We start from the raw sequence: 57,490 nt of genomic DNA on the forward strand, positions 1-57,490 counted from the left end.
AGTATCAAGTAAACCGCACTCACAGGTTTTGCGACCGGTTCCCGGTCGATCGCGGGACAAGCCACGCTCCTACAGGTCCGTAGAAAACCGGAAAATCACGCCACCGACGGCTTCACCCCCTGCCCCACCGGCTCATCGGCCACCATCCCTTCGCGCATCCGCTGCGCATCGCGACTGAAGCACTTCGACGCCCGCACCAGAAACACCAGCGCGAAAAACAACGCGACCGGGATCAGGTACATCGCGTCATGCAGGCCAACCGCCTTGAATGCCTCGGTCATCTGCTCCACCTGCGCCGCGTTCATCGCCGTATGCGCAAAGTGATCGGACAGCAAGCCCACCACCACCGGCCCCAGACCGCCACCCAACAGGTAAAGCCCGGCAAAGAACAGCGCCATCGCGGTGGCTCGCAGCCTGGGCTGCACGACGTCCTGAATCGCGGTGTAAACGCAGGTATAGAAGTTGTAGGAAAACAACCAGCCAACGCTGAACACGCCCACAAACACGCCGATCTCGATACGCCCGGCGTGCAGGGCATAGCCGGTGCACAGGCTCGCGACGGCCATGCTCAACGCTGCGAACATGAGCCGGCCGTTGGCAAATCGCTGATGCAGCTTGTCAGCGATCCAGCCGCCCACGGTCAAACCCACGAGCCCGGTCACACCGACGATAATCCCCGTGGCCATCGCGGCGTCCTGTAGCGGCAGCAGGAAGTAACGCTGGAGCATCGGCACCATGAAGGAGTTACACGCGTAGGTTGAAAAATTGAAGGCAAGACCCGCCAGCACCAGCCAGCGGAACGTGGGAATCGACAACACACGACGGATTGGCCGGTCGATTTTCTCCTGCGACACCGCCACGCTTTCCGCCGCCCCGCGGGCGGGCTCACGGATGAAGAACATGAACACCGCCAGCAGCAAACCCGGTACGGCGGCAATGAAGAACGGCGCGCGCCAACTGTCGAACGCCTTGACCATCGCACCGATGGTAAAGAACGCCAACAACAGGCCCAACGGCAAGCCGAGCATGAAGATCCCCATCGCCCGCGCCCGCTTGTGCGCAGGGAACAGGTCGCCGATTAGCGAGTTTGCCGCAGGCGCGTAGCTTGCTTCTCCAATCCCCACGCCCATGCGCACCAACAGGAACGCCCAAAAGTTACCGACCAGGCCATTCACTGCTGTCAGGCCGCTCCATACCGCCAGCCCCCAGCCCATCAGCTTGCGGCGTGAACCGTTGTCCGCCATGCGCCCCAGGGGCAAACCCGCGATGGCGTAGACCAGGGTAAACGCCGTACCGATGATGCCGAGCTGGAAGTCGCTCAGCAGCCATTCCTTGCGGATGGGCTCGATGATGATCGCGGGAATGGTGCGATCGAAGAAGTTGAACAGATTGGCCAGAAACAGCAGGAACAGAATGCGCCACGCGTTCGCTGCCTGAGTCGAATGATCCATGTGTCGATCTCTTTATTGTTTTTGTTGGGCCAGACACCATCAAGCCGGGAAATGGAAATCTAGTCAGGGATGTCGAACCTGTCTTTGATCATTCGCAAGGCTGATATGGGCCCATCGCACGGGCGTTTCCCTACGATCAGGCTTCCCCCTGATGCCTGCGGATTTCAAGCGTCATACATATCCAGAAATATTTTTTCGGCCTACTTCCCAGCCGCCATGGAAAGCCTAGAATAGCCCGCCGATCCATCCCCCTTCCCGACTCATTCCCCTCGGTTAATGTCCATGTCCGAAGCCAGTCCGTGCCTGAATTGTGGTGCCTGCTGTTCACACTTTCGTGTGTCTTTTTTTTGGGGTGAATGCGCGTCGGCCGGTGGAACCGTCCCCGATGAGCTGGTAAGCAGCATCAGCCCCAGCCGCGTGGCGATGTTGGGAACCGACTGCAAATCCGTGCGCTGCACCGCGCTTGAGGGTGACGTTGGAACAGGCACCCGTTGCTCGATCTACGAACAGCGCTCCAGCACCTGCAGAGAGTTCGAAGCCTCGTGGACCGACGGCCTGCACAACCCGGACTGCGACGCTGCCCGGGCGGCGTTCGGGCTGGCGGCCATCGTCCAGCCAACCGTTTCCCCAGAAACATGGCCGCTACTTGCCGATGCTGCCTGCGTCGCTTAGAACATTTGGCTATTGACGTTATTTCAAAAAAATTGGTACGTCCGTCTCCAGAGGGCTGTTTTAAAACCTGCCGCCTCTATAATTCATCGCAAAGTGCCATCAGTTACCCAGACTGAGGTTACCCGCCGTTGACACATGGAGCGTGCTATGGATTGGCTGGGGCTGCATTTTTTACCCTCTGTACCGGCGGATGCCCGGATGCTGCTGGAATGCAGCCATAACCCTCTGCTCATCGTCCTCGCCTATCTGGTTGCCTGCTCGGCCAGTTTTGCGACCCTGGACATTGCCGAGCGGGTCGGACACGTTGACAACCGTCGGGCCAGGATTCGCTGGCGGGCGTTAGGCGCCCTGTGTCTGGCGGTCGGCATCTGGGCGATGCATTTCATCAGCATGCTGTCGTTTCAGACCCCGCTCGAAATGCACTACGACCTTCCGGTGACGATCGCCTCATTGGGGATCGCTCTGATCTCCGGCATGGTCGCGATGGAAGCGCTGAGCCACCCTCATTTACGCGCGGCTCAGTACCTGTTCGCTTCGTTGTGCATCGGTCTGGGCATCACCGCCATGCACTACGTGGGCATGTCTGCGATGCGCTCGAGCGCCACGCATTATTACGAACCGGTCCGCTTCGCGGCGTCGATCATCATCGCTGTCGCCAGCAGCCTCGCCGCGCTGGTCCTGGCCATTCATCTGCGCCAGGGCAGCGGCATGTTTCACCAATTGCTCAAATACGGCGCAAGCCTGGTCCTCGGCGCGGGCATCGTCAGCACCCATTTCATGGGCATGTGGGCGCTGCACCTGATGGTGCCCGCCGACCTGCCATTGCAAGGCCCGTCGACCGACAACAGCCTGCACTTGAGCCTGACCATCGCCCTGATCGTCCTGCTGATCATCGCCGGCAGCGTCAGCGCGGCGCTGGCCGATAAAAAACTGCAAGCCAAGGAACGCGATCTGCGAAGGGTCAACGCCCTGCTCAGCCAGCTCGATCAGGCACGGGTCTCCTTGCAGCAGGTCGCGCACTACGACGCGCTGACCAACCTGATCAACCGTCGCGGCTTCAACCAGATCTTTGCCGAGCGTCTGATGGAGCGGAAGTTGACGGAGGGCATGCTGGCGGTGATGTTTCTCGACATCGACCACTTCAAGCGCATCAACGACAGCCTCGGCCACGATGCCGGCGACGAGCTCCTCAAGGTGATCGCCGAGCGGATCCGCAGCGCGACCCGCGCCCATGATGTGGTCGCCCGATTTGGCGGCGACGAGTTCTGCATCCTGATCGCGCTGCACAACACCGATGAAGCCCAGCATCTGGCGCAACGTGTGATGCAGAAGATGAAAGAACCCATCGCGTTGTCGGGGCGGCGGATGGTCATGACCACCAGCATCGGCATCAGCCTGTACCCGCAAGACGGCGACACCTCGGAAGAACTGCTCAAGCACGCCGACCTGGCGCTCTATCAGTCCAAGGGACATGGCCGCAACAGCATTCATTTCTTCAGCGCCAACCTCAAGACCAAAGCCAGCCTGGAATTGCATCTGGAAGAAGAACTGCGCGCCGCGTTGCGGGAGGAAAACGGCCTGCAGCTCTACTACCAACCCATCGTCGACCTGCGCACCGGCCATGTCGCCAAGTTCGAAGCGTTGGTGCGCTGGGAACATCCGATCCATGGCCTGCTGACGCCGGATCGCTTTATCGGCATCGCGGAAAACAATGGCTTGATCGCCGAACTCGACAACTGGGTCCTGCGCCGGGCCTGCCGAGACTTGGGGCTACTGACCGAACCCGGGTTCGAGAAGCTGGTGATTGCAGTGAACTGCTCTGCCCTGAATCTGGCGCGGGACGAACTCGTGGATGAGGTGTCCAGTGCGCTACGGGAAGCCAACGTCGCGCCGCATCGCCTGGAACTGGAGGTGACCGAGAATGCGCTGATGGGCAATATCAGCAACACCATCCTGCTGCTCCAGGAGATTCGCGCGTTGGGCGTCGGGCTGTCCATCGACGACTTCGGCACAGGCTATTCCTCGCTGGCCTATCTCAAGCGCCTGCCGCTGGACACGGTCAAGATCGACCGTTCGTTCATCATCGACATCCCGAAATCGCCGCAGGACATGGAAATCGTTCAGGCGATCATTCTCATGGCCCACACCTTGCACCTCAAGGTCGTCACCGAAGGCGTCGAAACGCCCGCGCAGCTGGAATTCCTCAGTCAGTACGGCTGCGATTACGTGCAGGGTTATCTGTTCAGTAAACCAGCGCCCCTGAGCAACCTGAGGCCGCTGGTACAGCAGCTCAACCTGAGTCGACCCGCCGGCCTGTGGCCCTCGACGACCATGCTCGAAGCGGTGAACTTGGCCGTCCAGGGACCGGTCAATCCGTTGGGCCTGACCGACAGCAGTGATCCACACACGGACCGGTTCACCAAAGCCTCGCGTGCTGAACCCGCCGGGTAACTGTGATCTGTCCCACAACCCCGCGACATTGAGCCTTCACGCACTCAAGAAAGACCGTTCGTCGCCGATCATCCGAGGGATTCCCTTAGGCGGCGCTAGGGTTCGGCCCTATCGCTCGCCGTCGATACCCCGCTGTACAGTCGGGTTTTCATTTTGGTGATGGCGCGATGACATTCCTGCGCCCTCCTTCAGGCATGGCGTGCGATGAACAATAAAACCGAGGCAGCAGGCGCTGTATCCGAACTTCTGCAGACCGTACTTACCGAGCACAGCGTTGTGCCCCAAGGGCACTACCGTCCTGAGCCTGTCCCTGCACAGTCGTACCTTTACTTCACGGAAACCGATACCGACCGCATCCTCGATAACCTCGACGGACTGCGCGACATGGTGTTCCCGCCATCGATGCATTTCGAAGAGGCGGAAAACCGCAGTGATCAGCAGTTTCCCTCGGTTTGCCTGATTGGCCTGGGACGGTGCGGTTCCAACATCGCTTTGGATGTGGCCGAACTGGTCTACAACGCGCGCACGTTCTACCTGAACCAACTGAACAACGACGATCGCCTGCGGGACGACAAGGGCTATAGCCCGGCTCGCTGGATTCGCAACAACCTGCGTCTGGTGCAGAACAAATCGAGCAAACCGGTGTTTCTGGTCGAACCGCTGGTGATGCTCGGCGACCTGGACAAGGACATCGCGGGGCGGATCCGCTTCTCACGCAAAGGTGAAAAAAGCGGTTTCATCAAGGACTACAGCAAGATGAAGATCATGGACCTGTCCGAGGTCCATGCAGGCGGCGCCGGTAACGCGCCGATCCTGGGTCAGTACTTGGCCAAGATCATCCTCAACAAAGACACCGAGCACTTCTCCAGTGCTGACTGGAAACTGATTCACTCGTACCTGATCGACTCCTGCGGCATCAAAGCCAACCAGTCGCGCCTGTATTTCTACATCTTCAGCGCCGGCGGCGGTACGGGCTCGGGCATGGCTTCGGAATTCGGCCTGGCCCAGCAGTTCTCGTACATGAACAAGACCTTCGACACCAAGCCCGCCAGCGAAAACGACGGCAAGCGCGGCCGCTCATTCGTGTTCGAACCGATCTTCACCAGCGGCATCTGCGTGCTGCCGAACATTTCCGATCACCGCAGTGAAATGTCCGAAGCCCTGCACATCAACGCCGGTCGCTTGCTGTGCAAGTACCTCGCGGAAGAATGGGACTTTTCATACAACTTCGAGAATGAAGACAGCAGCGAGGCCAGCGTCATGGGCCGTATTCGCCCATGGAACGCGATGATGCTGATCTCCAACGACATCATGCGCTACGCCGAAGAAAGCGATGACGGCACCATCGAGAACATCGACGTCAACGCCATGGAGCGTCACGCCAACCAGTACATCTCACAACAGATCTTCAACATTCTGACGGCGCAGGCGGTGACCACCGACTACGACCAGAACTATTTCCGTCGGGCCGGCATCGACATCGGCGAAACCATTCGCCTGGACGCCAACGATCTGTTCATGAGCCTTGCCGGCCCGGTGGCCATTGCCTACGCCGAATCGGTGGTGCCGGAAACGCCAGTAGCGGGTTCCGACAAGCTCAAGCTGTTCGAAAAAGAGCAGCCACGCCTGGACATCGACGACCTGTTCTTCCGCTCCATCGACCTGCCGCACTTCAACAAGATGACCCAGGCCATCGAAGGCATCAGCTTGCTGCCGATCGAATCGCGCCGCTATCGCGCGGCACTGGAGCAATACAAGTCGTCGGGGTACGACGCCGCCGCGCTGCACGACCTCCACTTCTTCAAGAATTGCTCGTCCGTGGTGTCGATCGTCTCGTTGCCCAAGGACTACAAGCTGTCGTACATGGACCTGAACCGGCTCAAGACGCACCTCAACAGCCTGTTCCCCAACACCACGCTCAAGCGTTACGCCTTGGTTATCGGCGCGTCGGCCAACCTGTCGCTGACAACCCTGATCGCGAAAAGCCCGTGCCTGTCGGATGATTTCCTGACCTTGATCGTGGCGTTCATCAAGCGCTGCTTCGCCAAGCAACCGTATCGCTTCGATGACACGCTGGATAATTCGATTCTGGATTTCATCATGAGCGAGGAATTCGACGAGGGCCGGATCGACGATCTGCTCAACGAATACGAGAACCCGGCGAAGATCCTGGACACCAACTGGTACGCGATCAAGCCGATGTATGAGAAGAAATACCGTGAGTTGATCGATGACAAATCACGGTTCATCTCGATCAACGACATTCGTATTTCGCGGGAGAGCGTGAAGAAAGCGGTGAAGTACCTGAGAGAGATTTACCGTCACCGGATTGGCAAGACGCGCGTGATTTCGCTGAATCAGCACACGGGGAAGACGGGGTATATGGCTTGAGATCGCTGGGTCTCGGGTTGGAATCGCTACATTGATGCCCTTCGGGCGCATTCGCGGGCAAGCGCGCTCCTACATTTGTTGCAACGTGCCACGGCCTGACAGACCGCGTCGGTAGCTTCTGATTGATCGTTCCCACGCTCCGCGTGGTAACGCATCGATTGACGCTCCGCGTCGACTTGGACGCCGAGCGTCCTGGCAGGCATTCCCACGCAGAGCGTGGGAAGGATCACGAAGCAAGCACTGCGAATGACCGGTCTGCTTTTGATTCTGGCCGGAGGCCGTAGGAGCGCGCTTGCTCTGGGCCGCACTCGGACGATCTACCGCGCAGCGGTAGCAAAACCAAGCGACTCGATTCTCCCTGTCACCCCGTATGCACAGGTCTAGCTGCCGGTTCCCGCCAGATCGTCCGGATGCGGCCCAGACACAAGCCACGCTCCTAAAGGTGAGAGTGGCGTAAGGGAGATATCAATGGCACTTTCCGCTACCCATCCCCACGCCACCAGTTACTGCCCTACCCACTTTGCCATCATTGTTCGCACCAAATCAGCGCGCCAAAAACCCTCACGCCCTTTCCTGGATCAACACCCAAGGCGCAACTACGACTGCCCACAACGGCGGGTCGCGCTCCAGCAAGTCCAGAGCCGTTGATTCAGAGACCTTCCCGACCTCCCCCGTGCCCAGCCACGCCGCGACTTTCGCCTCGGCGTTCTCGGCAAATGCCTCGGCGACCGCGATCAAATCCTGCGAAGGCTCGACCCACAACAGGGCACCCTTGGCAAAGAAAGGTTGCAATTCTTTCCACGTGATCGAAGCCGTTTCGCCAAGCAGTTTGGCATAGAGGGTGCTAGGTTCTTGCGTCATGGGTTTCACCGTTTGGAAAATCGGCGTAATGATACCGCCGCCTTACCGACCGACAAACCCGGATTCAAGTGATTGATTGCAGAGAACTTCGCTCAGGCCGATAGATTGAACGACCCGGTTCGTCGATAGACCGGCTTGATTGTGTATCTTTCTTTCGATTAAGCGACATCAACAGGTTTTGCCCCCTGCAGCCAGCTTTTCAAGCGCTCGACCGGCGCTCTAAACTGTTCCGGTACAGTTGCTGGGGGTGTGGCCTGGGTAAATCAATCCGGTCCTGCAGCTTCTGGCCGTCAGGATTATAAAAACTACAACGCAAGAGTGGAGCATCATGACTAAGGGTATTAATCAGATTTCCAAGCTGTTTGCCGCACTGGTTCTGGCGGGGGTTGCCAGCCATTCGTTCGCAGCTGACACCATCAAGATCGGTATCGCCGGCCCTAAGACCGGTGCTGTTGCCCAATACGGCGACATGCAGTTCAGCGGTGCCAAAATGGCAATCGCTGACATCAACGCCAAAGGCGGCGTTGATGGCAAGAAACTCGAAGCCGTTGAATACGACGACGCCTGTGACCCTAAACAAGCGGTCGCGATCGCCAACAAGGTGGTCAACGACGGCGTGAAATTCGTGGTCGGTCACCTGTGCTCCAGCTCCACTCAGCCAGCGTCCGACATCTACGAAGACGAAGGCATCATCATGATCACTCCGGCTGCCACCAGCCCGGAAATCACTGCTCGCGGTTACAAAATGATCTTCCGCACCATCGGCCTGGACAGTGCACAAGGCCCGGCCGCTGCCAACTACATCGCCCAGCAGGTCAAGCCGAAGATCGTTGCGGTCATCCATGACAAACAGCAGTACGGTGAAGGCATCGCCACTGCCGTTAAACAGACCCTGGAAAAAGACGGCGTGAAAGTCGCCCTGTTCGAAGGCATCAACGCCGGCGACAAGGACTTCTCCTCGCTGATCGCCAAGATGAAACAGGCTAACGTCGATTTCGTGTACTACGGCGGCTACCACCCAGAGCTGGGTCTGATCCTGCGTCAAGCACAGGAAAAAGGCCTGAAAGCCGGCTTCATGGGTCCGGAAGGCGTGGGTAACGCTTCGATCTCGCAGATCGCTCAGGACGCGTCCGAAGGCCTGCTGGTGACCCTGCCGAAATCTTTCGACCAGGACCCGGCCAACAAGGCGCTGGTAGAGGAATTCAAAGCGAAGAAAGAAGATCCGAGCGGTCCTTTCGTGTTCCCGGCCTACGCCGCTGTTGAAGTCATCGCCGAAGGTATCAAGACCGCCAAGTCCGAAGACACCGCCAAAGTGGCAACCGCCATTCACGCCGGTACCTTCAAGACCCCTACCGGCGATCTGTCTTTCGACGCCAAGGGTGACTTGAAAGACTTCAAATTCGTCGTTTACACCTGGCACAAAGATGGCACCAAGACTGAAGCCCCTGTGAAGTAATCACACGCCCAGTATTGCCCCAAAGCCCACTGCAACCGCAGTGGGCTTTGTTTTACGAGGGGGGATGGATTTCACAAGAGTCCAGACACCTGAACATCTTGAAACCGCACCAGTGAATCACTGGGCTCGTGCCGAACGCGGACGTAGATCACGACGCGCGAGCGGGAAAAAGACTTCACCAGTGAAACACCAGGCAGGTTTTTAGGAGCACTCCGCAATGTCGATAGACCTCTATCACTTTCTTCAACAGCTGGTTAATGGCATGACCATTGGCAGCACTTACGCCTTGATTGCCATCGGCTACACCATGGTCTACGGCATCATCGGCATGATCAACTTCGCCCACGGCGAGGTGTACATGATCGGTTCGTACGTGGCGTTCATCGCCCTGGCGGGCCTGACCATGCTTGGTATGGACAACCTGCCCCTGCTGATCACGGCTGCGTTCGTCGCCAGTATCGTGGTGACCAGCGCCTATGGTTACGCCATCGAACGGGTCGCCTACCGTCCGCTGCGCGGCAGCAACCGTCTGATCCCCCTGATTTCCGCAATCGGTATGTCGATCTTCCTGCAGAACACCGTGCTGTTGTCGCAGGACTCCAAGGACAAATCGATCCCCAACCTGATCCCCGGCAACTTCGTCTTCGGCCCCGGCAGCACGCACGAAGTGGTGATCTCGTACATGCAGATCCTGATCTTCATCGTTACCCTGGTGGCGATGCTCGGTCTGACCTGGTTCATCTCCCGCTCCCGCCTGGGTCGCGCCTGCCGCGCCTGTGCCGAGGACATCAAGATGGCCAACCTGCTCGGTATCAATACCAACAACATCATCGCCCTGACCTTCGTCATCGGTGCGGCGCTGGCGGCGGTCGCTGCCGTACTGCTGAGCATGCAGTACGGCGTGATCAACCCCAACGCCGGGTTCCTCGTCGGCATCAAGGCCTTCACCGCAGCGGTACTGGGCGGTATCGGCAGTATCCCGGGCGCGATGCTCGGCGGTCTGGTGCTGGGTGTGGCTGAAGCGTTCGGTGCCGACATTTTCGGCGACCAGTACAAGGATGTGGTGGCGTTCGGTCTTCTCGTATTGGTGTTGTTGTTCCGGCCAACCGGCCTGCTCGGCCGTCCGGAGGTTGAAAAAGTATGACCAGGAATCTCAAATCGGCCCTCTTCAGCGCAGTGCTGGTACTGGCCGTCGCTTACCCGATCCTCGGGCTCAAACTGGACATCGTCGGGGTCAACCTGGCAGTCGTCGGTGCAAGCACCACCACGGTGCTGGTGATTTTCGCCGCCGCGCTGCTGATGTTCCTGCGCGTGCTGTTCAATGAGCAGATCAGCGCCATGTGGCGTTCACGCCCGCAGAAGCAGCTGGTGTCGGACAAGGCCAGCAACTTCCTGACCCTGCCATCGACGCAGCGCTGGTTCCTCGGCGCGGTCGTTGTCGCCGCCCTGGTCTGGCCGTTCTTCGGCTCCCGCGGCGCGGTGGACATTGCCACGCTGATCCTGATCTACGTGATGCTCGGCCTGGGCCTGAACATCGTGGTCGGTCTGGCGGGCCTGCTGGACCTGGGTTACGTTGGCTTTTATGCCGTCGGCGCCTACACCTACGCCCTGTTGCAGCACTACTTCGGCTTTGGTTTCTGGATCTGCCTGCCGCTGGCCGGTTTGGCGTCTGCGACCTTTGGCTTCCTGCTGGGCTTCCCGGTGTTGCGTCTGCGCGGCGACTATCTGGCCATCGTGACGCTGGGTTTCGGCGAAATCATTCGTCTGTTCCTGCGTAACCTGACCGACATCACCGGCGGCCCGAACGGCATCAGCAACATCGAAAAACCGACGCTGTTCGGCCTGAGCTTCGAGCGCAAGGCCGCCGAAGGGATGCAGACCTTCCACGAGTATTTCGGCCTGGAATACAACTCCATCAACAAGGTGATCTTCCTTTACCTGATCGCCCTGCTGCTGGCGCTGTTGGCGCTTTTCGTGATCAACCGCCTGCTGCGCATGCCGATCGGTCGCGCGTGGGAAGCCCTGCGCGAAGACGAAATTGCCTGCCGTGCACTGGGCTTGAACCCTACGGTGATCAAGCTCTCCGCGTTTACCCTCGGTGCGGCATTCGCCGGTTTCGCTGGCAGCTTCTTTGCCGCACGCCAAGGCCTGATCACCCCGGAATCGTTCACGTTCCTTGAGTCGGCGATCATCCTCGCCATCGTGGTACTGGGCGGCATGGGCTCGCAGCTGGGCGTGATTCTCGCCGCCGTGGTGATGATCCTGTTGCCTGAACTGCTCCGCGAATTCAGCGAATACCGGATGTTGGGCTTCGGCGCCTTGATGGTGCTGATGATGATCTGGCGTCCTCAGGGCTTCCTGCCAATGCAGCGTCCCGTCATGAAACTCAAAGGGGAACGCTGATGAGCCGTCCACTTCTGCAAGCCTCGGGCTTGAGCATGCGCTTCGGCGGCCTGTTGGCGGTCAACGGCGTGGGTCTGACCGTGAACGAGAAACAGGTGGTGTCGATGATCGGCCCTAACGGCGCCGGCAAGACCACCGTGTTCAACTGCCTCACGGGTTTCTACAAGCCGACGGCGGGGACCATCCTGCTCGACGGCGAACCGATTCAAGGGCTGGCCGGTCACGAGATCGCTCGCAAGGGCGTCGTGCGCACGTTCCAGAACGTGCGTCTGTTCAAGGAAATGACCGCCGTCGAGAACCTGCTGGTCGCCCAGCACCGTCACCTCAACACCAACTTCCTGTCCGGTTTGTTCAAGACCCCGTCGTATCGCAAGAGCGAACGCGAGGCCATGGAGTACGCCGAGCACTGGCTCGAAGCGGTTGACCTCAAAGCCTTCGCCAACCGCCCTGCCGGTACGCTGGCCTACGGTCAGCAGCGTCGCCTGGAAATCGCCCGCTGTATGATGACCCGTCCGCGCATCCTGATGCTCGACGAACCGGCTGCCGGTCTGAACCCCAAGGAAACCGAAGACCTGAAGGCACTGATTGGCGTATTGCGTAACGAGCACAACGCCACCGTGTTGCTGATCGAGCACGACATGAAGCTGGTCATGAGCATTTCCGACCACATCGTGGTGATCAACCAGGGCACGCCTCTGGCCGACGGCACGCCCGAGCAGATCCGTGACAATCCTGAAGTGATCAAAGCCTACCTGGGGGAAGCGTAAATGCTGCAGTTCGACAACGTTTCCACCTTCTACGGCAAGATCCAGGCGCTGCACGGCGTCAGCATCGATGTGCAACAGGGTGAGATCGTGACCCTGATCGGCGCCAACGGTGCCGGCAAGTCCACCCTGCTGATGACCCTCTGCGGTTCGCCGCGCGCGCACAGCGGCAGCATCCGTTACATGGGTGAAGAACTGGTGGGCCTGGAGTCGTCGGTGATCATGCGCAAGAGCATCGCGGTGGTGCCGGAAGGCCGTCGCGTGTTCGCCCGCCTGACCGTGGAGGAGAACCTGGCCATGGGAGGGTTCTTCACCGATAAAGGCGATTATCAGGAACAGATGGACAAGGTCCTGGCCTTGTTCCCGCGCCTGAAAGAGCGCTTCAACCAGCGCGGCGGCACCATGTCCGGCGGCGAACAGCAAATGCTCGCCATCGGTCGCGCACTGATGAGCAAGCCCAAGCTGCTGTTGCTCGACGAGCCGTCGCTGGGTCTGGCGCCGATCATCATTCAGCAGATTTTCGAGATTGTCGAACAGCTGCGTCGTGATGGTGTGACGGTGTTTTTGGTTGAGCAGAATGCCAACCAGGCGCTGAAGATTGCTGACCGTGCGTATGTTCTGGAGAACGGCCGGGTGGTGATGCAGGGTTCGGGGGCTGAGTTGCTGGTTGATCCAAAAGTGCGGGATGCGTATTTGGGGGGGTGATTCCCCTGCTCTCTGGCGTTTTGGAAGATCGTGGAAAGGCCCCTTTTTTGGGGCCTTTTTTATTGGGGGTTGGGATTGGGATTGGGATTGGGATTGGGGGTATATCCATTTCTGCGGTAACGGCGGCTTAGGGTTCCGCTCTTACAGCGGGTCACTTTTGAAAAGGCACCAAAAGTAACCAAAAGTGCCCTGCTCCTGGTTGGGTCCGACTTCGTCGGATTCCCGCACTCCGACGACGCTCCGTGGGCCCGCCGCCATCCGCCATCCATGGCGGGGGGCGGCTCTCGCGGCATCCATGCCGCTCGGCCCACTCCGTGTCGTCTACGTTTGGCCTGCACCCAAGTCGCGTTGGGCGGTGTCTGGACTGGCGAGGCAGGAAGATCAAAAGCAAAGGGATTTTGATCTTCCCACGCGGAGCGTACGAAGCAAGCGTTGCGAATAACCGGTCTGCTTTTGATTCTGGCCGGAGGCCGTAGGAGCGCGCTTGCCCGCGATCTGCCGCGCAGCGGTAGCGAAACCAAGCGACTCGGTTGTACCTGATACACCGCATGCACCGGGTTTGCTGCCGGTTCCCGGCAGATCGCGGGCAAGCGCGCTCCTACGCCTTCGGCAGAATCAAAAGCACAGCGGATATCCATGACACTTGTTTTGCGGCTGCCTTTGCTTTTGATTTTCCTGCCTCGTCAGTCCAGACACCACAAAACGCGACTTGGGTGCAGGCCAAACGTAGACGACGCGGAGTGGGTCGAGCGGCATGGATGCCGCGAGAGCGCCGTCAGGACATGGATGTCCGTTCGGCGCGGGCCCACGGAGCGTCGTCGGAGTGCGGGAATCCGACGAAGTCGGACCCAACCAGGAGCAAAGCGTTTTTGGTTACTGTTGGCTGGGCCGGCATTCCGGGCGCTTTTGCCAAAAGTGACCCGCTGTAAGAGCGGAACCCTAAGCAGCCGTTACCGCAGCAACGGATATACACCCAGAACCAAACCCCTATCCCCATAAAAACCTCGTTCGGACATTCAAAGCCTCTCCAACGCCGCCGTACTCCGCTCAAACCACTGCGTCAGGTAATCAGCCATCACCTGAATCCTTCTCGGCAGATGCCCTTCGAACGGATGCACCAGATACAACGACGAAACCGGCGTCTGATAATCCCGGAGCAACCACACCAACCGCCCCTGATCCAGTTCGTTATGCACCATATAGGACGGCAACCGCGCAATCCCCGCGCCTACCAGCGCAGCCCTCTTCAGCAGACCGTAGTGATTGCTGGCAAACGTGCCCCGCACCTTCACCCTCGTCACTTCGTGATTCTGGTGGTAGCCCCACGTTTCACGACCGGCGTAGTGACTGTTCAACAGACAGCGATGCACTCGCAGCTCATCCGGCGTCTGCGGCGCGCCGTGCTGGGCGATGTAGTCGGGGCTCGCGCACGTCAGCTCCTGCAACGACAACAGCGGCTTCGCCACCAGCCGCTCATCAATTCCCACACTGGAGCGAATACCCAGATCGAACCCGTCGCGGCGCATGTCGCGGAACTGGTTGTTCAGGTCCAGTTCCACCTGCACATCGGGATAGGTTGTCGAAAACTCTGTCAGCAGCCCCTCGAAAAACGTCTCGCCCAATGACACTGGTACCGTCAGGCGCACCGTGCCCACCAGGCTCTCGCTGAGGTACGCCATGGCGTCTCGCACCCGATCCCGTTGGGCCAGCAGCGCACGGGCTTCAGGCAGCAGAATCGCCCCGGCCGAGGTCAGGGTCAGGCTGCGTGTGGTGCGGTGCAGCAGCGTCACGCCGTAACTTTTTTCCAGCTTGCTGATGCGTTTGGACAGTTGGCTGGTACTGGTGTCCAGCCATTGCGCGGCCAGGGTGAAGCTGTTGGCTTCCACCAGCATGGCAAACGCCGCGAGGTCGTCCATTTCACTCATGATTGTTTCCTTTCTGACAAACCGGGATTGCCGTTTGGCCCATTTATCTGTGGGAAAAGGCGGTAGAGACTGAACGCCTGATCCACTGACGAGAAGGACTGCAACGTGAAGATTCTATTGATTGGCGCTGGCGGAACCATCGGCTCAGCGATCGAGAAGGAATTGGCGCCACGCCATGACATCGTTCGCATTGGCCGTAACAGCGGTGACGAGCATGTCGATATTAGTGACAGCGCATCAATCCGCAAACTGTTCGAACGGACAGGTCCTTTTGACGCATTGATCTGCGCAGCAGGCAACGTCACGTTCGCCCCTTTGGACGAGATGACCGAGGAATCCTTTGGCCTGGGCCTGCGTGACAAACTGATGGGGCAGGTCAACCTGCTGCTGATCGGTCGCGAGTTCGCCAATGACGGCGCCTCGTTCACCTTCACCACCGGCATTACCAGCCACGACCCGATCCGGACCGGCGCCTCCGCCAGCCTGGTCAATGGCGCCATCGACGCCTTTGTGTGTGCTGCCGCCATCGAGATGCCGCGCGGGATGCGGGTCAACTCGGTGAGCCCGAACGTACTGGTCGAAGCGATGGGCAGCTACGCGCCTTACTTCCGCGGCTTTAAACCCGTGTCGGGCGCCGATGTGGCGCTGGCCTATGCGAAAAGCGTTGAGGGGCTGCAAACCGGACAGACCTATCACGTCGGTTAATCGCCTCTTGTGATGAGCGAGCAGCCTGAGTAACGTGGCGGCACTTGTCTGGAGACCCGCCACATGTTCGCTGCTCGTTCCGTCCTGATGTTCGCCTTGCTGCCAGTGTTCGCCGGCTGCCAACTGCTCCCTTCGCCCTCCTCCGACAGCACAGTCTCCACGGCCGGGATGCTGCGCATGCAGGGCACGCTCAGCGGCGACGGCGGCAAGCTGTTCTTTCAGCCGTGCAGCGAGCAACGCCGCTACGCGGTGACCGACAAAGGCAATACCGGCATCCTGCAGGAAGCCGCTTCGGTGGTGGACAAAAGCGGCAAGGCGTTCGCTGATGTGCGCGGCAACTTCGTCGCCAGCAAGGCGCAAGGCAGCGACGGTCAGGCTGACGTCTATCAGCTGTACCGCGTCGAGCGTCCGGGCAATGCCTGTGAAGACCCCAATTTCAAGCGCCTGACCATTCATGCCAGCGGCAACGGTCCGAAATGGAACCTCAATGCCAGCGGCAAAGGCATGGTGCTGGAACGTGAAGGCCAAGACGAATTTGCGGTGCCTTATATGGAGGAGCAGATGCCCGAAGGCCGTTTCAACCTGATCACCGACGCCAATGATCAGCATGTCGAGCTGTACGTTGCCCCGCAGCGTTGCGTCGATACGGTGAACGGTTCTGTGCAGCATCTGACGGCCGAGCTGCGCGTCAACGGCAAGGTACAGCGCGGGTGTGCGTATTTCGGGGCGATGCGCAACGATTAATAGTCCACGTCTCTTGAAGGAGCGCGCTTGTCCGCGATCAGAGTATGTCTGCACGCGAATCGTCGAGGGCATAGCGTGATCGCGGGCAAGCAAGCGCCGACGTTCGGACTTGCGCACGCCTGAACGGGCGATGTGTTGCTTACGTCGTCGCTCCGGTCAACGCTCACCTTGCAATCTGGCTTATAATCGCCGGTTCTTGTAGCGCTGCCGGGCCGACCCTGCGGCCCGAAACCGGACTTTTCAATGTTACGAATCACCGAACTCAAACTGCCGCTCGACCATGCGGATGACGCACTGCGCCCTGCGCTCGTGCAACGCCTGGGCATCGACAGCGACGAGCTGCTGGATTTCACCCTGTTCAAGCGCAGCTACGATGCGCGCAAGAAATCCACCGAACTGCAGTTCATCTACACCATCGATTTTCAGGTTCGCGACGAAGCGGCCCTGCTCAAGCGCCTGAGCCACGACAAGCACGTCACGGCCGCGCCCGACGTCAGCTACAAAGTCGTCGGTCATGCGCCAGCGGACCTCAACGAACGCCCGCTGGTGGTCGGTTTCGGCCCTTGCGGCATCTTCGCCGGGCTGTTGCTGGCCCAGATGGGTTTCAAGCCGATCATTCTTGAGCGTGGCAAAGAGGTCCGTCAGCGGACCAAGGACACCTGGGGCCTGTGGCGTAAAAACATCCTCAACCCCGAGTCCAACGTGCAGTTCGGCGAAGGCGGCGCAGGCACCTTCTCCGACGGCAAGCTCTACAGCCAGATCAAGGACCCGCAATTTCACGGTCGCAAGGTGCTGCACGAGTTCGTCAAGGCCGGTGCGCCGGAAGAAATTCTCTACGTCAGCAAACCGCACATCGGCACGTTCCGCCTGACCGGCGTCGTGGAAAACATGCGTCAGCAGATCGAAGCACTGGGTGGCGAAGTGCGTTTCGAACAACGCGTAACTGATGTGCTGATCGAGGATGGTCAGTTGCAGGGCGTGGTGCTCGACAGCGGCGAGCGTATTGATTCGCGGCACGTGATCCTCGCGCTGGGCCACAGTGCCCGCGACACGTTCCGCATGCTCCACGGCCGTGGTGTGTACATGGAAGCCAAGCCGTTTTCGGTGGGTTTCCGCATCGAGCACCCGCAAGGTCTGATCGACCGCGCGCGCCTGGGCAAATACGCCGGCCACCCGAAACTCGGGGCCGCGGATTACAAACTGGTGCACCACGCCAAAAACGGTCGCTCGGTGTACAGCTTCTGCATGTGCCCAGGCGGCACCGTGGTCGCGGCCACCAGCGAACCGAACCGCGTCGTCACCAACGGCATGAGCCAATATTCGCGTAACGAGCGCAATGCCAACTCGGGCATCGTGGTCGGTATCACGCCTGACGAAGACTATCCGGGCAGCCCGCTGGCGGGTATCGAACTGCAGGAACGTCTGGAGTCCCACGCCTACATCATGGGCGGCGAGAGCTACGAGGCGCCCGCGCAACTGGTGGGTGATTTCATTGCTGGCAAGGCATCGACCGAACTGGGCAGCGTCGAGCCGTCCTACAAGCCCGGCGTGAAACTCACCGACCTGGCCGACGCCCTGCCCGCCTTCGCCATCGAAGCCATTCGTGAAGCGTTGCCGGCGTTCGACAAGCAGATCAAAGGTTTCTCGCAGCACGACGCCGTCCTGACAGGTATCGAGACCCGCACCTCTTCGCCGCTGCGCATCACCCGTGGCGCGGACATGCAGAGCCTCAACGTCAAAGGACTGTTCCCGGCCGGTGAAGGCGCCGGTTATGCAGGCGGCATCCTGTCGGCGGGTGTCGACGGGATTCGAATTGCCGAGGCACTGGCGAAAAGCATGTTGGGAATCACCGGCTAACCGACGAAATCGATGATTCCTGTGGGAGCGAATTCATTCGCGATACGGTACGACGGCCGGTGACTGACTGCTGGCTGAACTGACGTCTCGAGAATGAACCTGCTCCCACCGTTGTTTCTGATGCTCGCAAGGAAAATTCCTACAGCCTGCGCAGAATAAGCCCTGTAGCACTCTGTAACTAATTTATAGGATTCTTTGTATACAGTTACCGCTCGACTTTTTAATAACCAAATCGAATATAACTTTTGTTTTCAGAAATAAGCCGACGGGTTAGGGTGTCGCTCCTTTTGCGCATGTCCATGGAGAGTGACCTTGCCCGTACGCAATACATTCAAACGCTTTTTCCAGCTCGAGGCGGCTGGCGGTCTGTTGTTGATCGCTGCTGCCGCCCTTGCCCTGGTCATCAATAACTCACCCCTGTCCTGGCTGTACAACGGCCTGCTTGATGTGCCCGTGGTGGCACAAATTGGCGCCTTGAAAATTGCCAAACCGTTGCTGCTCTGGATCAATGACGGCCTGATGGCACTGTTCTTTCTGCTTATCGGCCTGGAGGTCAAGCGCGAAGTGCTTCAAGGGCATCTGTCCCGCCCTTCGCAGATCGTCCTGCCCGGCGCTGCCGCGATCGGTGGAATGGTGATCCCTGCCCTGTTTTTCTGGGCGTTGAACAAAGACAACCCCGCCGCCATGAGCGGCTGGGCCATTCCGATGGCGACAGATATCGCCTTCGCGTTGGGCGTGCTCGCCTTGCTCGGCAAACGTGTCCCCGTGTCGCTCAAGCTGTTCTTGATGACGCTGGCGATCATCGACGACCTCGGTGCGATCATCGTGATTGCCCTGTTCTACTCGGGTGAGCTGTCTAATCTGTCGCTGGCCATCGCGGCCGCTTCGCTCATCGCACTGATCAGCATGAACCGGCTGGGCGTGGTGAAGCTGGCGCCTTACCTGCTCGTGGGTCTGGTGCTGTGGGTATGTGTGCTCAAGAGCGGCGTGCACGCCACGCTGGCGGGCGTCATCCTCGCCTTCTGCATTCCACTGAAAACCCCAAAGGATGTGCCCGCGCCACTGCAGCAGTTGGAGCATGCGCTGCATCCGTGGGTGGCCTACGCGATCCTGCCCCTGTTTGCGTTCGCCAACGCAGGCGTTTCACTGGCGGGTGTTAGCCTTGAAAGCTTCACTCATCCCGTGCCGATGGGCATCGCGCTGGGGCTGTTGATGGGCAAGATGCTGGGCGTTTTCGGGCTCACATGGCTGGCGGTCAAGGCAGGATTGGCCGCGCTGCCCGCAGGCGCCAACTGGGGTCAGGTGCTGGGCGTCTCGATATTGTGCGGAATCGGCTTCACCATGAGCCTGTTCGTTGGCTCACTGGCGTTCGTCCCGGGACAGAGCGAATTTGCCGGGATGGACCGAATGGGCATTTTGACCGGTTCGATACTGGCCGCTCTGATCGGTTACGCGATCACGGCGGTCTCCAGTCCCCGCTCTACCCACCCGCACATCTGACCGAATTGCAGCGGTAAGCAGAAACAAAAACGCCCCGACACATCGGGGCGTTTTTGTGTAAGCAGGTATTACATCAACCTGCTTCGGGCCAAACGGCGTCGCTTAGTGGGACACGCGGCTGGTGCCGTTGACGGTCATGATGCGCACACGCTCGCCCACGCGGAAGATCTCGTTTTCCTGAACTTCCTGTACGTAGGCACGCATGGTGCCGTCGTCTTCACGCACGGTGATCTCGACACCCTGCGCGCGGGTCAAACCGCCTTCGGCCGCCGAGCCCAGCAAACCGCCAGCGACTGCACCGATGACTGCGGTGACGATGCTGCCACGGCCGCCACCAATGGCGCTACCACCCACACCACCGACGATCGCACCGGCGCCCGCACCAATCGGGGTTTTGGTGCCTTCAATCTTCACCGGGCGCAGCGATTCGATCGTACCCAGGCGCACGGTCTGCACTTGGCGAGCTTCATCGCGCGAGTACGAGTCGCCAGTCAGGCTCGAGGTACAGCCGCCCAAGGTCAGCGCCATGGCGGTGAACGAAGCAGCCAACAGAACAGACTTACGCATAACATTTGCCTCCAGGGGAACAGGTAGCCATTAGACTCCGCGACGCCAATCGATGTCACGGTCCTGCACCGATAATTTACGTTTATTCAGGCGCTATACAGAAAGTCGCCGGCGTCTACGAGTATGGACGACGACCCACTGGATAGATTCAAAGAATTGTTGTGTGTGCCGCCGAAGCGCTATGGCGCGAGACGCTCTCGCGTCCACTGCCCATCGACCAGACGGTAATTCAAGCGATCATGCAGACGGCTTGGACGACCCTGCCAGAACTCGATGCGATCGGGGACCAGACGATAGCCGCCCCAATGCTCGGGGCAGTCAGGTTGGGTGTCGCTGAAGCGTGCTTCGGTGGCCTTGAGCAGCCCTTCAAGCGCCTCACGATCCGCGATGACCTGGCTCTGCGGCGATGCCCAGGCACCGAGGCGGCTGCCGAGTGGCCGGACCTGGAAATAGGCGTCGGACTCTTCGTGAGAGACCTTCATGACCCGCCCTTCGATGCGCACCTGACGCTCGAGCGTCGGCCAGAAGAAGGTCATGGCGGCAAAGGGGCGTGCAGCCAGCTGCTGCCCTTTGGCACTGTCGTAGTTGGTGAAGAAGGTAAAACCCTGGGTGTCGAGGCCCTTGAGCAGAAGGACCCGGCAGTGTGGGCGACCGTCACCATCGACAGTCGCCAGCGTCATCGCGTTGGCTTCAACCGGCGCCTGCTCGGTCTTCACCGCCTCGCCAAACCATTGGTGGAACAACGCAAAAGGTTCTTCCGGCGCCTGCGACTCGGTCAAACCTTCGCGGGCGTAGTTGCGACGCATATCAGCCAGACGCTGGCTCATCACTGCCTTCCTTTATCGAAATCCGTGAGCGGGATAGCGATATTACCCTCAGTTGCTGCTGGCTTGCGCGTTGGCTGCAGGTTTCTTGGCGGCGGCTTTGGCGGGCGCTGCCTTGGCCTTGGTGGGCGCTGCTTTTTTCGCCGGGGCCTTCTTGGCCGTGGACGCCTTGGCCGGTGCGGCTTTCTTGGCAGGTGCTGCGGATTTGGCTGGCGCTGCCTTGGTGGCCGGGGCCGGTGCGACTACCGGTGCAGCTTGCTTCACGGCGACCATGGTCGGAGCAGGCGCCGGCGTCATGTTGTACTTGGCCATCAGCGCCACCATCGTGTCCTGTGGCGTCATGATGATTTCCACACGGCGGTTCAAGGCTCGACCGGCCGCGCTGTCATCCGCCGCACGTGGCATGACGTTACCCAGGCCGCGCAGGTTCAGGCGATTACGTTCCAGGCCGCTCAGGCGGAAGATGGCGGCGACGGACTGCGCGCGCTGCTGGCTGATCTTCAGGTTCGCATCGCTGGCGACGTCGCTGTGGCCCAACACCAGCACCGCGGACTTCTGATCGCCTTCCACGAGCTTGGCCATGCGGGTAATAGGCCCGAGATTGACGGGCAGCAGCATTTCCGGACGATCCGGGTTGAAGGTGCTGTCAACCGGGGCCGTCACAACCAGTACGTCTTCACGGCGCTCGAGTTCGAACTTGCTGTCCTTGATGGCTTCACGCACGCGTGGCTCGTATTGGTCGAGCCAGGCCTGGGTGACCTTCGGGTCGACCTTTGGCACGGCGGGTGCGGCATCTTTTTTGGCTTCGCTGCCGCCGAACGGCCACCACCACTTGTTGCCATCATCGGCTTTTGCCACGGCAGGCTTGGCGGCAGGCTGGGTCGCCGCGAGTTCGGGTTTCTTCTCGGTCGCGCCGTGGTCAGAACCGAATGGCCAGTACCAGTGAGTGCCGCTCTCGGCTTCTGTTTTTGCGACTTCTGCGGCAGCAGGGCTGGCGGCAGGTTTTACCGGGGCAGCAGCGTCAGTACTTTTTCCGGAGCCGAATGACCACCAGTGGTCATTGCTGGCTGACGAGTCCTGGGGAGTCTGTGCGCAACCGGTAACGGCAATACACAGTGCAAATGCGAGGCTTTTGTTGGCAGACATGGGTGACCCACACAAATAATTGATCAGAAAATGAACGAAGCAGCGCCCATATAACACGCATAAACGCTGAGTTGGAAAAAGAAACCGCCCTACGGTTCCGTTATGGGCGGTTTAACTGACAGTCGGTAGAACAAGCACTTATCGGCGATAGTTATTGCAAACACTCACCAAGCACCCGGACCAGACGTTGCGCGCGCGGATCCATCAACACATACGGGCCCAACGTGTTGGTCACGAAGCCGAAAGCCACGTCACGTTCAGGATCGGCGAAGCCCACCGATCCCCCGGCACCCGGATGGCCGAACGACTTTGCGCCCAGGCCGAACGTCGCATTGGGCACGGTGGGCTGATCGAGCATGCAACCCAGACCAAAGCGCGTCTGGGTCAACAATGTCTTATCCTGGCCGACGCTGTGCTCGCGGGTCAGTTCGTTGATCAGATCGGCTTCCAGCAGGCTGCCATCAAGCAATCCGCTGTAGAAACCCGCCAGGCTGCGGGCGTTGCCGTGGCCGTTGGCGGCAGGCTGTTGCATGCGTCGCCACTCAGGCTTGTTGGTGCTGGTCATGATCGACGGCGGGTTGGTAAACGCCCGCGCGGTCATGGACGTGGGTTCACGCATCGTGGTCTGGACCAGACGCTGGGCAGCTTCATCGCCCATATTGCCCTTGCCCCGCGCGATATGGGCCACTCGATGGAATTCCTCATCCGCCAGACCGACATGGAAATCCAGTCCCAGCGGCCTGGCAATACGGGCGGCGATTGACTCACCCGGCCCGCGGCCGTCGGCGCGGCGAATCATTTCACCCACCAGCCAGCCGTAAGTAATGGCAGCGTAGCCATGGCCCTGACCGGGCTTCCACCAAGGCTCTTCCGCGGCCAGCGCGTCGGTCATCGCCTCCCAGTTGTACAAGGCCTCAGCGGGCAACATGTCATGAATCGCAGGCAAGCCCGCCTGATGGCAGAGCAACTGACGCAGAGTGATCGTCTGTTTACCAGCAGCGGCGAACTCGGGCCATAGCCGTGAAACCGGTTCGTCCAGGTGCAACTTGCCTTCGCCCACCAACTGCAACGCGGTGACCGCCGCAAAGGTCTTGGTGCAAGAGAACAGGTTGGCAATGGTATCGCTGTGCCAGACCTCGGCACCGTCCTTATCGGCCGTACCCGCCCACAGGTCGAGCACGGTTTGCCCACCGACCTGCACGCACAAGGCCGCGCCACGTTCTTGAGGATCGTCGAACAGCGCGGCAAACGCTTCGCGTACAGCTTCAAATTGAAGCTCGAAATGACCTTGAATCTGCACGGTTTCGCTCTCCGGTCGGGGCCTGCACAAAATGGCGTGCATTGTTCCAGCGATTTGAGGGTTTGGGAACAGCCACGCGCCATCAGGCGCGCAGCAAATCCTGTAGGAAAGGCGCCATTACTGAGCCTTGCCGATCACCTCGCTCACCTGCCCATTGGCTTTACGCACAGCCTCCACAAAGCCTTGGTACGGAACGTCCGTAATCCCGACCAGGCCCAGGTGGCCGTTTTCCCCGTCCAGCATGCGGCCGGTCGCAGGTTGGTCCAGGTACTGGAACCAGTGCACACCGACGATGGAAGGCTCGGCCAATGCGCTCTTCAGGAAGTTCGAATAAGCGGGGCCACGATCCTCCTCGCGGGCCACCTCCATGGCGCCGCCCCAGAAAGGTCCGCGATCACGCGAGCCGAAGTGGAACTCACTGACCAACACGGGCTTGTCGAGCACGCGCAATTTGGCGAAGTCCATCCCGTCCTGCGGCTTCGGCGTGTAGAGGTTGAAACTCAGCACATCGCAGAACTTGGCGCAGGCCTCGATGGCCTCGGGCGTGCTGACGCCGAAACGTCCACCGAGCAGCAGATGGTTGGGTGCATGCCACTTGAGCGCGTCGGAAATGGTTTTGAAATAGGTCTCGGCAAACACCCGCTGGAAATATTTGAAGTCATTTTCGATTTCCGGGTGCTCAGGGCTCGGCAATGGCGGCTCAAAGCCGGGGTCTTCCATCAGCTCCCACGCGGGCAAGTCTATCCCCCACGCTTTGGAAAGGCCTTCCTGATTGCGGTACTTGTCACGCAATTGCTTGAGGAACGCGCGCTTGGCAGGCACATCCGTCGTGAGCTTCAACGTGCCGTACGCCAGCGCATAACGGTCGTGAGGGTCGTCCCCCGGCGCGGCCCACGCCAGTTCGTTATCGGCGAAATAGCCAATCAGGTAGGGATCGTCGCGGTGATCGCGCGCAGCAATGGCTACAGCACGTTCAGTGGCCATCGCGAAACGGGGATCGAACGGATCAGGCATCCCGCCCCACCAGTCGTGACCGGTACTGATGCTGACGTAATCGCCGACGATGGACAGCGGCAAGGTGTAAGGCACATGGCTTTGCGAGCTCACGTCCGGATTCTCGAGCGCGGGCTCGCTCCAGTTGCCAATGGTGTTGAAGCCCCACGCCTGGAGGCGCTGCAACGTGTGGTCAGCCCAGTGTTGGGTATCAAACACGCCGTAGGTGCGCTGCAGGTTGGCGCCGTAGAAATCGAACGTGCGGCCCTGGTCAAAGTGCCGATCCTTGCTCGCGCCGGTGTCGCGGTGATCATTCCCCTTGCCATAGAACGTCGCCAACGGATCGTCGTCTCCCGGCAGACTGCTGAACATCGTCTCGCGGCCCTCGACGTAGGTCTGGCTGTCGTCCGCCGTGACAGCATTGACGCCCAGCGAGTAGAACGGATGCCCTTCGGGCGTTACCAGATACCACCGTTCGTTGCGTTTCTCGGTGCGGAAAAAGCCCTTTGCCTCGAAGGTCGGCCCTTTGAGCAGGCCGCCATATTTGTCCTGGGCCGGACGCTCTTTCAACCACGCCTTGAGCTGCGTTTGTTCCTTGCCGGCCAGGGCCTTGAGTTGATCGTCGTTGTTGATCTTTTCCGGCCATTTGCCCCGCGTGTACTGACCGTAACCGTCGAGCAGGTGGGTGTAGGCGGCTTTTTGAACCCCATCGCCTTCCTGTACGCCGAACTTTTCGATCAGGACACTTTGCGCCACGTCGGGCCGGGACATCGACACCGTAACGGAACTGACCTGCGCAGGATTCAGCTCACCCTCGGTATTGGCCAGCAACACGTGCTGACCTTCATAGGTCCACGGCATGGGCGGTCCAACCCGCATACCCTGGCTCAGCGGCGAACTGGCTTGCAGCGGAACGATGAGGGTTTGCGCGGGCCCTGCCGGGAGGTCGATCCGGCTGTTGAGGGTCTTGCCGTCACTGCTCTGGATTTGCACATACAGCGTCAGTGCCCAGTCCATGGCGCTCTGTACCCGCAAGGTCATGGCGCTGTCTGCACTCCAGTCCCAAACGCCGCTTTGGGGTGTCAGCCGCAGGCTGGGTTTTTCGACCGGATTGAAGATGACCCGCCGCAGCACCTCGCCCTCGGCGGTCTGCTCGGCGTTGGCTTGCGGCAACGTAGCGTCCTGTGTCGTGACTTGCACCACATCGGCAGGACGCACGAAATTGAACAGCGTCTGCTGGCCGTCGGGCGCGGCATACACAGGTCCCGCGCACGCGATGGCGAGGACGGCAGACAGTGAACGGCGAATCATTTGATCGGGTGCTCCTTGATCATCGGACACTCCATCGCGGCGTCAGCGCTGACGATGGAGCAGGCCGAGATAAGACCCGATCAACCGCGTTTCATCCCCGACACACGTCAGGAAATTTCGCGGCGGAAAGGCGGCAGCGCGTTGAGGATCGCCTTGCCATAGCGCTGGGTGACCACGCGACGGTCGAGCAGCGTGATGATGCCGCGGTCCTGTTCGGTCCGCAGCAGGCGACCACAGGCCTGAATGAGCCGCAAGGAAGCGTCGGGCACGGCGATTTCCATGAACGGGTTGCCGCCGCGGGCTTCGATCCACTCGGCCAGTGCCGCTTCCACCGGGTCGTCAGGCACCGCGAACGGGATCTTGGCAATCACCACGTGCTCGCAATAAGCGCCGGGCAAGTCGACCCCTTCAGCGAAGCTGGCCAGACCGAACAACACGCTCTCATCGCCGCCGTCGACCCGAGCCTTGTGCTTGTTGAGGGTTTCCTGTTTCGACAGGTTGCCCTGGATGAACACACGCTTGCGCCAGTCGCGCTCCAGACCGTCGAAGACTTCCTGCATCTGTTTGCGCGAAGAAAACAGCACCAGCGTGCCTTTCGACCCTTCGACCAGACCGGGCAACTCACGAATGATCGCGGCGGTGTGCTCAGCGGCATTGCGCGGATCGGCCTTCAAATCCGGTACGCGCAACACCCCGGCATCGGCGTGATGGAACGGGCTTGGCACCACCGCCGTGACGGCGTCCTTGGGCAGGCCGGCACGCATGCGGAAACGGTCGAATTTGCCCAGCGCCGTCAGCGTTGCCGACGTGACCAGCGCGCCATAGGCCACGTTCCACAGGTTGCGACGCAACATCTCCGCCGCCAGGATCGGACTGGCGTTGACTTCGATGTCGAACAGCGAGCCGCTTTCGGCGAGGGTCAGCCAGCGCGCCATGGGCGGGCTGTTTTCCGGGTCTTCGGCGGTGAAGGCGGTCCACAGCTCCCAGTTACCGTGTGCACGGGCCAGCAAGCTGCCGAACAGCGGGTACCATTCTTCGGCCTGATGGCTGGCGATGCCGATATTCACCTCGCCATCCATGCCTTCTTTGAGCAGTTCGGTCAGGCGCGTGAACAGATCGTCCAGACGGGCGAACCCCTTCTTCAGCTCGATGCCCATCTCGCGCATGTGCTCAGGCACCACACCGCCGACGAAACGATGGCGCGGGCGCTCCCGCCCTTCCATGTCTTCGCCCGCCTTGAAGTCGGCCAGTTGCTCGCACGCCGTGAACATGAATTGCTGGTGGGTCTTGATCTCCCGCGCGAGCTCCGGCACCTGCTCGATCAGCTTGCCCAGGTCGCCGGGCAGCGGATGCTGAGCCAGCAGCTTGGTGAGGTTCTTGGCCGTTTGCTCCAGCCAGTCCGCCGTTGAACGCAGACGGCTGAAATGCGCGAAGTGGCCGATGGCCTTGTCAGGAAGGTGATGGCCTTCGTCGAACACATAGAGCGTATCGCGGGGATCAGGCAGGACGGCGCCCCCGCCGAGCGCGAGGTCCGCCAGGACCATGTCATGGTTGGTGACGATGACGTCGACTTTTCCCATGCCTTCGCGGGCTTTGTAAAACGCGCACTGCTGAAAATTCGGACAATGCCGGTTGGTGCACTGGCTGTGATCGGTCGTCAATCGCGCCCAATCCTGGTCGGCCAGCTCCTGAGGCCAGCTGTCGCGGTCGCCGTCCCATTTGTTCCCGGCCAGCTTCTCGATCATGGTGGTGAACAGTTTCTGGCTGGCCTCGTCGACCTCGATCTTGAAGCCTTCTTCTTCGAAAAGCTGCGCCGTGGCGCTTTGCGCGTTGCCTTCCTGCAGCAGCACGTCGAGCTTGGACAGGCACATGTAGCGGCCACGCCCCTTGGCCAGCGAGAACGTAAAGCTCAGCCCGCTGTTGCGCATCAGGTCGGGCAGGTCCTTGTGAACGATCTGTTCCTGCAACGCAACCGTGGCGGTGGCGATCACCAGGCGTTTGCCGGCTGCCTTGGCCGTCGGGATCGCGGCGATGGCGTAGGCGACTGTCTTGCCGGTGCCCGTGCCGGCCTCCACCGCGACCACTGCCGGGTCGCCCGAACGCCGGCCTTCCTCGTCGGTGTCCACGTCTCCCAGCACTTTGGCGACCTCGGCGATCATCAAACGCTGGCCGTAGCGAGGTTTGAGGCTCTTGGCTTCGAGGAAACGCGAATAGGCGCCCTGAATCTGGGATTTGAGTTCGGTGCTGATCATGGGCTGGGTCGTTGGCTCGGCGTCACGGTGCTGAATGAAAACATAAAAAAACCGCTGGATATATCTCCAGTCTTCGGAGGGCGGCTATCATACCGCGCTAATTCTTTCTGCGCAGAACGGAGTTTCCGATGTCGCTTGTAGCCTTTGTCTACACCTTGCACGTCCTGTCAGCTGTTGTCTGGGTCGGAGGAATGTTTTTCGCGTGGATGATTCTACGACCGGCGGTCATCGCGGCACTGGAAGGCCCCTCACGCCTGAAGCTGTGGCTGCAGGTCTTTCCGCGTTTTTTTGTGTGGGTCTGGTGCGCCGTGGTTCTGTTGCCCGTGACAGGCATCGGCATGATCCACCTCAATTTCAGCGGTTTTCAGACGGCGCCGCGCTATGTGCAGGTCATGATGGGCTTGTACGTGGTGATGGTGGCGCTGTTCCTGCGCATCTCGACGCTGAACCTGCCGCAACTGCGCAAAGCTGTCGCCGCCGAACAGTGGCCTGATGGCGTGGCGGCTCTGGGGAGGATCAGGCGTCTGGTGGGGATCAACCTGATTGTGGGGATTGTGGTCGTGGCGATTGCTGCCATGAGACCGACATTCTGATGGGCAGGAGCGCGCTTGCCCGCGAAAGAGGCGTCTGACGATACAAGCAGATGGATCGTACTGACGTCATCGCGGGCAAGCACGCGCCTACCGGGTCAAGCGGTGCGATTACAACTTGCGAACGTTCACAGATCCAGCAGGCCCGGTCGAACCTGGCTGGCCTTTCTCGCCGTTCTTGCCTGACTTGGCGCCGTCCGCGCGGTAGACGAGACAGCCTTTGGAAGTGCCGCCCTTGCCGCCTCGGCCGCCCTCACCGCCAGCACCGCCCGCGCCGCCCTGCACATTGACCTTCACACGGTCGTCCGGGAACGTCTGAGGCAGCTCCAGACGAACCAGAGCACCGGGTGCGCCGTCCTTGCCGTTGCCGCCGTTATCACCGTCGAAACCCCGGCTCGCCGAGCCCCAGGTGCATCCCGGGTCTTGACCGTTGCCGCCATCCAGCCCCACATAACCGGGCGAGCCTGCACCACCGCGCGCGTCGATGAACAACTCATCGGCGTTCAACTGTTCCATGCGAAGGTTCAGATTACGCCCTGGCAAGGGCGGCTTTTCAAACGTGCCCGGCGCACCGCGGGCGGTGATCTGCGCGCCACTGCCGAGGTCGCCTCGTTTGACCTGCAACTTGAACGGCTCGGCGCCCGGGACAATGGCGATGCGCGACTCATGGCCCATGACCAGTTGTCCCACTTGCACTTCCGTGAGCCCGGCGGGGATCAGCAATGTTCCGTAATCCGCCACCTCCAGACGATCCAGTTGCAGGACGCTGGTGTTGCTCGGCAGGCGCATCAGCGAATGCGGCTCCACCGAAATGCCCTGCGCCATCACCCAGGAACTGCTCAGGGCCGACAGCAGGCCCGCCGTCATCAGCAACGCATTACGCATGGTGAACCTCCGCCTGACGGCGACCGAAAGATTGCAGGTGGAAAATACCGAAAATCAGGATCTGTAAACGATCGAACCAAGGGTGCGAACGCCCCCGCAGGCTGCCGTTGAAAAAAAACAGTTCCATGACGTGGGTCAGCAGCAACACACTGCCCGCCAGTTTGATCAACATCTCAAAAGGAATCGGCAAGACAAAGACCTGATTGGCCAGCACCACCGCCCAGAACCCCAACGTCAAGACTTTCCCCAAGCCCCAAAACAACTTCATGACACGCCCCTGGTATTGTTTTATTTCTGTGCCGCGAAAAGCTTTGCGCACAGTACGGCGACGAGCGCGACTATGCCAGAGGGTAGGGATAAAAGTCGTGGGTTTAGGGATTGCGCAGATACGCGTTACAGCCGACGAGGCGCGCTGTGCCTTGATCCGCCTTTGATGCCCGCCAAAAAAAACCCCGACACGATGGCCGGGGCTTTCTCACACATTGAACCGTGAACTCAATCAGCGATTAAGCTTGATCTCCACACGGCGGTTCAAAGCACGGCCTTCGGCAGTTTTGTTATCCGCCACGGGACGCGCTTCACCATCACCTTCCACCGACACAAACGCACTGCGAGCAATACCGGCGCTGACCAGGTAATCCGTCACCGAATGCGCACGTTTCTCCGACAGTTTCTGGTTGTAGGCATCACTGCCCACGCTGTCGGTGTGCCCGCTCACATGCATCTGCACGTTAGGCGCTTCGGTTTTCAGTTTGGTCGCAACCATATCCAGTTGCTGCTTGTCGCTCGGAGTGAGCGTCGCCTTGTTGAACTCGAAGTGCACGTCACGGATGGTAATGACTTCTTCTTTTGGCAACACCACCGGAGCCATCGCAGGCTCTGGCGCTGGCGTCACGAGTGGGCAACCGGTCGCATCCACCGGGGTGCCTTTCGGTGTATCCGGGCACTTGTCGACGCTGTTCAGCACACCATCGCCATCATCATCGCCATCACCGTGAGCCCAGCAGTAAGCGCCCGCCATCACACCGACCGCACCGCCCAGACCCGCTGCGACCGAAGCGGTCTGGAACGCGCCTATCGCTGCACCGGTGAGAACCCCGCCCGCAGCACACAGTGGCCAGTCGGTCTTTTGCAAGCCGGCACAGCCCGTCAATACACTGGTAACCAAAATCAGAGGTAACGCTGTCCGAATCATGCTCATACAGTTCTTCTCCTTTGGTATCGGCTAAAACCGACTGAAATGGAGTAAAGACGCCGTTGGGGCCATTTGCCACCCGGAAACAGGGGGTTTTATGGCTTTTTCAGTGCACGGTCTGGCGTGTTCTTCTAGAAATAGCCTTTTGCCTTCACTCCGTACGCTTTGTCCGGGCAACCGTTAAAAAAGTTCAAGCACTAGGCCACGATCCTTCAGCAGGCTAACCTTGCGAGCTCAATGAGGGATTTCGATGACCGACAGTTTTTCCACCCGCACCCCGCAGCAGGCCCTCGCCGCCCTGCTCGACCGGTATGCGCCCAAACGTCTTCTGCTGATTGGCGCAGACAGTTTTCCTGCCCTGCAGGCGTTTCAGGAAGCGCACCCGGACACCCATCTGGCGCAGGCCGCGCCGGGCGCATTGCCGGCTGAACTCGCAGGACAGCGTTTTGATCTGGCGCTGGTGGTCGATTGCCTGGAGCACATGCCCAAGCGCGCGGGGCTGGAATTGCTGGGTGGCATTCGCAACCTCAATGCCAGCCGCATTGCCGTGCTGGCCGACATGAAGGCCTGCGGTTGGCAGACCACCGACTTCTATTCGCTGGCCCTGCAAGCCAGTGAACGTTTCGCCCGGGACGAACAGGTGCTGACCCTCTTCACTTACGACCTGCGCGAATACAAACAAGTACCGGACTGGCTGAACGCAAAGTTTTGGGCCAACCCGGAGAATTTTGGCAAGTACTGGTGGTGAGACACGCATCATGAGCAGTGCAATTTGTCCCTGTGGCAGCGGCAATCTTCTGGACGGTTGCTGCGCCCGTTTTCACGCGGGTCAGCCCGCGCCGAGCGCTGAAGCCTTGATGCGCTCACGTTACAGCGCGTATGTGCTGGGCCTGGTGGATTACCTGCTGGACACGACCCTTGCGGTGCAAAAAAGCAGCCTGGACCGAGCATCGATCAGTCAGTGGAGTGCACAGAGCACCTGGCTCGGTCTTGAGGTGGAAAGCGCCGAGCTGTTGGGCGGCAAGCCCGAGCACGCTTTTGTGACATTCACGGCGCGCTGGCACGACGCGACGGGCGAGCACAGTCATCGGGAGCGCTCGGCGTTCGTTCAGAACCATGGCCGCTGGTATTTCATCGACCCGACCGTGCCGCTCAAGGCGGGGCGTAACGACGCGTGCCCCTGTGGCAGTGAGCAGAAGTTCAAGAAATGCTGTGCTGCCTACATGGCTTGAGCGTCAGAACAGCGCGCGCCGGACGATCACGCCAGCTTTAAATGCGAGATGTCCGGCAACAGCACGTGTTCGACTTCCGTCTTCTGCCCCATGTCGCTGCCCGCCGGCGCCAGGCTGAGGCCTGAAAGGTCCAGTCGAGGTGGAACGGGCGGTGCTTTCGGGTCCTGCACGTCTTTGCCCAGCGCTGAAAGCGTAAAATCCGGCGCCTGGACATCGACGAAGGCCGCCATATAGACGTCTCTGGGTTCGAGCCTGGATCTGTGCTCAGGCTTGGCGACGCTGCCCGGTCCCGGCACTAAAGAGGACGTTTTTCTCGTCCAGGTCGGTTCGTCGGGCGGCGGGGCAAGCTCGACTTCCTCGACCTCCATCTCGGCGGGCGCGGGAACGTCGATCTGGCCCGGCATCTCTACCACATCAGCCTTAGCGCCTGCGCGCTCCAGGGTGGAGCGGTATTTTTCTGCCGCAGCCTGATCCAGGTTGTTTTTCAGCACCAGACGCCGTCCGGAGAACAGCAGCGCGATGCGTTGTGCGTCCGCCTGAAACAGCTTGGCCAGGTTCGCCTGGACCCGGTCCAGTTGTGCGCCAGGTACCAATTGGCCGGAAAAAACAATTTCGTACATCTTCATGGGTCAATACTCCTTCGACACATGGCATGAGTATGGCGCAGGCTCTAGGGAACAGCGAGCGGCCCACAATCAGTCGGTGCCAGGCTAAGGCCAGCAACGTGCTTGCTAGACTGCAGACTGACAGGGAGTGAACGAATAGTGTTTCAGTTACGCGTCATCAAACTGCTTTGCCTCTGCGTGATATTTGGGCTATCCGGCTGCTCGAGCCTGATCACCGGTGGCGAGCAAGACCCGGAAGTCAAGCTGCTCAAGGTCGATGTGGTCAAGGCCAAGTTGCTGCGCCAGGACTTCAAGCTTCGCTTTCGCGTCGACAATCCCAATGACTCGAGCGTGCTGGTCAGAGGCCTGCGTTACAAGATTCTGCTCAACGACCTGCTGCTCACCGAGGGCGAGCACAGTGACTGGTTCATTGTCGAAGCGCACGGCCACAAAAACTTCTCGGTGCCGGTGCGCACCAACCTCTGGGAACACCTGAAAGATATTTCGAAGATGCTCAGAAAGTCCGATCAGCCTATTCATTACCGGCTGGAAGGCAAGCTCAAGACCGGATTTTTGTTTGGACACAGCGTGCGTATTCAGCGCAACGGCGAGATAATCCCTGGCGATTTAATTCCGGAGTAGCTCCATGAACCAGCAAGCCCACGTGCACGGCCCTGATTGCGACCACGATCATGACCACCACGAGCATCATCACGACCACGGCCACGTGCATGGCCCGCACTGCAACCACGAACCTCAAGAGCCGGTCCGTAACGCGCTCAAGGACGTAGGTCGCAACGACCCTTGCCCCTGCGGCAGCGAGAAGAAATTCAAGAAGTGCCACGGCGCGTAAGTACAGGCACGATTTAACCTGTGGGAGCGAATTCATTCGCGAAAGATTGGCACGGCGATGCATCGGCATCGTCTGTACCGGCCTCTCGCGAATGAATTCGCTCCCACAGTGTTTTGCGCGGTCACTCGAAGACTATGAAAAATCCTGAAATAAACTCCCTCCCCCCGCTTGCGTGGCGCCTGCCTGCTCTCTAACGTAGCGCGTTTCCAACGCCTACCCCCGCAGGAGCTCCATCATGGCCTCGCCAGCCCTCTCACCCCTGAAGACGCGACTCAGTACTGCCGCCGCCATGATGGGCCTGTTGAGCCTCGCCGGCTGCCAGCTCGGCGGTGAAGACCGTGACAACCTGCCGCCAACCAGCGGGGTCTTCGCGATCAAGGGACTGGCGCAGAACGTGTCGGTGCGCCGCAATAACCTGGGCATGCCGCTCATTGAAAGCAGCACCTTTCACGACGCGCTCTTCACCCTGGGTTACGTCCACGCCAGCGATCGCATCTCGCAAATGGTACAGATGCGCCTGTTGGCGCAGGGCCGCCTGTCGGAAATCGCAGGACCGGGAGCGCTGGATCTGGACCGCATGATGCGCGCCGCCCAGCTCAAGCAGAACGCGAGCGACCTGTACAACGCGTCATCGCCGCGCTTGAAGCGTTTCTTCGAGGTGTATGCACGGGGCGTCAACGCCTACCTGTTCCGCTATCGCGACAAGTTGCCGTCCGACCTCGCCGACGCGGGTTACAAGCCCGAATACTGGAAGCCCGAAGACTCGGCGCTGATTTTCAGCCTGCTCAACTTCAGCCTGTCGGTAAACTTGCAGGAAGAAATCTCCTCGCTGGTGCTGGCGCAGACAGTCGGGGCCGACAAGCTCGCCTGGCTGCTGCCGACCTACCCCGATGAAGCGCTGCCGTTCGCGGAGGCCGACAAGCTCAAGGGGTTGAACCTGGGCAGCCAGATGCCGGGGCTGAGTGATCTGGACAAGGCGGCGCTGCAACTCTCGGACCTCAACCTGTTGGGCGTTTCGGCCTCCAACAACTGGGTGATTTCACCGCAACGCGCCCGCGCGGGCAAAAGTCTGCTGGCCACCGACAGCCAACTGCCCGCCACCTTGCCGTCCATGTGGAATTTCGTGCAGATCCGTTCGCCGAAATACCAGGCGGCCGGGGCCACCGTCGCGGGTCTGCCACTGGTGCTGTCCGGCTTCAACGGCAAGCTGGCCTGGGGCATGGGCCCGGCGATGGGCGACAACCAGGACCTGTTCCTGGAAAAACTCAAGCGCGAAAACAATCGCCTGATGGTCATGGTCGACGGCAAATGGGTTGCGGCCGGAGCCCACGAAGAAACGTATTTTGTCAAAGGTCAGTCGCCGGTGCGCGAGCCTGCGTATGAAACCCGTCACGGGCCTTTGCTCAATGCCAGTTCGGCGCAACTCGCCAGCGGTCTGGGCGTTGCCCTGCAAATGCCAGACGCCAAGGACGACAAAACCCTGGATGCGTTGTTCGACCTGACCCGGGCACAGAACGTTGAGCGGGCCTTTGATAACACCCGGGAAATCCGCGCGATTAACCTGAACATCGTGTTCGCCGACGCCTCGAACACCGGTTGGCAGGTCACCGGGCGTTACCCGAACCGCCGCGAAGGCCTGGGCCTTATTCCCTCGCCGGGTTGGGAAAGCCGTTTCGATTGGGACGGTTACGCCGACGCCATGCTGCACCCGTATGATCAAGACCCGCAGCAAGGCTGGATCGCCACTGCCAACCAGCGCACCGTACCGAAGGGTTACGGGATGCAGTTGTCCAATTCCTGGGACTACCCGGAACGCGCCGAGCGGATCGCCGAGTTGGCCAACACCGGCAAGCAGGACACGCGCAGCACGATCAGCATGCAATACGACCAGACCACGACGTTCGCGGCGAAGCTCAAAAAGATGTTCGAAGCGCCGGGCATGTCCAAACCGCTGAAGCAAGCGATCGATGCGCTCGCGCCTGCGGACAGGGACAAGGCGCGCGAGGCATTGAGTCGTCTGATGGCATTCGACGGCCGGTTGTCGCCGGTCTCGTCAGACGCCGCGATTTATGAGCTGTTCCTGCAGGAAAGCACCAAACAGATATTCCTCGATGAGCTGGGTCCGGAAAGCAGCCCGGCATGGAAAGCGCTCGTCCAGACGGCTGACCTGTCCTACTCGCCACAGGCTGATCACTTACTGGGGCGCGAGGACAGTCCATATTGGGATGACGTCAAAACCCCGCAGAAAGAAGACAAGCCGGCGATTCTGGCGCGCAGTCTGGCCGCTGCGATCAGCGCGGGGGAAAGTCAGTTGGGCGCTGATCACAAGGCGTGGCAATGGGGCAAGCTGCATCAGTACACGTGGACATCGCAAAGCGCTCAGTTGACGGCAGCGATCGGCGGCAGCAAAGCCAGCGTGATCAAAGGCCCGATGGCCGCTGGCGGTGATCACACGACGTTGAATGCCTCGGGCTTCCATTGGGGCCAAGACTTCAACGCCGCGGTGATTCCCGCGATGCGCATGATCGTCGACTTCGCTCAACAGGAGCCGATGATGGCGCAGAACGCTGCGGGGCAATCGGGTAACCCGGCGAGCCCGCACTTTGCCGACGGGATCGAGCCGTGGGTGAAGGGGCAGTACATGTCGGTGCCGATGCAGCCGGAGAACTTTGAGAAGGTGTACGGGAAGCAGCGGTTGACGTTGACGCCCGGTAAATAGCGCTTTTGCGGTAGTGGTTGGGTGTCGGCGCTGGGCTTTGGGTCTAGCCCGTTATTTGTGTCGGCGCTTTATATGTGTTCTGGCTAACGCCAGACCTGTTCCGCCCTTGGTTACTTGGGGTCTTTTCAAGTAACCCGCCGAAGGCGGAACGCTTCTGCCATTAGGCAGAACCTGTAGCGCCGCTCCGATGCTCGGATGCCCGCACATCAACGCAGGCCAAAACCAGAAGCCAGCCAAAAACCCCGAACTTCCACCCGCCCAACCGCTCTACCTGACAAGCCCCTCAATCCGGTCATCCCATGGACCTCGTCATCGCCCGCCCCGAAGGCCTCTACTGTCCGCCCGGCGATTTTTACATCGATCCGTGGCGCCCGGTCGAACGATCGGTCATCACCCATGGCCATGGCGACCACGCGCGCACCGGCAATGAGCACTACCTCGCGGCCGCCCCCGGGGAAGGCATTCTGCGTGCCCGACTGGGCCAGGACATCAACCTGCAGACCCTCGAGTACGGCGAATCCATCACCCACCACGGCGTAAAGCTCAGCCTTCACCCCGCGGGTCACGTGCTCGGTTCGGCGCAGGTTCGTCTGGAGTACCAGGGCGAAGTCTGGGTCGCGTCCGGCGACTACAAAGTCGAACCCGACGGCACCTGCGCGCCCTTTGAACCGGTGCGTTGCCATACCTTCATCACCGAATCCACCTTCGGCCTGCCGATCTACCGCTGGCAGCCGCAGTCGGAAATCTTCACCGGCATCAACGACTGGTGGCGCGCCAACGCGGCCGCCGGCAAGGCCAGCGTGTTGTTCGCCTACTCATTTGGCAAAGCACAACGCATCCTCCACGGCATCGACCCGAGCATCGGACCGATCCTGGTTCACGGTGCCGTCGAACCGCTCAACCGGGTCTACCGCGAAGCCGGGGTACGGATTCCCGAAACCCACTACGCAGGCGACTTCAAAAAGACCGACCCGGCCCTGCGTCAGGCGCTGATCGTCGCACCGCCCTCCGCGGGCGGCAGCACCTGGATGCGTCGTTTCGGCGATTTCAGCGACGCCTTCGCCAGCGGCTGGATGATGCTGCGCGGCACGCGCCGGCGCCGTGGGGTGGATCGCGGTTTTGCGCTGTCTGACCACGCCGACTGGCCGGGCCTGTTGTGGGCCATCGAAAACACCGGGGCCGAACGGGTGATGGTGACCCACGGTTCAGTCGCCGTTCTGGTGCGTTACCTCCGTGAAAAAGGTCTGGATGCGCAAGGCTTCACCACCGAATATGGCGACGAGGAAGACGACGCGCCTGCCAAGCCCGACACCGTTCGAGAGGCCTCCGCATGAAAGCCTTCGCCGAACTGTATGCCCTTCTGGATGCCACGACGTCCAGCAACGCCAAGCTTGCCGCCATGCAGCACTATTTCGCCCACGCGGCGCCGGAAGATGCGGCCTGGGCGGTGTATTTCCTATCCGGCGGGCGCCCGAGGCAACTGGTGCCGACGCGCTTGCTCCGTGAGCAGGCGATGATGCTGTCGGGGCTGCCCGAGTGGCTGTTCGAAGAAAGTTACCAAGCGGTGGGCGACCTGGCAGAAACCCTGTCGCTGCTGCTCCCTCAAGCCGAACACAGTTCTGACGAAGGCCTGGCCAGCTGGATGGAAAACAACCTGCTGCCCTTGCGCGGCCTGCCGCCCGAAGAACTCCTCGAACGGCTGCCGACGTTTTGGGCACAGCTGGATCGCCAGAGTCTGATGGTGTGCCTGAAATTGATCACCGGCAGTTTCCGTGTCGGCGTGTCGAAACTGTTGGTCACCCGCGCCCTGGCAGCCTTGGCGGACATCGACAGCAAACGTGTGGCGCAGCGCCTGGTGGGCTATACCGATCTGTCCCATCGCCCTAGCGCCGAGGGCTACCTGAAGCTGATCGCCGAAGAGTCCGAGGATGAGCACGCGCAACGGGGCGGTCAGCCCTACCCGTTCTTTCTCGCCCACGCGCTGCAGCAGCCGGTCGATCAGTTCGACAACCTGCTCGGCCCTGCCGAGAACTGGCAGGTGGAATGGAAGTGGGACGGGATTCGTGCGCAGGTCGTCAAGCGTGAAGGTCGGCTGTGGATCTGGTCCAGAGGCGAGGAACTGGTCACCGATCGTTTCCCCGAATTGCAGGCCCTCGTCCAGTGCCTGCCAGATGGGACCGTGATCGACGGCGAGATTGTGGTCTGGAAGGCGCCTGCCGATCAGCCGGGCACCAGCCCGAATGATTTCGCGCTCAGCACCCCTGCGCCGCAAGCGACCCAAGAACCCACGCCCTCCGTACAGCCCTTTGCCTTGTTACAGCAACGCATCGGTCGCAAAACCATCGGCAAGAAAATCCTTGAGGACGTCCCCGTGGTCGTCCTCGCCTATGACCTGCTGGAATGGCAAGGTCACGACTGGCGCAGCAAACCCCAGCATGAGCGGCGTGCACAACTGGAGCACGTGATCGTCGGCGCGCAGAGCCCAGTGTTGATGCCCTCGCCAGTCCTGAGTGGCAAAGACTGGCTCGACCTCGGCAAACAACGTGAAGCCTCCCGCAGCCTCGGGGTTGAAGGCATGATGCTCAAGGCCCGAGATTCGATGTACGGGGTCGGCCGGACCAAGGACATGGGCGTGTGGTGGAAATGGAAGATGGACCCGTTCAGCGTCGACGCCGTGCTGATTTATGCCCAGCGCGGCCATGGCCGTCGCGCCAGCCTCTACAGCGACTACACCTTCGCGGTCTGGGATGGCCCGCCGCAGTCCGGTGAACGCACGCTGGTGCCTTTCGCCAAGGCCTATTCGGGCCTGACCGACGAAGAAATGCGCAAAGTCGATGCAATCGTGCGCAAGACCACGGTCGAGAAATTCGGCCCGGTGCGAAGTGTTACCCCCACCCTCGTTTTCGAGCTGGGATTCGAAGGCATTGCCCTGTCCAAACGCCACAAAAGCGGGATCGCGGTGAGGTTTCCCAGAATGCTCAGATGGCGACAGGACAAGCCTGTGGCCGAAGCGGACAGCCTGGCGACGTTGCAGGATCTGTTGTCTTGAGCACCACTTTGGTGCTCAAACCCCTTTTTGGGTCACGCGCACTGCGCTGAGTAAGGGCGTGTCAGCCCCCAGTGCCTGGGGGTCAAAGTCATCTAAAGTGTTTCGAATGTTCCTACCGCTGCAACGCCCATGCGCGGGCAAGCGCGTTCCTTCAATTTTTACGCACTCTGACCGGCCGTTTCGGCTACTCTCCCACTGCCTCCGGCGCACTGAAAAAAGACAAGAGATGGCTCAAAGTCATCATTGCGACAACTCCGTACATTTAAAACGCACGTTCGTCTCTTTGGTTCGGAAATTGCTATCTTTTTGCGGTCTGGCACCTGCCGGTAGCAAGCCTTCGCGTGTTCCCAACGCTCAATTTGGTTTTAAGGACTGAACGATGAAAAAAGCATGGCTGACCCTTTCCGCACTCGCCATCTGTCTGGCCGCTGGCAACGCAATGGCCAAGGAATACAAGGAGCTGCGTTTCGGCGTCGATCCTTCGTACGCTCCATTCGAATCGAAAGCCGCTGACGGTAGCCTGGTCGGCTTCGACATCGATCTGGGCAACGCGATCTGTGCAGAACTGAAGGTCAAGTGCAAATGGGTCGAAAGCGATTTCGACGGCATGATCCCCGGCCTGAAAGCCAACAAGTTCGACGGCGTGATCTCCTCCATGACCGTGACCCCGGCTCGCGAGAAAGTCATCGACTTCTCCAGCGAACTGTTCTCCGGCCCGACTTCGCTGGTTTACAAGAAAGGCTCCGGTCTGAGCGCTGACGTCGCTTCGCTCAAAGGCAAAACCGTTGGCTACGAGCAAGGCACCATTCAGGAAGCCTACGCCAAGGCCATCCTGGACAAGGCTGGCGTGAAAACCCAGGCCTACGCCAACCAGGATCAGGTTTACGCCGACCTGGTGTCCGGTCGTCTGGACGCTTCCGTACAAGACATGCTGCAAGCCGAACTGGGCTTCCTGAAATCGCCACAAGGTGCTGGCTACGAAGTCAGCAAGCCAATCGACGATCCACTGCTGCCAGCCAAAACTGCAGTCGGTATCTCGAAAGGTAACAAAGACCTGAAAGCGCTTTTGGACAAAGGTATCAAAGCGTTACACGATGACGGCAAATACGCCGAGATCCAGAAGAAGCACTTCGGCGATCTGAATCTGTACAGCGGTAAATAAGTAAACTAACGCCCGTCGACTCAGGGGTCATCCGAATCCCCCTCTGAATCGATGGGCGTTTTTATTGACTGTATAGGTTCCACATGTTCGAAACTCTCCTGCAAAACCTGGGACTGTCCGCGTTCAGCCTCAAGGGCTTCGGCCCGTTGCTGCTTCAGGGCACCTGGATGACCGTCAAATTATCGGTAATGTCGCTGCTGCTGGCCATCGTGCTTGGCCTGCTGGGCGCCAGTGCCAAACTGTCCAAAGCCGCGATCCTGCGTATCCCGGCGCAGGTCTACACCACGCTGATTCGTGGCGTACCGGACCTTGTGCTGATGCTGCTGATTTTCTACAGCCTGCAGACCTGGCTCACCAGCTTCACCGAAGCGATGGAATGGGACTACATCGAAATCGATCCCTTCGCCGCCGGTGTCATTACGCTGGGCTTCATCTACGGCGCGTACTTCACCGAAACCTTCCGCGGCGCGATCCTCGCGGTGCCGCGTGGCCAGGTCGAAGCCGCCACCGCCTATGGCTTGAGCCGTGCTCAGCGCTTCCGTTTCGTGGTGTTCCCGCAGATGATGCGCTTCGCCCTTCCCGGTATCGGCAACAACTGGCAAGTGGTGCTCAAGGCCACGGCGCTGGTGTCGATCATCGGTCTGGCCGACCTGGTCAAAGCGTCTCAAGATGCAGGCAAAAGCACCTATCAGCTGTTCTATTTCCTGGTGCTCGCCGCGTTGATCTATCTGGTCATTACCAGCGTCTCCAACTTTGCCCTGCGCTGGGCTGAACGGCGTTACGCCGCAGGCAGCCGGGAGGCTCAACGATGATCGAATTGCTTCAAGAATACTGGCGCGCCTTCCTTTATACGGACGGGCAGAACATCACTGGCCTGGCCATGACCCTGTGGCTGCTCAGCGCGTCCATCGCCATCGGCTTCATCGCTTCCATTCCGCTGTCCATTGCCCGCGTCTCGCGCAACCCGCTGGTTCGCTGGCCGGTGCAGTTCTACACCTATCTGTTCCGGGGCACGCCGCTCTATATCCAGTTGCTGATCTGCTACACCGGCATCTACAGCCTGGAAGTCGTGCGCGATCAGCCGCTGCTCAACTCGTTCTTCCGCGACGCGATGAACTGCACCATTCTGGCGTTCGCCCTCAACACCTGCGCCTACACCACCGAGATCTTCGCCGGCGCGATTCGCAGCATGAACCACGGCGAAGTCGAAGCGGCGAAGGCTTACGGCCTGACCGGCTGGCGACTGTACACCTACGTGATCATGCCGTCGGCCCTGCGCCGTTCGCTGCCTTACTACAGCAACGAAGTGATCCTGATGCTGCACTCGACCACCGTGGCCTTCACCGCCACCGTGCCGGACATCCTCAAAGTTGCCCGCGATGCGAACTCGGCCACCTTCCTGACGTTCCAGTCGTTCGGCATCGCCGCGCTGATCTACCTCACGGTCACCTTCATATTGGTGGGCCTGTTCCGTTTGGCCGAACGCCGCTGGCTGGCCTTCCTCGGCCCGTCTCACTAGGACCTGCCCATGCGACACCAGACTCATGATTTGCTGGCCCCGGTGCCAGGCACCGCGCGGCAGATCCACAGCTTTCACTACGGCCCGGAAAACGGCGCCTGCAAAATCTACATTCAGTCCTCCCTGCATGCCGATGAACTCCCCGGCATGCTGGTCAGCTGGTACCTGAAACAACGTTTGGCAGAGCTTGAAAAAACCGGCCAGCTGCTGGGCGAAATCGTCGTGGTTCCCGTGGCCAATCCCATTGGCCTGGAACAGGTGCTGATGGACATTCCACTCGGACGTTATGAGCTGGAAAGCGGGCAAAACTTCAACCGCCGGTTCGTCGATCTCAGCCAGCACGTGGGCGATGAAGTCGAGCCGTTGCTGACCGACGACGCGCAGCACAACGTCGCGCTGATTCGCAAAAGTCTGCGTGCCGCGCTGGAGGGTTGCGTCGGCACCACTCAGCTGGAATCGCAACGCCTGACCCTGCAACGTCTGGCCTGTGAGGCCGACATGGTGCTCGACCTGCATTGCGATTTCGAATCCGTGGAACACCTGTACACCACGCCAGAGGCCTGGCCGCAGGTCGAGCCGCTGTCGCGCTACCTCGGTGCGCAAGCCAGCCTGCTGGCGACGGACTCCGGTGGCCAGTCGTTCGATGAGTGCTTCACGCTCGTCTGGTGGCAATTACAGCAGCGCTTCGAGAACCGCTTCCCCCTTCCACTGGGCAGCTTTTCAGTGACGCTGGAATTACGCGGTCAAGGCGATGTGTGTCACGCCCTCGGCAGCCGCGATTGCCAGGCCATCATCAGTTACCTGATGCAATACGGCGCCATTGCCGGTGAGCCGGTGGCGCAACCCGAACTGATTTATCCGGCGACGCAACTGGCGGCGGTCGAACCGGTTGCCACGCCTGTCGGCGGCCTGCTGGTGTTCTGCACACTGCCAGGCGAATACGTCGAGGCCGGGCAACTGATCGCTGAGGTCATCGACCCGATCAGCGACGCGGTGACCCCGATCCACGCGGCCTACGCCGGCCTTATGTACGCCCGCTCTTTGCGACGCATGGCGACTGCCGGCATGGTCATCGCCCATGTCGCCGGCACCGAAGCCTACCGCAGCGGCTACTTACTTTCTCCTTAAGGATTGCCAGTCATGTACAAACTGACCATCGATGGCCTGCACAAAAGCTACGGTGAACACGAGGTGCTCAAAGGCGTGTCGCTCAAGGCCAACGTCGGTGACGTGATCTGCCTGATCGGCGCCAGCGGCTCGGGCAAGAGTACTTTCCTGCGCTGCATCAACTTCCTCGAACAGCCCAACGACGGCGCCATGAGCCTGGACGGCCAGCCGGTTCGCATGGTCAGCGATGCAACCGGCATGCGTGTCGCCGATCCGGCTGAACTGCAGCGCATCCGTACACGCCTGGCCATGGTGTTCCAGCACTTCAACCTGTGGAGCCACATGACGGTGCTGGAAAACATCACCATGGCGCCGCGCCGCGTGCTGGGTGTTTCCAAGGCCGAAGCCGAAGACCGCGCGCGCAAATACCTGGAAAAGGTCGGCCTGCCGGCACGTGTTGCCGATCAATACCCGGCATTCCTGTCCGGCGGTCAGCAGCAGCGCGTGGCGATTGCTCGCGCGTTGGCGATGGAGCCGGAAATCATGCTGTTCGACGAACCGACGTCGGCACTCGACCCGGAGCTGGTGGGTGAAGTGTTAAAAGTGATTCAAGGCCTTGCCGAAGAAGGCCGCACGATGATTCTCGTGACCCACGAGATGGGCTTCGCCCGCAAGGTCGCCAACCAGGTGGTGTTCCTGCACCAGGGACAGATTGAAGAGATCGGCCATCCCGACGACGTGCTGGGTAACCCGAAGAGCGAGCGGTTGCAGCAGTTCTTGAGTGGCAATTTGAAATAATCAGGTTCGCCATTGGATGCTGACCGACGCGGACTACTGTGGGAGCGAATTCATTCGCGATGCGATCGTACAGCCGCCCCCCTTTTTGGCGCCTGAAAAATCCTTCGCGAATGAATTCGCTCCCACAGGATTCCTGTACGACGAACCGACACTAACGATCATCCAACCAAACTAATCCCCTGCCCCGACGGTCTCTGAATGAACACCTTTCAGAGCCCGCGCATGCCCAGATCCGTCAATGTTGCCCAGCGCTGGTTCGCCGCTCGCGGCTGGAAGCCCTTCGCCTTTCAGAAAGACGTATGGGCCGCCGTGGCCCGTGGCGAATCCGGTTTGCTGCATGCCAGCACCGGCGCCGGCAAAACCTATTCGGTCTGGTTTGCTGCCCTCAATCAGTTCGCCAGGCCTGCGCCCTCCCCGGTCGAGGAAAAACCTCGTAAACGCAAGCCCGCCCCGACGCCGTTGACGGTGCTGTGGATCACCCCGATGCGAGCCCTTGCCGCCGACACCGCGCGTGCGCTCGAAGCTCCTTTAAGGGATCTCGAGATCCATTGGAGCGTGGGGCTTCGCACCGGCGACACCAGCAGCAGCGAGCGCGCAAAACAGGGTCGGCGGCTGCCCTCTGCGCTGATCACCACGCCCGAAAGCCTGACCCTGCTGCTCACCCGCGCCGATGCGCAAGCGACGTTTTCCACGCTGAAGATGATCGTCGTTGACGAATGGCACGAGCTGATCGGCAACAAGCGGGGTGTTCAGTTGCAGCTGGCACTGGCAAGACTGCGCCACTGGAACCCTGCACTGGTCGTATGGGGACTGTCGGCCACGCTGGGCAATCAGCAACACGCGCAACAGGTGCTGCTCGGCGAGGGAGGCACCGCCGTGCAAGGCAAGGTGGTCAAGGACCTGATTGTCGACACCTTGATCCCGCAGGGCATCGAGCGCTTCCCCTGGGCCGGCCACATGGGATTGCGCATGTTGCCGCAGGTGGTTGCCGAGGTGGACAGCAGCGCCAGTTGCCTGGTGTTCACCAACACCCGCGCACAATCGGAAATCTGGTATCAGGCGTTGCTGGACGCCCGCCCTGACTGGGCCGGCCTGATCGCACTGCATCACGGTTCGCTGTCACGCGAAGTGCGCGACTGGGTCGAGCGAGCGCTGAAAGAAGGCCACCTCAAAGCGGTGGTTTGCACGTCCAGCCTCGATCTGGGCGTGGATTTTCTTCCGGTTGAGCGCGTGTTGCAGATCGGTTCGGCCAAAGGCGTCGCGCGCCTGATGCAGCGCGCAGGACGTTCCGGCCATGCGCCCGGCCGACCTTCTCGCGTGACGATGGTGCCGACGCACAGCCTTGAACTGGTCGAAGCGGCGGCAGCACACGATGCGGTCGAGGCCCGAATGATCGAACCCAGGGAATCGCCTCACAAACCGCTGGACGTTCTCGTACAGCACCTGGTGAGCATGGCGCTCGGTGGCGGCTTTTTGCCCGACGACCTGCTGACTGAAGTTCGCACCGCCTGGGCCTACCGTGATCTGACCGACGAGGAGTGGCAATGGGCGTTGGCATTCGTGCGCCACGGTGGCCTGTCACTCACGGCCTATCCTGACTATCGCCGTGTAGAGCCTGACGAACATGGCGTCTGGCGAGTGCCCGATGCGCGGCTGGCACGGCGTCATCGCATGAGCGTGGGCACCATCGTCAGCGACGCAAGCATCAACGTGAAGTACTGGAGCAAGGGCGGCGGAGGTGGTTCGCTGGGCAGCGTCGAAGAGGGTTTTATCGCTCGTCTGAAGCCCGGAGACGGATTTCTGTTCAGCGGCCGCCTGCTCGAACTGGTCAGGGTGGAAAACATGACCGCTTACGTCAAACGCGCCACGAGCAAAAAAGCCGCTGTCCCCCGCTGGAATGGCGGCCGGATGCCGCTTTCCAGTGAATTGGCTGACGCGGTGGTGGACAAGTTCGACGCAGCGGCGCAAGGGATTTTCGACAGCCCCGAGATGCACACCGTGAGCCCGTTGCTGGACGTGCAGCGCGAGTGGTCAGCGTTACCGCGCAAGCACACGCTGCTGGCCGAAGTACTGAGGTCCCGGGAAGGTTGGCACCTGTTTCTCTATCCATTTGCCGGCCGTCACGTCCACCTGGGCCTGGCGAGCCTGCTGGCGTGGCGCCTGAGCCGGGATACGCCACTGACGTTTTCCATCGCCGTCAACGACTACGGCTTCGAGCTATTGAGCGCGACCGAAGTCGATTGGTCGCAACGACTGACTCCACACTTGTTCAGCGAGGACAACCTGTTGACCGACATCATGGCCAGCCTGAACGCCGGAGAGCTGGCGTTACGTCGCTTTCGTGAAATCGCGAGGATTGCCGGCCTGGTGTTTTCAGGGTATCCCGGCGCCCCCAAAAGCAATCGCCAACTGCAAGCCTCCAGCGGGTTGTTCTTTGAGGTCTTCAAGCAATACGACGCGAGCAACCTGTTGCTGACCCAGGCACAAGAGGAAGTCTTGCGACAGGAGCTGGACGTCAACCGACTGGAACATACGCTGCAACGAATCAACAGCCGCACCCTCGACCTGCACCTGATCAAACGCCCGACGCCGATGGCGTTCCCGCTGCTGGTCGAGCGCATGCGCGAAAGCCTCAGCACGGAGAAACTCTCTGACCGCATTGCGCGCATGGTGCGGGATCTGGAAAAAGCCGCCGGGCCCGAGGTGACGTCATGAGGCCTTATCTCTCCATCCAGCTGGCCGGCGCCGAACTGTGGCTGCTGGCGGACAAAGCGATCTATTACCCCGCCGAACGCGCCTTGCTGATCGCCGATGCGCATTTCGGTAAAGCAGCCGCCTACCGAAAATTGGGGCAGCCGGTGCCCCACGGCACCACAGACGACAACTTACAACGCCTGGATGCGCTTCTCGCCGCCTATGACTGCGAACACCTGATTTTTCTAGGAGATTTCCTGCACGCCCCCGAGTCGCACGCTGCAGGCACGCTGGCAGCCTTGCAGGCCTGGCGCGAGCGACATGCGTCACTGGCGATCACCTTGATTCGCGGCAATCACGACAAACGCGCCGGCGATCCGCCGCAGCACTTGGGCATCATCGTCGTACCGGAACCGCTCCTGCTAGGGCCTTTTGCGCTGCAACATGAACCCGATCCTCATCCCACTCACCACGTTCTGGCGGGCCACGTACATCCGACCTACAGACTCTTTGGCAGAGGCCGACAGCGTCTGCGCCTGCCGTGCTTTTACGTGTTGCAACACGTCAGCGTGCTTCCCGCGTTCGGGGCCTTTACGGGCGGCATGAACATCGAGCGGCAGGAAAACAGCAGGGTGTATGTGGTGGGCGACGGAGCGGTCTGGGAATCGCTTTGAAGGTGCGGGCACATCGCGGAAGCGGTGAGCTGAGACTGTGCAGGGAATTAAGAACGAAGCCCGCCGATGCCGAAGCACCGGCAGGCCGCCGGTGTCAGGCCACCGGAGCGGGAGGAGGCTCGTCGGGTAGGGTCGGCACACCAGGCTCTGTAGGCTCTGGGTAATCGGGGCTGTCAGGATTGGGCTGGCCTGGAATACCGCCAGCAACCATGTTGTTCAAATGGGGATGCGCTAACAGCGACCAAGCCAGCAACCCGACCTGGTTCTGTCCGGGGTCGGCTTCCTTGCTGCTGGTTCTGATTTGTCTCTTCATAGGGCACTCCTGAGCGTTGGCCCCATCCGCATGGTGCGGACGGGAACAGTTCAGTCAATAGAGTGCAGTTTTCGAGACTAATTCCGTTTCAAAGTGACCAACGGTGAAATCTGGCTCAGCGGCTCAGGTGCGTGGCAGGGTGACACCACGTTGGCCCTGATACTTGCCGCCACGATCCTTGTAGGAGACTTCGCATTCTTCATCCGACTCCAGGAACAGCATCTGAGCGACGCCTTCGTTGGCGTAGATCTTCGCTGGCAACGTCGTGGTGTTGGAAAACTCCAGCGTGACGTGACCTTCCCACTCCGGTTCCAGCGGCGTCACGTTGACGATGATGCCGCAGCGCGCGTAGGTGCTTTTACCCAGACAGATGGTCAACACATTGCGGGGAATGCGGAAATATTCGACGGTGCGGGCCAGCGCAAACGAGTTCGGCGGGATGATGCAGACATCGCTCTTAATGTCGACAAAGCTCTTTTCGTCAAAATTCTTGGGATCGACGGTCGCCGAATTGATGTTGGTGAACACCTTGAATTCGTCGGCACAACGCACGTCGTAACCATAGCTGGAGACACCGAAGGAGATCAGCCGGTCAGCGCCCTCACCGCGCATTTGACGCTCTACGAACGGCTCGATCATGCCGTGTTCCTGCGCCATGCGGCGAATCCACTTGTCCGATTTGATGCTCATGGCGATGTCCTGAATAGCGAGGTGAAAAAAGATGTCCGGCATCTTACCGGTCCAAGGCGCCGGGTTCAAAGATTGCGCGCGACCCGCACGGGAAGGTTTATGCCTTCCGTCGAAATAAACGAGACATGCCCATTGGCACATCCGGAAAAAAGGGTTAAGGTGGGTCCACTGTGTTGCTTGTGTCACTGAGAATCTCTACACGATGTTGAATTTCGATCCAACCATCTCCAAGAATTTTTCCTGCTCTTTGCACTCAGTCTCGGCCAGGGTTCTTCCTGAGTCGCAGTTAACTTTGTCCAAGGAGATACACCATGTCTAATCGCCAAACCGGTACCGTTAAGTGGTTCAACGATGAAAAAGGCTTCGGCTTCATCACTCCACAATCCGGTGACGACCTGTTCGTACACTTCAAAGCAATCCAATCTGACGGCTTCAAAAGCCTGAAAGAAGGCCAGCAGGTCTCTTTCATCGCTACCCGCGGTCAGAAAGGCATGCAAGCTGAAGAAGTTCAAGTTATCTAACTTGCACTGAATCGCTTAAAAGACCCCGCCCTCAAAAGCGGGGTTTTTTTATGCCCGCAGTTTTTGCAGCTGCTCTAAAACCCCTGCGGGAGCGAGCTTGCTCGCGAAAGAGACGCTACGGAAACCCGAACGTTACACCCCCGCGAACAGCCCCGTTTTAAAGCGTCAATCGTCGCTGATCGAAATATTCGGCATCGCCGGTGTTGCCGCTTCCTGCAACACAATCCGCGCCCCGACATGGCGCGCCAGCTCCTGATACACCATCGCAATCTGGCTTTCCGGCTCAGCAATGGCCGTCGGCTTGCCACCATCGGCTTGCTCGCGAATCAGCATCGACAGCGGCAGCGAAGCCAGCAATTCGACGCCGTATTGCGAGGCGAGCTTCTCACCGCCGCCCTCACCGAACAAATGCTCGGCATGACCGCAATTCGAACAGATGTGCACCGCCATGTTTTCCACGACGCCCAACACCGGAATGTTGACCTTGCGGAACATCTCCACGCCCTTCTTCGCATCCAGCAATGCCAGATCTTGCGGCGTGGTCACGATAACCGCGCCGGCGACCGGGACTTTCTGCGCCAGCGTCAGCTGAATGTCACCCGTGCCAGGCGGCATGTCGATGACCAGATAATCCAGGTCATTCCAGGCCGTCTGCGTGATGAGCTGCAGCAACGCGCCAGAGACCATCGGCCCACGCCAGACCATCGGCGTGTTGTCGTCCGTGAGGAAAGCCATCGACATGACCTCGATGCCATGGGCCTCAATCGGCACGAACCACTTCTGATCCTTGATCTTCGGCCGCGTGCCTTCAGCGATACCGAACATCACGCCCTGACTCGGACCATAGATATCGGCGTCGAGAATCCCGACCCGCGCGCCCTCACGAGACAACGCCAAGGCCAGGTTGGCCGCCGTGGTGGATTTGCCGACGCCACCCTTGCCCGAGGCAACGGCGACGATGTTCTTGACGTTGGCCAAGCCAGGGATTTGCCCTTGGGCTTTGTGAGCGGTGATCAACGTATCGATCTGAACCTTGGCCGAGGCAACCCCCTCAAGCCCTTCAATGGCCATCTGCAGCATCTGCGCCCAGCCGTTCTTGAACAGCGCTGCGGCATAGCCCAGTTCCAGCTGCACGTTGACGCGATCACCCTCGATGTCGATGGCACGCACACAACCGGCGCTGACAGGGTCTTGGTTCAAATAAGGATCGGTGTACTGGCGAAGGACGGCTTCCACCGTTGCGCGGTTGACAGCGCTCATGGGTCACTCCCGAAAAAGACTGAGCAAAACAGGCGGCTATCCTACCGCGTTCATCGGAATAAGAGGGGCCGTGTTTTCCCAAAGGGGTGCGAAGCCGATTCCGACACGCGGTGTGGGATGAAAAAAAACGCTTAGACCTTTATAGTGGCCGACCTCCGTTTCACTTCAAGTAGCCGAGCCCCATGTCCGAGCCACGCAAGATTCTCGTCACCAGCGCCCTGCCCTATGCCAATGGTTCCATTCACCTTGGCCACATGCTCGAGTACATCCAGACCGACATGTGGGTGCGCTTCCAGAAGCACCGCGGCAATCAGTGCATCTATGTGTGCGCGGACGATGCCCATGGCTCGGCAATCATGCTGCGCGCTGAAAAAGAAGGCATCACGCCTGAACAACTGATCGCCAACGTTCAGGCTGAACACAGCGCCGACTTTGCCGACTTCCTGGTGAACTTCGACAACTTTCACTCGACCCACGCTGAAGAAAACCGCGAGCTGTCGAGCCTGATTTATACCCGTCTGCGCGACGCGGGCCATATCGCCACGCGCTCGGTAACCCAGTATTTCGACCCGGAAAAGAAAATGTTCCTGGCCGACCGCTTCATCAAAGGCACCTGCCCGAAGTGCGGCACTGAAGACCAGTACGGCGACAACTGCGAGAAGTGCGGAGCCACCTACGCACCGACTGACCTGAAAGACCCGAAATCGGCGATTTCCGGCGCAACCCCTGTGCTCAAGGACTCGAAGCATTTCTTCTTCGACCTGCCCGCCTTCGACGCCATGCTTAAAACATGGACCCGCAGCGGCACGCTGCAGGACGCCGTGGCAAACAAGATCGCCGAATGGCTGGATTCGGGCCTGCAACAGTGGGACATCTCCCGCGACGCACCGTACTTCGGTTTTGAAATCCCCGACGAGCCAGGCAAATACTTCTACGTCTGGCTGGATGCGCCGATCGGCTACATGGCCAGCTTCAAAAACCTGTGCGATCGCACGCCGACGCTGGACTTCGATGCCTTCTGGAACAAGGACTCGACGGCCGAGCTGTACCACTTCATCGGCAAGGACATCGTCAATTTCCACGCGCTGTTCTGGCCGGCGATGCTCGAGGGCTCGGGCTTCCGCAAACCGACCGGCATCAACGTGCACGGCTACCTGACCGTCAACGGCCAGAAAATGTCGAAGTCGCGCGGCACCTTCATCAAGGCGCGTACCTACCTTGAGCACCTGTCGCCGGAATACCTGCGTTACTACTACGCCGCAAAGCTGGGCCGTGGCGTCGACGACCTCGACCTGAACCTGGAAGACTTCGTGCAGAAGGTCAACTCCGACCTCATCGGCAAGGTGGTGAACATCGCCAGCCGCTGCGCAGGCTTTATCCACAAAGGTAACGCAGGCGTTCTGGTGGCCGGCAATGCCGCACCAGAGTTGACCGACGCCTTCCTCGCCGCTGCGCCAAGCATCGCAGACGCCTACGAAGCCCGAGACTTTGCCCGTGCCATGCGTGAAATCATGGCGCTGGCCGACCGGGCCAACGCCTGGATTGCCGACAAGGCACCCTGGTCGCTGGCCAAGCAGGAAGGCAAACAGGATGAAGTCCAGGCCATCTGCGCTCTGGGCATAAACCTGTTCCGCCAACTGGTGATCTTTCTGAAGCCGGTCCTCCCTGATATGGCCGCCGACGCAGAGCAATTCCTCAACGTCGCGCCGTTGACCTGGGACGACCACCTGACGCTGCTCAGCAACCATCAGCTGAACCCGTTCCAGGCCCTCATGACCCGTATCGATCCGGCAAAGGTGGAAGCCATGACCAACGCTTCGAAAGAAGACCTGACGGCCAGCGCCACCGACACCGGCTCAGCCGCTCAAGGTAACGGCGAACTGGCCAAGGATCCGCTGTCACCGGAAATCGACTTCGACGCCTTCGCCGCCATCGACCTGCGTGTCGCGCTGATCGAGAAAGCCGAACACGTCGAAGGGGCCGACAAACTGCTGCGCCTCACGCTGGACATCGGTGACGAGAAACGCAACGTGTTCTCCGGTATCAAGAGCGCTTACCCGAACCCGGCGGAGCTGGAAGGTCGTCTGACCATGATGATCGCCAACCTCAAGCCTCGGAAAATGCGTTTCGGTATCTCCGAAGGCATGGTGATGGCGGCCGGTCCTGGCGGCGAAGAAATCTACCTGCTGAGTCCTGACAGCGGCGCCAAGCCGGGTCAGCGCATTAAGTAACCCTGAACGCGGCCGACGACCTCCAGGGTCGTCGGTCTGGTCAAAGCATGAGCCTGATTCAGCGTATCGATGCCCTCCTGCCGCAGACCCAATGCGGCAAATGTGGCCATCCCGGCTGCAAGCCCTACGCCGAAGGCATTGCCAGCGGCGAATCGATCAACAAATGCCCACCGGGCGGCGATGAAACCATCGCAGCGTTGGCGCGCCTGTTGGATGTGCCGGTCCTGCAACTGGACACCGAACGTGGAAGCGCCCCTCCCCAGGTTGCATTCATTCGTGAAGCGGAATGCATCGGCTGCACCAAGTGCATTCAGGCTTGCCCCGTCGATGCAATCGTCGGTGCTGCAAAACTGATGCACACCGTGATCGTCGACGAGTGCACCGGCTGCGACCTGTGCGTGGCGCCCTGCCCCGTCGATTGCATCGACATGCTGCCTCTGCCATCGGCCACCGTGGTGCCGATAGTCGGTGGCTTGGCGTTTGACGAAGCCCAGCAGGTCGCGCGAGCAGCCAAACGCGGTCACGCACGTCAACGCTTCGAAACCCGCAACGCCCGGCTGGAGCGGGAAGAACAACAGCGCCAGGCCGAACGTCTGGCTCGTCAGCGAAAGCCCGCAGCCTCGACGCCAGCTCAAGGAGATCCCGTGCAGGCGGCGCTGGAACTGGTTCGCACGCAGAAGACGGCTGACCACGATGCAGCATTGAAGCAGGCGCGCATCGAGGTCACGATGAGCCGCGCCCAACTGAACAAGTCACTCAAAGCGTTCGGACACCCGCCCATCGCAGAACAGGCGGCGCGGTTGGTGGAGCTGCAAAGGGAACTTGACGAGGCCGAACGCGCCCTGGCTGCGCTTCAGGGCGTTGGGCGATCCGACCAGGCAACACCAACCGTGGCGCCAGTTAACATTGAGCCCACTGCAAAAGCTGACAAGGCCGCCTTGAACAGAGCGAAAATCCAGCTTGCCATGCGCCGTGCCGCCCTCGCCAAAGCTCAATCTGCGGAGCTGCCGCCTGATCAGGTGGCGGCACTGATCGCCGAGGTCGCACAGGCCGAACAAGCGTTACAGGCGCTTGAAGCCTCATAGACCGACCCAAGCCTGCCAATCGGCCCGATGCCACACTTGATACGACTGTTACTCAGGGAAAGCGCATTTCATGAACGCAGTAAAACGTCTGGAAATTTTTCGTCGCCTCCACGAAGACAATCCCGATCCCAAAACCGAGCTGTCCTACAGTTCGCCGTTCGAACTGTTAATCGCGGTGATCCTGTCGGCGCAAGCCACGGACGTCAGCGTGAACAAGGCGACGGCCAGGCTGTACCCGGTCGCCAACACCCCACAGGCGATTTACGACTTGGGTGTCGACGGGCTGTCCGAGTACATCAAGACTATCGGTTTGTACAACAGCAAGGCGAGGAACGTCATCGAGACCTGCCGCATGCTGGTGGAACTGCATGGCGGCGAAGTACCGCAAAGCCGAGAAGCCCTGGAAGCGCTGCCGGGCGTGGGTCGCAAGACCGCTAACGTCGTGCTCAATACTGCCTTCCGCCAGTTGGCCATGGCCGTGGACACGCATATTTTCAGGGTCAGTAACCGCACAGGAATCGCTCCGGGCAAGAACGTCATCGAAGTGGAAAACAAACTGATGAAGTTCGTCCCTAAGGATTATCTTCTCGACGCCCATCACTGGTTGATCCTGCATGGCCGTTACGTCTGCATCGCGCGCAAGCCTCGGTGCGGCAGTTGCAGGATCGAAGACCTGTGCGAATACAAGGCAAAGACATCCGACGATTGAGCGATAGCGTTTTCAGCGGTTGATCGATTGAAAAAATCTTTTTTACCCGGTCGAAGTTTGTCGCTATAAGGTCCGCCAATGACAGTCTAAGCCTGGAGTCAACTTGATGAGCACTGGCAAAGAGCAGATGGACGTAGAGGACGACTTCGTGGCCGGGGATTCCGACGACGCCGCCCAAGTACCTGTAGAAACGGCAAAAACCAATCTCAGCAAGCGCCGCACCATCGACAACCTGCTGGAAGAGCGTCGACTCCAGAAGCAACTGGCCGACTACGATTTCGACCTCTGACACGCCCCGCAAAAAGACACTGTTCAAAGCCTCTCCTGTACTTGAGAGGCTTTAGCCTGTCGGCAAAATTCATGGATACCGCCTGCAGCGTCGCGACATCGCTGACACCTGTTTCGAGCCTGGGCTCCTTTTGTTACACCAGCCCATTACGCTGGGCCAGCTCAATGAGATCCACCAGCGAATGCGCGTTGAGTTTCAATAGCAGACGCGTTTTGTAAGTACTGACTGTCTTATTGCTGAGAAACATTCCATCGGCAATTTCCTTGTTGGTTTTCCCCCGAGCCAGCTGCTGCAGGACCATCATCTCCCGCCCTGAGAGCCGATCAACCATCTCAGCCTCGCTGGCGTTCCCCAGACTCGAACGCACCGTGTGCAGGGCCTGATTTGGGAAATAGCTGTAGCCGGACAACACCGCTTTGATTGCACTGAGCAACTCAGTGAGGTCTTGCTGCTTGCAGACATATCCCGCAGCTCCCGCCTGCATGCAACGCATCGAAAAATGCCCGGGGGCCTGAGAGGTCAGGATCAATACCTTGAAAGGCAGCGTCATTGCCGTCAAACGGGCAATGACCTCCAGGCCGTCCAGCTTGGGAATACCAATGTCCAGTATGACGATGTCGGGCAAATGCTCGCGTGCCAGTTGCAGCGCATCCACGCCGTTATCCGTCTCGGCGATGACTTCGTAGCCATGACGCTCCATTAACATCCGTACAGCGAGCCGAATGACAGGGTGATCATCCACGATCAACACTTTATTCATGAGCAGTCCATTTTTTTCTGTTCGAATTTTCAGAGCCCGCACAATAGCTTAGTCGTTTAGTGCTTTGCATGGCGCTCCTCCCTACGGACTAGCAGGCAAAGACCTTTCCTACTCAAGCAACAGAAAGATCCTACAAAACCTGACTTATCCATCCTCACTTGGAGGCTGTTCATATTTTTTGCTTCCTCATTGGCAACTCTCGGAAACGACGAAAAGACGAGTCCGAAATAAATCCGGAATGACAGACGTGATGCTTGCAGCACTCAGGATCACACAGCCAGTGCCTCATCGAAGCCGTCCACCCCGTCAAGCGCTGAATAAAGAATAGCCAACACGCTCTGGTGCACTTTTTCCCGATCTCGTACCCGTCCATTGCCGACGGCCCTCCATTGCTGTTCTGACGGTGCACCTGACCTGCCATTTCGAAAGCCACCGTACGAATCAACATCCTTGACTGACAGGATAAGCTCATCCGCAGAACATGCGAGTAGACAACATCCATAAAATATTGCGGCCCCGTTCCTTCGTGATGCTCCTGAGGCGCGTTGAAAAATTACACACCTGAAAATCCTTTTCTTCATACATATTTATTTAGAGAAATGGCCTACACGATGATCGGATTAATCCGATGCCCCTGAATCGCTTGCGCGCAGCAGCAGTGTTTGCTGACAAAGCCCCCAGCGTGCTGACAAACCCGCTAACACTTCAAAAAATGCTTTTCATACGCTATACAAAGCTATTGCCGTTAATTAACATTTTATTGATACAGTTCTTCCGCCCACCACGTAATACCATCCCACCTTGTAAATCCAGCTAACTTCCTGCAAACCAGAAAAATACTACACAACTAACAGACCGCAACATCGGCCCTGTAAGACTAAAAAAAATAACAAAACTCAAATTGCCGTGATTTGATTTTTTACTTGCCAAAACTATTTCCAGTCGTTACTTTTTTCTGCAAACGAACTTTCGGTTTTCGACAACTACCGACATTCATTAGCTGCTTTAACCGAATCAACATTTGCCCTTAATCATCTTTCTATTTCCTTGCCTGGACTTCAAGCGCGAGCAGGGTTCGGCCGGCTCGAAGAAGCCTGTCCAGCCCTGAAATAGTTGATGACGGACAACGGCGCGCTGTAGGCGCCGTCTTTATCAACCTGTTCAAAGGAATAAACCATGACTAAAAAAACAGGAGTATTTTCAGCGATCACCTCCGAACCTCTGAAAATAGCTGAAGCCATAGAGCAATACGTCGCCCAGGGCGGTGTCATTAACGTAGTCCCGGAGGGTGAATCTGGAGAAATGGGCTGCGAGGCAACAAAGACGGCTCAGGAGCTGGACCCAGAAGCGCAGATGAAAGCCAAGCTCGAACAACTTAAAGGTTTAGTCGCGAAGGGTGCGGGCGTCTCGGCGCTCCAATACTCGTTGCGGATGAACCGCAAGGAGATCAAGCGTCTGGCGAACGAGAACGGTCTGAAAATCCTCTACAGCCGCCCGGTAAGACCCAGGCCTGCTCGTAGCCAGGACCCGGTTTTGGTCGATGATTCTGTCGCCGGTCATGCCATGCACTACTCCTCACTGGGCTACACGGCGCAGGAAATTGCTCAGTTGCTCGATCTGAGTGTGCGTGATGTCTGGAACATCGGTAAGGCGTATCGCTTCGAGTTCAAAAGCACGGATAAAATCAACGCGTCCGGACGTTCATCTTCTGACGTGCCGGAGCCGGAGAAATAGGTCGTCATCGAGCAAGGCCTGAATAAAACGGAGTGGCCGGGCGTAGGGAGCATCTGAAAGAACGGTGCAACCCCGGGCGGGGCTGCACCTCTACACGCTGACGGCGATCAGAACAACTTGCGGTTCTTGTTCGCGGCAATGCGCATGCGCAGTGCATTGAGCTTGATGAAGCCAGCGGCGTCTGCCTGGTTATAGGCGCCGCCGTCTTCTTCAAAGGTCGCAATGTTGGCATCGAACAGCGAATCATCGGACTTGCGACCCGTGACGATGACGTTGCCTTTGTACAGTTTCAGGCGAACGACACCGTTCACGTGAGCTTGCGACGCGTCGATCATCTGTTGCAGCATCAGACGCTCAGGGCTCCACCAGTAACCGGTGTAAATGAGGCTGGCGTACTTCGGCATCAGCTCATCCTTAAGGTGAGCGACTTCGCGGTCCAGGGTGATCGACTCGATGGCGCGGTGAGCCCTGAGCATGATGGTGCCGCCCGGGGTTTCGTAGCAGCCACGGGACTTCATGCCGACGTAGCGGTTCTCGA

50 protein-coding genes and 1 pseudogene (1 of these 51 running past the window's edge) are annotated in these 57,490 nt (G+C 59.7%); 33 read left to right on the plus strand and 18 right to left on the minus strand.

Features of this window, described 5'->3' with window-relative positions:
- Positions 1-95 precede the first annotated feature (95 nt).
- Positions 96-1,451: a spinster family MFS transporter gene (locus tag BLS87_RS14105; protein WP_074753098.1), complete on the minus strand. Its 1,356-nt coding sequence runs from the start codon at positions 1,449-1,451 to the stop codon at positions 96-98.
- Positions 1,452-1,733: 282 nt separating this feature from the next.
- Here BLS87_RS14105 and BLS87_RS14110 point away from each other — a divergent pair, with 282 nt between their 5' ends.
- The 3 genes from BLS87_RS14110 to BLS87_RS14120 all read left to right on the plus strand — a co-directional run bounded on the left by BLS87_RS14110 (position 1,734) and on the right by BLS87_RS14120 (position 6,965).
- Positions 1,734-2,123 carry a YkgJ family cysteine cluster protein gene (locus BLS87_RS14110; RefSeq protein WP_074753099.1) on the plus strand — a complete coding sequence of 130 codons (390 nt, stop codon included), beginning with the start codon at positions 1,734-1,736 and terminating at the stop codon, positions 2,121-2,123.
- Positions 2,124-2,270: 147 nt separating this feature from the next.
- Entirely contained in the window at positions 2,271-4,574 is a 2,304-nt protein-coding gene (locus tag BLS87_RS14115) for a putative bifunctional diguanylate cyclase/phosphodiesterase (protein WP_074753100.1), read from the plus strand.
- Positions 4,575-4,778: 204 nt separating this feature from the next.
- Positions 4,779-6,965 (plus strand): hypothetical protein, encoded by a 2,187-nt coding sequence (locus BLS87_RS14120; protein WP_074753101.1) that lies wholly within the window; start codon positions 4,779-4,781, stop codon positions 6,963-6,965.
- 561 nt (positions 6,966-7,526) lie between these two features.
- Here BLS87_RS14120 and BLS87_RS14125 read toward each other — a convergent pair.
- Positions 7,527-7,826, minus strand: coding sequence for a DUF2288 domain-containing protein (locus tag BLS87_RS14125; RefSeq protein WP_074753102.1), 300 nt, complete (start codon positions 7,824-7,826; stop codon positions 7,527-7,529).
- A 328-nt stretch (positions 7,827-8,154) separates the two neighbouring features.
- On the opposite strand from BLS87_RS14125, the gene BLS87_RS14135 reads away from it, so the two are divergent.
- The 5 genes from BLS87_RS14135 (at position 8,155) to BLS87_RS14155 (ending at position 13,154) form a co-directional block, all read left to right on the plus strand.
- Positions 8,155-9,282, plus strand: coding sequence for a branched-chain amino acid ABC transporter substrate-binding protein (locus BLS87_RS14135; RefSeq protein ID WP_074753103.1), 1,128 nt, complete (start codon positions 8,155-8,157; stop codon positions 9,280-9,282).
- A gap of 217 nt (positions 9,283-9,499) precedes the next feature.
- Entirely contained in the window at positions 9,500-10,426 is a 927-nt protein-coding gene (gene livH, locus BLS87_RS14140; RefSeq protein WP_074753104.1) for a high-affinity branched-chain amino acid ABC transporter permease LivH, read from the plus strand.
- On the plus strand, positions 10,423-11,685 hold the full coding sequence (locus tag BLS87_RS14145; protein WP_074753105.1) for a high-affinity branched-chain amino acid ABC transporter permease LivM: 1,263 nt from the start codon (positions 10,423-10,425) through the stop codon (positions 11,683-11,685). Before livH ends, BLS87_RS14145 begins: the two co-directional genes overlap by 4 nt.
- Positions 11,685-12,452, plus strand: coding sequence for a high-affinity branched-chain amino acid ABC transporter ATP-binding protein LivG (gene livG, locus BLS87_RS14150; RefSeq protein WP_074753106.1), 768 nt, complete (start codon positions 11,685-11,687; stop codon positions 12,450-12,452). The genes BLS87_RS14145 and livG overlap by 1 nt, the downstream gene beginning before the upstream one ends.
- Positions 12,453-13,154 carry an ABC transporter ATP-binding protein gene (locus BLS87_RS14155; protein ID WP_062387842.1) on the plus strand — a complete coding sequence of 234 codons (702 nt, stop codon included), beginning with the start codon at positions 12,453-12,455 and terminating at the stop codon, positions 13,152-13,154. It abuts the gene before it with no gap.
- 1,016 nt (positions 13,155-14,170) lie between these two features.
- On the opposite strand, the gene BLS87_RS14160 is transcribed toward BLS87_RS14155, so the two are convergent.
- On the minus strand, positions 14,171-15,079 hold the full coding sequence (locus tag BLS87_RS14160; RefSeq protein WP_074753107.1) for a LysR family transcriptional regulator: 909 nt from the start codon (positions 15,077-15,079) through the stop codon (positions 14,171-14,173).
- Between the two features lie 105 nt (positions 15,080-15,184).
- Between BLS87_RS14160 and BLS87_RS14165 the strand changes: the two genes are divergently transcribed.
- The 4 genes from BLS87_RS14165 to nhaA all read left to right on the plus strand — a co-directional run bounded on the left by BLS87_RS14165 (position 15,185) and on the right by nhaA (position 19,885).
- On the plus strand, positions 15,185-15,784 hold the full coding sequence (locus BLS87_RS14165; protein ID WP_074753108.1) for a short chain dehydrogenase: 600 nt from the start codon (positions 15,185-15,187) through the stop codon (positions 15,782-15,784).
- A gap of 63 nt (positions 15,785-15,847) precedes the next feature.
- Positions 15,848-16,528 (plus strand): COG3650 family protein, encoded by a 681-nt coding sequence (locus tag BLS87_RS14170; RefSeq protein WP_074753109.1) that lies wholly within the window; start codon positions 15,848-15,850, stop codon positions 16,526-16,528.
- 243 nt (positions 16,529-16,771) lie between these two features.
- Positions 16,772-18,385 carry an NAD(P)/FAD-dependent oxidoreductase gene (locus BLS87_RS14175; protein ID WP_074753110.1) on the plus strand — a complete coding sequence of 538 codons (1,614 nt, stop codon included), beginning with the start codon at positions 16,772-16,774 and terminating at the stop codon, positions 18,383-18,385.
- 312 nt (positions 18,386-18,697) lie between these two features.
- Positions 18,698-19,885, plus strand: a complete 1,188-nt coding sequence (gene nhaA, locus BLS87_RS14180; protein WP_074753111.1) for a Na+/H+ antiporter NhaA — start codon at positions 18,698-18,700, stop codon at positions 19,883-19,885.
- A gap of 102 nt (positions 19,886-19,987) precedes the next feature.
- Here nhaA and BLS87_RS14185 read toward each other — a convergent pair whose 3' ends face one another.
- The 6 genes from BLS87_RS14185 to dinG all read right to left on the minus strand — a co-directional run bounded on the left by BLS87_RS14185 (position 19,988) and on the right by dinG (position 28,278).
- The gene (locus tag BLS87_RS14185; RefSeq protein ID WP_074753112.1) at positions 19,988-20,452 is read right to left on the minus strand and encodes an outer membrane lipoprotein; all 465 of its coding nucleotides are present in this window, start codon (positions 20,450-20,452) and stop codon (positions 19,988-19,990) included.
- Positions 20,453-20,631: 179 nt separating this feature from the next.
- The gene (gene pdxH, locus BLS87_RS14190) at positions 20,632-21,279 is read right to left on the minus strand and encodes a pyridoxamine 5'-phosphate oxidase (protein ID WP_074753113.1); all 648 of its coding nucleotides are present in this window, start codon (positions 21,277-21,279) and stop codon (positions 20,632-20,634) included.
- A 48-nt stretch (positions 21,280-21,327) separates the two neighbouring features.
- Positions 21,328-22,422, minus strand: a complete 1,095-nt coding sequence (locus BLS87_RS14195) for an OmpA family protein (protein WP_074753114.1) — start codon at positions 22,420-22,422, stop codon at positions 21,328-21,330.
- A gap of 151 nt (positions 22,423-22,573) precedes the next feature.
- A complete protein-coding gene (locus tag BLS87_RS14200) occupies positions 22,574-23,722 on the minus strand; it encodes a serine hydrolase domain-containing protein (protein WP_074753115.1) in 1,149 nt (382 codons plus the stop codon).
- A 117-nt stretch (positions 23,723-23,839) separates the two neighbouring features.
- Positions 23,840-26,026 carry a beta-galactosidase gene (locus BLS87_RS14205; protein ID WP_074753116.1) on the minus strand — a complete coding sequence of 729 codons (2,187 nt, stop codon included), beginning with the start codon at positions 26,024-26,026 and terminating at the stop codon, positions 23,840-23,842.
- A 107-nt stretch (positions 26,027-26,133) separates the two neighbouring features.
- Entirely contained in the window at positions 26,134-28,278 is a 2,145-nt protein-coding gene (gene dinG / locus BLS87_RS14210; protein WP_074753117.1) for an ATP-dependent DNA helicase DinG, read from the minus strand.
- A gap of 128 nt (positions 28,279-28,406) precedes the next feature.
- Here dinG and BLS87_RS14215 point away from each other — a divergent pair, with 128 nt between their 5' ends.
- Positions 28,407-28,871, plus strand: a complete 465-nt coding sequence (locus tag BLS87_RS14215; RefSeq protein ID WP_074753118.1) for a DUF2269 family protein — start codon at positions 28,407-28,409, stop codon at positions 28,869-28,871.
- Positions 28,872-28,979: 108 nt separating this feature from the next.
- Here BLS87_RS14215 and BLS87_RS14220 read toward each other — a convergent pair whose 3' ends face one another.
- From BLS87_RS14220 to BLS87_RS14230, 3 genes are all read right to left on the minus strand, one after another.
- Positions 28,980-29,753, minus strand: coding sequence for a collagen-like triple helix repeat-containing protein (locus BLS87_RS14220; protein WP_074753119.1), 774 nt, complete (start codon positions 29,751-29,753; stop codon positions 28,980-28,982).
- Positions 29,746-30,021, minus strand: coding sequence for a DUF1145 domain-containing protein (locus BLS87_RS14225; protein WP_074753120.1), 276 nt, complete (start codon positions 30,019-30,021; stop codon positions 29,746-29,748). The genes BLS87_RS14220 and BLS87_RS14225 overlap by 8 nt, the downstream gene beginning before the upstream one ends.
- Before the next feature lie 231 nt (positions 30,022-30,252).
- Entirely contained in the window at positions 30,253-30,954 is a 702-nt protein-coding gene (locus tag BLS87_RS14230) for a PA1041 family peptidoglycan-binding anchor lipoprotein (protein WP_074753121.1), read from the minus strand.
- A gap of 244 nt (positions 30,955-31,198) precedes the next feature.
- Here BLS87_RS14230 and BLS87_RS14235 point away from each other — a divergent pair, with 244 nt between their 5' ends.
- Both BLS87_RS14235 and BLS87_RS14240 read left to right on the plus strand, forming a co-directional pair.
- Positions 31,199-31,696, plus strand: coding sequence for a DUF6231 family protein (locus tag BLS87_RS14235; RefSeq protein ID WP_074753122.1), 498 nt, complete (start codon positions 31,199-31,201; stop codon positions 31,694-31,696).
- Between the two features lie 10 nt (positions 31,697-31,706).
- Positions 31,707-32,180, plus strand: a complete 474-nt coding sequence (locus BLS87_RS14240; RefSeq protein ID WP_074753123.1) for a YchJ family protein — start codon at positions 31,707-31,709, stop codon at positions 32,178-32,180.
- Positions 32,181-32,206: 26 nt separating this feature from the next.
- Here the strand turns inward: BLS87_RS14240 and BLS87_RS14245 are convergent, their stop codons facing one another.
- Positions 32,207-32,806, minus strand: a complete 600-nt coding sequence (locus BLS87_RS14245; protein WP_074753124.1) for a hypothetical protein — start codon at positions 32,804-32,806, stop codon at positions 32,207-32,209.
- A gap of 135 nt (positions 32,807-32,941) precedes the next feature.
- Between BLS87_RS14245 and BLS87_RS14250 the strand changes: the two genes are divergently transcribed.
- From BLS87_RS14250 to pdeM, 12 genes are all read left to right on the plus strand, one after another.
- Positions 32,942-33,427, plus strand: coding sequence for an LEA/WHy family protein (locus tag BLS87_RS14250; protein ID WP_074753182.1), 486 nt, complete (start codon positions 32,942-32,944; stop codon positions 33,425-33,427).
- Between the two features lie 4 nt (positions 33,428-33,431).
- Positions 33,432-33,638, plus strand: a complete 207-nt coding sequence (locus BLS87_RS14255; RefSeq protein ID WP_074753125.1) for an SEC-C metal-binding domain-containing protein — start codon at positions 33,432-33,434, stop codon at positions 33,636-33,638.
- A 235-nt stretch (positions 33,639-33,873) separates the two neighbouring features.
- On the plus strand, positions 33,874-36,357 hold the full coding sequence (locus tag BLS87_RS14260; RefSeq protein WP_074753126.1) for a penicillin acylase family protein: 2,484 nt from the start codon (positions 33,874-33,876) through the stop codon (positions 36,355-36,357).
- Positions 36,358-36,656: 299 nt separating this feature from the next.
- Positions 36,657-37,691 carry a ligase-associated DNA damage response exonuclease gene (locus BLS87_RS14265; RefSeq protein WP_074753127.1) on the plus strand — a complete coding sequence of 345 codons (1,035 nt, stop codon included), beginning with the start codon at positions 36,657-36,659 and terminating at the stop codon, positions 37,689-37,691.
- Positions 37,688-39,406, plus strand: coding sequence for an ATP-dependent DNA ligase (locus BLS87_RS14270; protein WP_074753128.1), 1,719 nt, complete (start codon positions 37,688-37,690; stop codon positions 39,404-39,406). Before BLS87_RS14265 ends, BLS87_RS14270 begins: the two co-directional genes overlap by 4 nt.
- A gap of 379 nt (positions 39,407-39,785) precedes the next feature.
- Entirely contained in the window at positions 39,786-40,568 is a 783-nt protein-coding gene (locus tag BLS87_RS14275) for a transporter substrate-binding domain-containing protein (protein ID WP_074753129.1), read from the plus strand.
- A gap of 83 nt (positions 40,569-40,651) precedes the next feature.
- Positions 40,652-41,380: an ABC transporter permease gene (locus BLS87_RS14280; protein WP_074753130.1), complete on the plus strand. Its 729-nt coding sequence runs from the start codon at positions 40,652-40,654 to the stop codon at positions 41,378-41,380.
- Complete coding sequence (locus BLS87_RS14285; protein WP_074753131.1) at positions 41,377-42,087, plus strand: ABC transporter permease; 711 nt, start codon at positions 41,377-41,379, stop codon at positions 42,085-42,087. Before BLS87_RS14280 ends, BLS87_RS14285 begins: the two co-directional genes overlap by 4 nt.
- Before the next feature lie 9 nt (positions 42,088-42,096).
- The gene (locus BLS87_RS14290) at positions 42,097-43,215 is read left to right on the plus strand and encodes a succinylglutamate desuccinylase/aspartoacylase family protein (protein ID WP_074753132.1); all 1,119 of its coding nucleotides are present in this window, start codon (positions 42,097-42,099) and stop codon (positions 43,213-43,215) included.
- A 12-nt stretch (positions 43,216-43,227) separates the two neighbouring features.
- Positions 43,228-43,992, plus strand: coding sequence for an ABC transporter ATP-binding protein (locus BLS87_RS14295; protein WP_074753133.1), 765 nt, complete (start codon positions 43,228-43,230; stop codon positions 43,990-43,992).
- Between the two features lie 222 nt (positions 43,993-44,214).
- A complete protein-coding gene (locus tag BLS87_RS14300; protein WP_074753183.1) occupies positions 44,215-46,707 on the plus strand; it encodes a ligase-associated DNA damage response DEXH box helicase in 2,493 nt (830 codons plus the stop codon).
- Complete coding sequence (gene pdeM / locus BLS87_RS14305; RefSeq protein ID WP_074753134.1) at positions 46,704-47,360, plus strand: ligase-associated DNA damage response endonuclease PdeM; 657 nt, start codon at positions 46,704-46,706, stop codon at positions 47,358-47,360. Before BLS87_RS14300 ends, pdeM begins: the two co-directional genes overlap by 4 nt.
- Before the next feature lie 94 nt (positions 47,361-47,454).
- Here the strand turns inward: pdeM and BLS87_RS14310 are convergent, their stop codons facing one another.
- Positions 47,455-47,673: a hypothetical protein gene (locus tag BLS87_RS14310; protein WP_074753135.1), complete on the minus strand. Its 219-nt coding sequence runs from the start codon at positions 47,671-47,673 to the stop codon at positions 47,455-47,457.
- A 123-nt stretch (positions 47,674-47,796) separates the two neighbouring features.
- The gene (gene dcd / locus BLS87_RS14315; protein ID WP_017126297.1) at positions 47,797-48,363 is read right to left on the minus strand and encodes a dCTP deaminase; all 567 of its coding nucleotides are present in this window, start codon (positions 48,361-48,363) and stop codon (positions 47,797-47,799) included.
- 311 nt (positions 48,364-48,674) lie between these two features.
- Here dcd and BLS87_RS14320 point away from each other — a divergent pair, with 311 nt between their 5' ends.
- Entirely contained in the window at positions 48,675-48,884 is a 210-nt protein-coding gene (locus BLS87_RS14320) for a cold-shock protein (RefSeq protein WP_002554837.1), read from the plus strand.
- A 165-nt stretch (positions 48,885-49,049) separates the two neighbouring features.
- On the opposite strand, the gene apbC is transcribed toward BLS87_RS14320, so the two are convergent.
- A complete protein-coding gene (gene apbC, locus BLS87_RS14325; RefSeq protein ID WP_074753136.1) occupies positions 49,050-50,144 on the minus strand; it encodes an iron-sulfur cluster carrier protein ApbC in 1,095 nt (364 codons plus the stop codon).
- 182 nt (positions 50,145-50,326) lie between these two features.
- On the opposite strand from apbC, the gene metG reads away from it, so the two are divergent.
- The 4 genes and pseudogenes from metG to BLS87_RS14345 all read left to right on the plus strand — a co-directional run bounded on the left by metG (position 50,327) and on the right by BLS87_RS14345 (position 54,458).
- Positions 50,327-52,375, plus strand: a complete 2,049-nt coding sequence (metG, locus tag BLS87_RS14330; protein ID WP_074753137.1) for a methionine--tRNA ligase — start codon at positions 50,327-50,329, stop codon at positions 52,373-52,375.
- Positions 52,376-52,422: 47 nt separating this feature from the next.
- A pseudogene (gene rsxB, locus BLS87_RS14335) lies at positions 52,423-53,457 on the plus strand (electron transport complex subunit RsxB); the annotation flags it as partial.
- Positions 53,458-53,530: 73 nt separating this feature from the next.
- Positions 53,531-54,169 (plus strand): endonuclease III, encoded by a 639-nt coding sequence (gene nth / locus BLS87_RS14340; RefSeq protein ID WP_074753139.1) that lies wholly within the window; start codon positions 53,531-53,533, stop codon positions 54,167-54,169.
- A 106-nt stretch (positions 54,170-54,275) separates the two neighbouring features.
- Entirely contained in the window at positions 54,276-54,458 is a 183-nt protein-coding gene (locus tag BLS87_RS14345) for a PA3496 family putative envelope integrity protein (RefSeq protein ID WP_074753140.1), read from the plus strand.
- Between the two features lie 133 nt (positions 54,459-54,591).
- On the opposite strand, the gene BLS87_RS14350 is transcribed toward BLS87_RS14345, so the two are convergent.
- Complete coding sequence (locus tag BLS87_RS14350) at positions 54,592-55,218, minus strand: response regulator transcription factor (RefSeq protein WP_074753141.1); 627 nt, start codon at positions 55,216-55,218, stop codon at positions 54,592-54,594.
- 1,176 nt (positions 55,219-56,394) lie between these two features.
- Between BLS87_RS14350 and BLS87_RS14355 the strand changes: the two genes are divergently transcribed.
- Positions 56,395-56,952, plus strand: coding sequence for a hypothetical protein (locus BLS87_RS14355; protein WP_074753142.1), 558 nt, complete (start codon positions 56,395-56,397; stop codon positions 56,950-56,952).
- 107 nt (positions 56,953-57,059) lie between these two features.
- Here the strand turns inward: BLS87_RS14355 and BLS87_RS14360 are convergent, their stop codons facing one another.
- On the minus strand, positions 57,060-57,490 hold the 3' end of the coding sequence (locus tag BLS87_RS14360; RefSeq protein ID WP_074753143.1) for an argininosuccinate synthase. Its footprint extends 787 nt past the window's final position; the window shows 431 of its 1,218 coding nt (coding positions 788-1,218); its start codon lies beyond the right edge, outside the window; it ends in the stop codon at positions 57,060-57,062.

This window comes from Pseudomonas abietaniphila, assembly GCF_900100795.1.
GTDB classification, from domain to species: domain Bacteria; phylum Pseudomonadota; class Gammaproteobacteria; order Pseudomonadales; family Pseudomonadaceae; genus Aquipseudomonas; species Aquipseudomonas abietaniphila.

What these genes read in the sequence shown, in the direction of transcription:
- BLS87_RS14105 (WP_074753098.1), bottom strand. Translation starts at nt 1,451, where the DNA reads ATGGATCATTCGACTCAGGCAGCGAACGCGTGGCGCATTCTGTTCCTG.
- BLS87_RS14110 (WP_074753099.1), top strand. Translation starts at nt 1,734, where the DNA reads ATGTCCGAAGCCAGTCCGTGCCTGAATTGTGGTGCCTGCTGTTCACAC.
- BLS87_RS14115 (WP_074753100.1), top strand. Translation starts at nt 2,271, where the DNA reads ATGGATTGGCTGGGGCTGCATTTTTTACCCTCTGTACCGGCGGATGCC.
- BLS87_RS14120 (WP_074753101.1), top strand. Translation starts at nt 4,779, where the DNA reads ATGAACAATAAAACCGAGGCAGCAGGCGCTGTATCCGAACTTCTGCAG.
- BLS87_RS14125 (WP_074753102.1), bottom strand. Translation starts at nt 7,826, where the DNA reads ATGACGCAAGAACCTAGCACCCTCTATGCCAAACTGCTTGGCGAAACG.
- BLS87_RS14135 (WP_074753103.1), top strand. Translation starts at nt 8,155, where the DNA reads ATGACTAAGGGTATTAATCAGATTTCCAAGCTGTTTGCCGCACTGGTT.
- livH (WP_074753104.1), top strand. Translation starts at nt 9,500, where the DNA reads ATGTCGATAGACCTCTATCACTTTCTTCAACAGCTGGTTAATGGCATG.
- BLS87_RS14145 (WP_074753105.1), top strand. Translation starts at nt 10,423, where the DNA reads ATGACCAGGAATCTCAAATCGGCCCTCTTCAGCGCAGTGCTGGTACTG.
- livG (WP_074753106.1), top strand. Translation starts at nt 11,685, where the DNA reads ATGAGCCGTCCACTTCTGCAAGCCTCGGGCTTGAGCATGCGCTTCGGC.
- BLS87_RS14155 (WP_062387842.1), top strand. Translation starts at nt 12,453, where the DNA reads ATGCTGCAGTTCGACAACGTTTCCACCTTCTACGGCAAGATCCAGGCG.
- BLS87_RS14160 (WP_074753107.1), bottom strand. Translation starts at nt 15,079, where the DNA reads ATGAGTGAAATGGACGACCTCGCGGCGTTTGCCATGCTGGTGGAAGCC.
- BLS87_RS14170 (WP_074753109.1), top strand. Translation starts at nt 15,848, where the DNA reads ATGTTCGCTGCTCGTTCCGTCCTGATGTTCGCCTTGCTGCCAGTGTTC.
- BLS87_RS14175 (WP_074753110.1), top strand. Translation starts at nt 16,772, where the DNA reads ATGTTACGAATCACCGAACTCAAACTGCCGCTCGACCATGCGGATGAC.
- BLS87_RS14185 (WP_074753112.1), bottom strand. Translation starts at nt 20,452, where the DNA reads ATGCGTAAGTCTGTTCTGTTGGCTGCTTCGTTCACCGCCATGGCGCTG.
- pdxH (WP_074753113.1), bottom strand. Translation starts at nt 21,279, where the DNA reads ATGAGCCAGCGTCTGGCTGATATGCGTCGCAACTACGCCCGCGAAGGT.
- BLS87_RS14195 (WP_074753114.1), bottom strand. Translation starts at nt 22,422, where the DNA reads ATGTCTGCCAACAAAAGCCTCGCATTTGCACTGTGTATTGCCGTTACC.
- BLS87_RS14205 (WP_074753116.1), bottom strand. Translation starts at nt 26,026, where the DNA reads ATGATTCGCCGTTCACTGTCTGCCGTCCTCGCCATCGCGTGCGCGGGA.
- dinG (WP_074753117.1), bottom strand. Translation starts at nt 28,278, where the DNA reads ATGATCAGCACCGAACTCAAATCCCAGATTCAGGGCGCCTATTCGCGT.
- BLS87_RS14215 (WP_074753118.1), top strand. Translation starts at nt 28,407, where the DNA reads ATGTCGCTTGTAGCCTTTGTCTACACCTTGCACGTCCTGTCAGCTGTT.
- BLS87_RS14220 (WP_074753119.1), bottom strand. Translation starts at nt 29,753, where the DNA reads ATGCGTAATGCGTTGCTGATGACGGCGGGCCTGCTGTCGGCCCTGAGC.
- BLS87_RS14225 (WP_074753120.1), bottom strand. Translation starts at nt 30,021, where the DNA reads ATGAAGTTGTTTTGGGGCTTGGGGAAAGTCTTGACGTTGGGGTTCTGG.
- BLS87_RS14230 (WP_074753121.1), bottom strand. Translation starts at nt 30,954, where the DNA reads ATGAGCATGATTCGGACAGCGTTACCTCTGATTTTGGTTACCAGTGTA.
- BLS87_RS14235 (WP_074753122.1), top strand. Translation starts at nt 31,199, where the DNA reads ATGACCGACAGTTTTTCCACCCGCACCCCGCAGCAGGCCCTCGCCGCC.
- BLS87_RS14240 (WP_074753123.1), top strand. Translation starts at nt 31,707, where the DNA reads ATGAGCAGTGCAATTTGTCCCTGTGGCAGCGGCAATCTTCTGGACGGT.
- BLS87_RS14245 (WP_074753124.1), bottom strand. Translation starts at nt 32,806, where the DNA reads ATGAAGATGTACGAAATTGTTTTTTCCGGCCAATTGGTACCTGGCGCA.
- BLS87_RS14255 (WP_074753125.1), top strand. Translation starts at nt 33,432, where the DNA reads ATGAACCAGCAAGCCCACGTGCACGGCCCTGATTGCGACCACGATCAT.
- BLS87_RS14260 (WP_074753126.1), top strand. Translation starts at nt 33,874, where the DNA reads ATGGCCTCGCCAGCCCTCTCACCCCTGAAGACGCGACTCAGTACTGCC.
- BLS87_RS14265 (WP_074753127.1), top strand. Translation starts at nt 36,657, where the DNA reads ATGGACCTCGTCATCGCCCGCCCCGAAGGCCTCTACTGTCCGCCCGGC.
- BLS87_RS14270 (WP_074753128.1), top strand. Translation starts at nt 37,688, where the DNA reads ATGAAAGCCTTCGCCGAACTGTATGCCCTTCTGGATGCCACGACGTCC.
- BLS87_RS14275 (WP_074753129.1), top strand. Translation starts at nt 39,786, where the DNA reads ATGAAAAAAGCATGGCTGACCCTTTCCGCACTCGCCATCTGTCTGGCC.
- BLS87_RS14280 (WP_074753130.1), top strand. Translation starts at nt 40,652, where the DNA reads ATGTTCGAAACTCTCCTGCAAAACCTGGGACTGTCCGCGTTCAGCCTC.
- BLS87_RS14285 (WP_074753131.1), top strand. Translation starts at nt 41,377, where the DNA reads ATGATCGAATTGCTTCAAGAATACTGGCGCGCCTTCCTTTATACGGAC.
- BLS87_RS14290 (WP_074753132.1), top strand. Translation starts at nt 42,097, where the DNA reads ATGCGACACCAGACTCATGATTTGCTGGCCCCGGTGCCAGGCACCGCG.
- BLS87_RS14295 (WP_074753133.1), top strand. Translation starts at nt 43,228, where the DNA reads ATGTACAAACTGACCATCGATGGCCTGCACAAAAGCTACGGTGAACAC.
- BLS87_RS14300 (WP_074753183.1), top strand. Translation starts at nt 44,215, where the DNA reads ATGCCCAGATCCGTCAATGTTGCCCAGCGCTGGTTCGCCGCTCGCGGC.
- pdeM (WP_074753134.1), top strand. Translation starts at nt 46,704, where the DNA reads ATGAGGCCTTATCTCTCCATCCAGCTGGCCGGCGCCGAACTGTGGCTG.
- BLS87_RS14310 (WP_074753135.1), bottom strand. Translation starts at nt 47,673, where the DNA reads ATGAAGAGACAAATCAGAACCAGCAGCAAGGAAGCCGACCCCGGACAG.
- dcd (WP_017126297.1), bottom strand. Translation starts at nt 48,363, where the DNA reads ATGAGCATCAAATCGGACAAGTGGATTCGCCGCATGGCGCAGGAACAC.
- BLS87_RS14320 (WP_002554837.1), top strand. Translation starts at nt 48,675, where the DNA reads ATGTCTAATCGCCAAACCGGTACCGTTAAGTGGTTCAACGATGAAAAA.
- apbC (WP_074753136.1), bottom strand. Translation starts at nt 50,144, where the DNA reads ATGAGCGCTGTCAACCGCGCAACGGTGGAAGCCGTCCTTCGCCAGTAC.
- metG (WP_074753137.1), top strand. Translation starts at nt 50,327, where the DNA reads ATGTCCGAGCCACGCAAGATTCTCGTCACCAGCGCCCTGCCCTATGCC.
- nth (WP_074753139.1), top strand. Translation starts at nt 53,531, where the DNA reads ATGAACGCAGTAAAACGTCTGGAAATTTTTCGTCGCCTCCACGAAGAC.
- BLS87_RS14345 (WP_074753140.1), top strand. Translation starts at nt 54,276, where the DNA reads ATGAGCACTGGCAAAGAGCAGATGGACGTAGAGGACGACTTCGTGGCC.
- BLS87_RS14350 (WP_074753141.1), bottom strand. Translation starts at nt 55,218, where the DNA reads ATGAATAAAGTGTTGATCGTGGATGATCACCCTGTCATTCGGCTCGCT.
- BLS87_RS14355 (WP_074753142.1), top strand. Translation starts at nt 56,395, where the DNA reads ATGACTAAAAAAACAGGAGTATTTTCAGCGATCACCTCCGAACCTCTG.